At 50.0% G+C, this 57,671-nt stretch carries 53 protein-coding genes (2 of these 53 running past the window's edge); 24 read left to right on the top strand and 29 right to left on the bottom strand.

Features of this window, described 5'->3' with window-relative positions; genetic code table 11:
- The 3 genes from FT643_RS15740 to FT643_RS15730 all read right to left on the bottom strand — a co-directional run.
- Positions 1-1,936, bottom strand: the 5' portion of a protein-coding gene (locus FT643_RS15740) for a CocE/NonD family hydrolase (protein ID WP_156872370.1). Its footprint begins 113 nt before the window's first position; only the first 1,936 of its 2,049 coding nucleotides appear in the window; the start codon lies at positions 1,934-1,936; its stop codon lies off the left edge, out of view.
- 76 nt (positions 1,937-2,012) lie between these two features.
- Entirely contained in the window at positions 2,013-2,480 is a 468-nt protein-coding gene (locus FT643_RS15735; protein ID WP_156872369.1) for a nuclear transport factor 2 family protein, read from the bottom strand.
- A 95-nt stretch (positions 2,481-2,575) separates the two neighbouring features.
- Positions 2,576-4,012, bottom strand: coding sequence for an NAD(P)H-dependent amine dehydrogenase family protein (locus tag FT643_RS15730; protein ID WP_156872368.1), 1,437 nt, complete (start codon positions 4,010-4,012; stop codon positions 2,576-2,578).
- 158 nt (positions 4,013-4,170) lie between these two features.
- On the opposite strand from FT643_RS15730, the gene FT643_RS15725 reads away from it, so the two are divergent.
- Positions 4,171-4,833: a TetR/AcrR family transcriptional regulator gene (locus tag FT643_RS15725; RefSeq protein ID WP_156872367.1), complete on the top strand. Its 663-nt coding sequence runs from the start codon at positions 4,171-4,173 to the stop codon at positions 4,831-4,833.
- Between the two features lie 151 nt (positions 4,834-4,984).
- Entirely contained in the window at positions 4,985-6,634 is a 1,650-nt protein-coding gene (locus tag FT643_RS15720; RefSeq protein WP_156872366.1) for an outer membrane protein assembly factor BamB family protein, read from the top strand.
- A gap of 88 nt (positions 6,635-6,722) precedes the next feature.
- On the opposite strand, the gene FT643_RS15715 is transcribed toward FT643_RS15720, so the two are convergent.
- The 6 genes from FT643_RS15715 to FT643_RS15690 form a co-directional block, all read right to left on the bottom strand.
- Positions 6,723-9,017, bottom strand: coding sequence for a TonB-dependent receptor (locus FT643_RS15715; protein ID WP_198043603.1), 2,295 nt, complete (start codon positions 9,015-9,017; stop codon positions 6,723-6,725).
- A gap of 200 nt (positions 9,018-9,217) precedes the next feature.
- Complete coding sequence (locus tag FT643_RS15710) at positions 9,218-10,537, bottom strand: hypothetical protein (protein WP_156872364.1); 1,320 nt, start codon at positions 10,535-10,537, stop codon at positions 9,218-9,220.
- A 160-nt stretch (positions 10,538-10,697) separates the two neighbouring features.
- On the bottom strand, positions 10,698-12,905 hold the full coding sequence (paoC, locus tag FT643_RS15705; protein ID WP_156872363.1) for an aldehyde oxidoreductase molybdenum-binding subunit PaoC: 2,208 nt from the start codon (positions 12,903-12,905) through the stop codon (positions 10,698-10,700).
- Between the two features lie 14 nt (positions 12,906-12,919).
- Positions 12,920-13,870: an FAD binding domain-containing protein gene (locus tag FT643_RS15700; RefSeq protein WP_156872362.1), complete on the bottom strand. Its 951-nt coding sequence runs from the start codon at positions 13,868-13,870 to the stop codon at positions 12,920-12,922.
- Positions 13,867-14,505, bottom strand: a complete 639-nt coding sequence (gene paoA / locus FT643_RS15695) for an aldehyde dehydrogenase iron-sulfur subunit PaoA (protein ID WP_156872361.1) — start codon at positions 14,503-14,505, stop codon at positions 13,867-13,869. The genes FT643_RS15700 and paoA overlap by 4 nt, the downstream gene beginning before the upstream one ends.
- Positions 14,506-14,539: 34 nt before the next feature.
- Positions 14,540-15,022 (bottom strand): YbhB/YbcL family Raf kinase inhibitor-like protein, encoded by a 483-nt coding sequence (locus tag FT643_RS15690; RefSeq protein WP_156872360.1) that lies wholly within the window; start codon positions 15,020-15,022, stop codon positions 14,540-14,542.
- Positions 15,023-15,596: 574 nt separating this feature from the next.
- Between FT643_RS15690 and FT643_RS15685 the strand changes: the two genes are divergently transcribed.
- Entirely contained in the window at positions 15,597-18,497 is a 2,901-nt protein-coding gene (locus FT643_RS15685) for an LVIVD repeat-containing protein (protein WP_156872359.1), read from the top strand.
- A 68-nt stretch (positions 18,498-18,565) separates the two neighbouring features.
- On the opposite strand, the gene FT643_RS15680 is transcribed toward FT643_RS15685, so the two are convergent.
- The gene (locus FT643_RS15680; RefSeq protein WP_156872358.1) at positions 18,566-18,853 is read right to left on the bottom strand and encodes a putative quinol monooxygenase; all 288 of its coding nucleotides are present in this window, start codon (positions 18,851-18,853) and stop codon (positions 18,566-18,568) included.
- 49 nt (positions 18,854-18,902) lie between these two features.
- On the bottom strand, positions 18,903-19,727 hold the full coding sequence (locus FT643_RS15675) for an SDR family oxidoreductase (protein WP_156872357.1): 825 nt from the start codon (positions 19,725-19,727) through the stop codon (positions 18,903-18,905).
- Between the two features lie 94 nt (positions 19,728-19,821).
- Here FT643_RS15675 and FT643_RS15670 point away from each other — a divergent pair, with 94 nt between their 5' ends.
- Complete coding sequence (locus FT643_RS15670) at positions 19,822-20,211, top strand: DUF4345 domain-containing protein (RefSeq protein ID WP_156872356.1); 390 nt, start codon at positions 19,822-19,824, stop codon at positions 20,209-20,211.
- A 2-nt stretch (positions 20,212-20,213) separates the two neighbouring features.
- Here the strand turns inward: FT643_RS15670 and FT643_RS15665 are convergent, their stop codons facing one another.
- The 10 genes from FT643_RS15665 to FT643_RS15620 form a co-directional block, all read right to left on the bottom strand.
- Complete coding sequence (locus FT643_RS15665; protein WP_198043602.1) at positions 20,214-21,017, bottom strand: SDR family NAD(P)-dependent oxidoreductase; 804 nt, start codon at positions 21,015-21,017, stop codon at positions 20,214-20,216.
- Positions 21,018-21,175: 158 nt separating this feature from the next.
- Positions 21,176-22,036, bottom strand: coding sequence for an SDR family NAD(P)-dependent oxidoreductase (locus FT643_RS15660; RefSeq protein ID WP_156872354.1), 861 nt, complete (start codon positions 22,034-22,036; stop codon positions 21,176-21,178).
- Positions 22,037-22,057: 21 nt separating this feature from the next.
- A complete protein-coding gene (locus FT643_RS15655) occupies positions 22,058-24,421 on the bottom strand; it encodes a membrane-bound PQQ-dependent dehydrogenase, glucose/quinate/shikimate family (RefSeq protein ID WP_156872353.1) in 2,364 nt (787 codons plus the stop codon).
- 25 nt (positions 24,422-24,446) lie between these two features.
- Positions 24,447-25,826, bottom strand: coding sequence for a cytochrome P450 (locus FT643_RS15650; protein ID WP_198043601.1), 1,380 nt, complete (start codon positions 25,824-25,826; stop codon positions 24,447-24,449).
- 65 nt (positions 25,827-25,891) lie between these two features.
- Positions 25,892-27,634, bottom strand: coding sequence for an OmpP1/FadL family transporter (locus tag FT643_RS15645; protein ID WP_198043600.1), 1,743 nt, complete (start codon positions 27,632-27,634; stop codon positions 25,892-25,894).
- 55 nt (positions 27,635-27,689) lie between these two features.
- A complete protein-coding gene (locus FT643_RS15640) occupies positions 27,690-28,472 on the bottom strand; it encodes a spirocyclase AveC family protein (protein ID WP_198043599.1) in 783 nt (260 codons plus the stop codon).
- 178 nt (positions 28,473-28,650) lie between these two features.
- Complete coding sequence (locus FT643_RS15635) at positions 28,651-29,457, bottom strand: CbbQ/NirQ/NorQ/GpvN family protein (RefSeq protein WP_156872349.1); 807 nt, start codon at positions 29,455-29,457, stop codon at positions 28,651-28,653.
- Positions 29,458-29,498: 41 nt separating this feature from the next.
- Complete coding sequence (locus FT643_RS15630) at positions 29,499-31,166, bottom strand: nitric oxide reductase activation protein NorD (protein ID WP_198043598.1); 1,668 nt, start codon at positions 31,164-31,166, stop codon at positions 29,499-29,501.
- Positions 31,166-32,257, bottom strand: a complete 1,092-nt coding sequence (locus FT643_RS15625; RefSeq protein WP_156872348.1) for a spirocyclase AveC family protein — start codon at positions 32,255-32,257, stop codon at positions 31,166-31,168. The genes FT643_RS15630 and FT643_RS15625 overlap by 1 nt, the downstream gene beginning before the upstream one ends.
- A gap of 38 nt (positions 32,258-32,295) precedes the next feature.
- On the bottom strand, positions 32,296-32,946 hold the full coding sequence (locus FT643_RS15620; protein ID WP_198043597.1) for a TetR/AcrR family transcriptional regulator: 651 nt from the start codon (positions 32,944-32,946) through the stop codon (positions 32,296-32,298).
- 309 nt (positions 32,947-33,255) lie between these two features.
- On the opposite strand from FT643_RS15620, the gene FT643_RS15615 reads away from it, so the two are divergent.
- The 13 genes from FT643_RS15615 (at position 33,256) to FT643_RS15565 (ending at position 43,402) form a co-directional block, all read left to right on the top strand.
- Entirely contained in the window at positions 33,256-34,788 is a 1,533-nt protein-coding gene (locus FT643_RS15615; protein WP_156872346.1) for a nitric oxide reductase activation protein NorD, read from the top strand.
- Positions 34,789-34,816: 28 nt separating this feature from the next.
- Complete coding sequence (locus tag FT643_RS15610) at positions 34,817-35,623, top strand: CbbQ/NirQ/NorQ/GpvN family protein (RefSeq protein WP_156872345.1); 807 nt, start codon at positions 34,817-34,819, stop codon at positions 35,621-35,623.
- A gap of 22 nt (positions 35,624-35,645) precedes the next feature.
- Positions 35,646-35,780: a hypothetical protein gene (locus FT643_RS23715; protein WP_255473943.1), complete on the top strand. Its 135-nt coding sequence runs from the start codon at positions 35,646-35,648 to the stop codon at positions 35,778-35,780.
- Positions 35,781-35,785: 5 nt separating this feature from the next.
- A complete protein-coding gene (locus FT643_RS15605) occupies positions 35,786-36,496 on the top strand; it encodes a hypothetical protein (protein ID WP_156872344.1) in 711 nt (236 codons plus the stop codon).
- 30 nt (positions 36,497-36,526) lie between these two features.
- Positions 36,527-36,937, top strand: coding sequence for a hypothetical protein (locus tag FT643_RS15600; RefSeq protein ID WP_156872343.1), 411 nt, complete (start codon positions 36,527-36,529; stop codon positions 36,935-36,937).
- Positions 36,938-36,958: 21 nt separating this feature from the next.
- Positions 36,959-38,209, top strand: a complete 1,251-nt coding sequence (locus FT643_RS15595) for a cytochrome P450 (protein ID WP_156872342.1) — start codon at positions 36,959-36,961, stop codon at positions 38,207-38,209.
- Positions 38,210-38,243: 34 nt separating this feature from the next.
- On the top strand, positions 38,244-38,576 hold the full coding sequence (locus FT643_RS15590) for a hypothetical protein (RefSeq protein WP_156872341.1): 333 nt from the start codon (positions 38,244-38,246) through the stop codon (positions 38,574-38,576).
- A gap of 58 nt (positions 38,577-38,634) precedes the next feature.
- Positions 38,635-39,525 (top strand): SDR family NAD(P)-dependent oxidoreductase, encoded by an 891-nt coding sequence (locus tag FT643_RS15585; RefSeq protein WP_156872340.1) that lies wholly within the window; start codon positions 38,635-38,637, stop codon positions 39,523-39,525.
- A 93-nt stretch (positions 39,526-39,618) separates the two neighbouring features.
- Entirely contained in the window at positions 39,619-40,185 is a 567-nt protein-coding gene (locus tag FT643_RS15580; RefSeq protein ID WP_156872339.1) for a TetR/AcrR family transcriptional regulator, read from the top strand.
- 356 nt (positions 40,186-40,541) lie between these two features.
- Positions 40,542-42,071, top strand: a complete 1,530-nt coding sequence (locus FT643_RS15575) for a nitric oxide reductase activation protein NorD (RefSeq protein WP_156872338.1) — start codon at positions 40,542-40,544, stop codon at positions 42,069-42,071.
- A 58-nt stretch (positions 42,072-42,129) separates the two neighbouring features.
- A complete protein-coding gene (locus FT643_RS23185) occupies positions 42,130-42,267 on the top strand; it encodes a hypothetical protein (protein ID WP_198043596.1) in 138 nt (45 codons plus the stop codon).
- Between the two features lie 10 nt (positions 42,268-42,277).
- Entirely contained in the window at positions 42,278-42,976 is a 699-nt protein-coding gene (locus tag FT643_RS15570) for a hypothetical protein (protein ID WP_156872337.1), read from the top strand.
- 39 nt (positions 42,977-43,015) lie between these two features.
- Entirely contained in the window at positions 43,016-43,402 is a 387-nt protein-coding gene (locus FT643_RS15565) for a hypothetical protein (protein ID WP_156872336.1), read from the top strand.
- A 55-nt stretch (positions 43,403-43,457) separates the two neighbouring features.
- On the opposite strand, the gene FT643_RS15560 is transcribed toward FT643_RS15565, so the two are convergent.
- Positions 43,458-45,839 carry an efflux RND transporter permease subunit gene (locus tag FT643_RS15560; protein WP_156872335.1) on the bottom strand — a complete coding sequence of 794 codons (2,382 nt, stop codon included), beginning with the start codon at positions 45,837-45,839 and terminating at the stop codon, positions 43,458-43,460.
- A gap of 293 nt (positions 45,840-46,132) precedes the next feature.
- Between FT643_RS15560 and FT643_RS15555 the strand changes: the two genes are divergently transcribed.
- On the top strand, positions 46,133-46,756 hold the full coding sequence (locus FT643_RS15555; RefSeq protein ID WP_156872334.1) for a carboxymuconolactone decarboxylase family protein: 624 nt from the start codon (positions 46,133-46,135) through the stop codon (positions 46,754-46,756).
- Positions 46,757-46,825: 69 nt separating this feature from the next.
- Entirely contained in the window at positions 46,826-47,662 is an 837-nt protein-coding gene (locus tag FT643_RS15550; RefSeq protein ID WP_156872333.1) for a TauD/TfdA dioxygenase family protein, read from the top strand.
- A gap of 72 nt (positions 47,663-47,734) precedes the next feature.
- Here FT643_RS15550 and FT643_RS15545 read toward each other — a convergent pair whose 3' ends face one another.
- The 7 genes from FT643_RS15545 to FT643_RS15515 all read right to left on the bottom strand — a co-directional run bounded on the left by FT643_RS15545 (position 47,735) and on the right by FT643_RS15515 (position 52,048).
- Positions 47,735-48,142, bottom strand: coding sequence for a nuclear transport factor 2 family protein (locus FT643_RS15545; protein WP_198043595.1), 408 nt, complete (start codon positions 48,140-48,142; stop codon positions 47,735-47,737).
- A gap of 105 nt (positions 48,143-48,247) precedes the next feature.
- The gene (locus FT643_RS15540) at positions 48,248-49,012 is read right to left on the bottom strand and encodes an SDR family NAD(P)-dependent oxidoreductase (protein ID WP_156872331.1); all 765 of its coding nucleotides are present in this window, start codon (positions 49,010-49,012) and stop codon (positions 48,248-48,250) included.
- 66 nt (positions 49,013-49,078) lie between these two features.
- Positions 49,079-49,645: a TetR/AcrR family transcriptional regulator gene (locus FT643_RS15535; protein ID WP_156872330.1), complete on the bottom strand. Its 567-nt coding sequence runs from the start codon at positions 49,643-49,645 to the stop codon at positions 49,079-49,081.
- Positions 49,646-49,661: 16 nt separating this feature from the next.
- Entirely contained in the window at positions 49,662-49,940 is a 279-nt protein-coding gene (locus tag FT643_RS24075; RefSeq protein WP_156872329.1) for a cytochrome C oxidase subunit IV family protein, read from the bottom strand.
- Between the two features lie 13 nt (positions 49,941-49,953).
- Positions 49,954-50,538, bottom strand: a complete 585-nt coding sequence (locus FT643_RS15525) for a cytochrome c oxidase subunit 3 (RefSeq protein ID WP_156872328.1) — start codon at positions 50,536-50,538, stop codon at positions 49,954-49,956.
- Positions 50,535-51,347, bottom strand: a complete 813-nt coding sequence (locus tag FT643_RS15520; RefSeq protein ID WP_198043594.1) for a hypothetical protein — start codon at positions 51,345-51,347, stop codon at positions 50,535-50,537. Before FT643_RS15520 ends, FT643_RS15525 begins: the two co-directional genes overlap by 4 nt.
- Positions 51,344-52,048 carry a hypothetical protein gene (locus FT643_RS15515; RefSeq protein ID WP_156872327.1) on the bottom strand — a complete coding sequence of 235 codons (705 nt, stop codon included), beginning with the start codon at positions 52,046-52,048 and terminating at the stop codon, positions 51,344-51,346. The genes FT643_RS15520 and FT643_RS15515 overlap by 4 nt, the downstream gene beginning before the upstream one ends.
- Before the next feature lie 449 nt (positions 52,049-52,497).
- Here FT643_RS15515 and FT643_RS15510 point away from each other — a divergent pair, with 449 nt between their 5' ends.
- From FT643_RS15510 to FT643_RS15490, 5 genes are all read left to right on the top strand, one after another.
- The gene (locus FT643_RS15510) at positions 52,498-54,258 is read left to right on the top strand and encodes an OmpP1/FadL family transporter (protein ID WP_156872326.1); all 1,761 of its coding nucleotides are present in this window, start codon (positions 52,498-52,500) and stop codon (positions 54,256-54,258) included.
- 66 nt (positions 54,259-54,324) lie between these two features.
- A complete protein-coding gene (locus FT643_RS15505) occupies positions 54,325-55,221 on the top strand; it encodes an alpha/beta fold hydrolase (protein ID WP_156872325.1) in 897 nt (298 codons plus the stop codon).
- A gap of 267 nt (positions 55,222-55,488) precedes the next feature.
- Positions 55,489-56,763: a cytochrome P450 gene (locus FT643_RS15500; RefSeq protein WP_156872324.1), complete on the top strand. Its 1,275-nt coding sequence runs from the start codon at positions 55,489-55,491 to the stop codon at positions 56,761-56,763.
- 12 nt (positions 56,764-56,775) lie between these two features.
- Positions 56,776-57,096 carry a 2Fe-2S iron-sulfur cluster-binding family protein gene (locus FT643_RS15495; protein WP_156872323.1) on the top strand — a complete coding sequence of 107 codons (321 nt, stop codon included), beginning with the start codon at positions 56,776-56,778 and terminating at the stop codon, positions 57,094-57,096.
- A 101-nt stretch (positions 57,097-57,197) separates the two neighbouring features.
- Positions 57,198-57,671: the 5' portion of a TetR/AcrR family transcriptional regulator gene (locus FT643_RS15490; protein WP_156872322.1), read on the top strand. 114 nt of this gene lie beyond the right edge of the window; 474 of the gene's 588 nt are visible here — the first part of the coding sequence; the start codon lies at positions 57,198-57,200; the stop codon falls past the right edge of the window.

Raw genomic sequence — 57,671 nt, 5'->3', positions numbered from 1 at the left:
GGATACCCTGAGCTTGGTTACTGGGACTTATCGAAACCCGTAATTTGTTTCCTTCCCGTATGAGCGCGCTGGTAGGAAAGATTTCCACTTGCAGTTTCACGACCTCTCCCGGCGTTAGCAGTTGCTCTTTGGTCTGGGTAAGGTAGTGGTAGGGTTGCACCATTTCGCCTGCAATAAAGCGGGATTTGCTCTCATCTACCGCCCGTGCGGAAGCCAGCAGCAGTCCATTGGTGATCGGATTAACCCGCCCCTTTGGTGTGACTTCGTCAATCCGAACAGAAATTACCGCATCTTGTGCGGTACTGGATACCCATAAATCAGCCTGCAAAGGGCCGTTAATATAGTAATCCTCCAACATGGGTTCTGTTTCAAAATTCAGTGCGTTTCGTTCCAGCCTGCGGTTGTCCCAATAACAGCGAGGCGCTGCGACGACACCGGCGATTCCTAATGTCCATTGCACATAACTGGGCGAACATCGGGTGCCGTCATTGATGTCGATTGAGGCCGTCAGTAAAGTACCGCCTTTGCTCTTACCGAAGCGGTAGCCCGCAAACTCAGGGGTGGCCATGCTACGAGCTTGCTCCGGTTCCGTTGGTGGTGATGTTGTCAGGTTGCCGTTACCATGCAAAAACCAGCGTTCAGGTAATGCCGATGGGTGGGGCCAGTCAGTGGCGTCGGAATACCCTTTCCACATCCCTTTTTTATAATTTTTAACGTATTGAGTCACTGGAGGGATATTATCTAAGCCAGTTTCCATGTCTTTCAGGTATCGATCAAACCATTGCAACATCAAGTTCAGTATCGGATCTGTTTTGTCTGTTCCTCGAATTGCTTGAACAAAATTACTGGCGTGGTCGCCATTGAAAATAACCAAGCGAGAATCAACTCTGTCTTTAAGACGTTCATACAACAGCGGTGCGTCGCGTTGAAAAATATCGTTCACTGCGCCAAGAATGAAGGTGGGAGCTTGTATTTTATCGATATGCGTGATGGGCGATCGTATACGCCAAAAATCATTGTCATAAGTGATTTCCGGGTCCCCCTCAAGAATTTTGTTCACCATGGGTAGATAATATTGATCAATTTGCTCCACGTGTCGCTGCGTAGCGCCATCTATTATCTCTTTGAGTTCCGGATACTGAAGTGCGGTGAGATCATTTAAAGTGGAGGTAAGGTGGGTTAGCGTGGCCCATGCGCTTAAGAACACGCCATTGAGCAGACCGCCGGTACCGACGGTTCCGCGCTGAGAATCCCCCATAGGCACACTGGCAAATATCGCTTTGATATCTTCAGGTCGTTGTTGTGCTGTGAATAAAGAAGTGATCGCCATATAGGACGCGCCGGCGACACCCAGATTGCCATCGTACCAAGGCTGTTGTTTGATCCAATCCACTACGTCACCGTATCCGGATTGTTCTTCAGCGCCGAGCAACTCCCAACCGCCTTCGGATACCCCGCTGCCGATAACATCCACTGATACCATTGCGTAACCATGCCGAACAATAAACGGATCGGGTCCGCCCAGCAACACAGCACCGGATACCGGTGTCGACGCCAGCATACCAACGTTGTAAGCACTTTGTGATAAAACCACCGGAAGTGGCCCTTCCACAGGCGTGCCTTTTTTATCTGCAGGTAAAGTCACGCGCAGGCCCACTCTGTGACCACTGGTGGTATCGATATACTGAAGTGGAAGTACTTTTATACGGGGGAAATCATAGGGGCGGTTATAAGCGCCTGTTTCATTGGAAGCTTTGGTTGAAGGCGCTGATCCGCTATCCGGTGGTGCGGGACTGACTTCGGCTAATGGTGTTTTTATTTCCGTTGGGTTGTCAGATTTTTGGTCAGGTAAGTTATTTGAACCACCACAACCGGATAAGACTATAAAATAAGTTAATAAAGTTATTTTCGTTATTATTGTTATTGTTTTTTTCATTATTTGATCTCCTGAAGCGAGATTTATATTACGTGTGCAAACGTAAAAAATCTACTCAGGAGTTAAAAGAGAATGCTCAACGAGCCTGCCAATAATGCAGTAGGAATTGCGGAAGCTTAATCCGAAAGCAAAGGAATCTAAAGTCCATTCGCAAGCGGGTCAGTTTTGAATAGTGTATGCACCATTGATTGTTTACTTTTTTGTATTCTTCCTGATAATGACCAAAGCCCTGTAGATCGATTAACCCTGGCATGCGGACAAGATCCTCCATTGCCCAGATGCCCGTTGCAGTGTTGAGCGATGTAATATTGATTTCCGGTGTTAAGCCATGATGAACGGTTGTGCAGTTCGCCAGTGTTGATTTTACGAATGAGACAAACTCGTCCGCGCCGTGAATCACTTTGCCACCCGATGGTTTCGTGTCACTGACAAAATCGTCGGTGAACAGACAACGAAACGAATCCCAGTCCTGGGTATCAAGAAATCGAAAGTAGCGCGACTTCAGTAATTTGATTGCTTCTATATCAATTGTGTCGTCGGCCATTTTATTTGCCTTCCATGGATCGGCTCTGTCAAGGCGGCCTTCAAAGGAAAAACGAAACGCTCCGTTAAACATTAGAGCGTTTCGCTGTCCCCTTTTCAGTCCATCTTTGTTGCAGTGAAGGGGTATTTACCCATAAAGCCGGCTTTGCATTTACCGGTCATGGTATTACCTTCGATGATTCCCTGAAATTGCACTTTGAGTTTCATCGGTTTTGTTACTTGATTGATCCAGCTCAGCGTGTTGCCTTCGTATTTGACATCCAAAATGGGCGAACTCATACCCTGCCCTGTTTGTACTCCGCTGTATTCCCCGTTTTTCTGCTCGATGACCAATTCTGTTTCCTGTGCGCCGGTGGGACCTTTTACCGTTACCGACCAGCGACCTTCCAAAGGCACCGCTGCTGCACCGGTCGATACCGGTTGAGGTGATTGCTCCGGTTCGGCCACCAGCAAGGGAATCGTGGTTTGAGTTTTTAACGGCTTCGCAGCAATGATCGAACTAACTGGTTTCAGATCCGCATAGGTAACGATCCCCGCACGGGCGTCGACCACGGATGGAATTGCGTTCACAACCGGGGTGGCCGGGAACATAAATCCAATGACCATCAACTCCTCCATCGGCAACGTAAGATCCGGCAACACTTCTACTCGCATATTGATTTTAGGCGTGCCGTTGATTTCAATCAGATAGGCCATTGCGATGTCCCACGCCGGTGTAATATCGTCACCTACCACCCATTGCACGGTTGCTTCTATCACCGGCAGGCCGTTCGATATGCCCAGCCACTTCGCCATGATTCCGGCTACAGTGCCTTGAGGGACTGTTCGGCCCGGCACGTCCAGCTCTTGGGTTGCATAGGCAAATTCAACATCACAGCGCACCTCATCCAGTGTGTAATCAAACAATATTGCGATTGCTTCCACGGCATCGGCGAATGGTCCTGTGGCTTCCTCGACGTCTTTGGCATGATTAGGATCACCTTTTGGGCGACCCCAGCCGAGAGCATCCTGGTTAGCATCGCCTGCCCATAATCCGATATTGAATGATTCTACAATACGCACCTGGTTAACTTCTTTGCATAGGCCCGAAGCGGCTACGGTCAGATTGTCCACCCAGCCCGGATTGATACCGCTGCCAAACAGACTGGCGTTACCCGCTTGCGCGGCCTGTTCTAGTCTGGAGCGGGCTTCTTCTCCGTAACTTCGTCCAGTCATAAAACTGGCGGTGGAGACGATATTGATTCCGGCGCGCAGTAGCTGCTCCAGGTGCTCCACATTCGGATGCAGAGGCATATAAACAACACAGTCGGGATTAAGTGCGATCAATTCACCGATATCGTGCGTCGCTTTTATTCCGAGCTTGCGCCCCAATTGGATTAGATCCCCGACATCCTGGCCTGATTTTTCCGGGCTGTAGGCATAGACGCCCACCAACTCCAGATTCGGGCGCTCCAGAATGGCTTTAATTGACTCTCCAGCTACTTTACCTGTGGTCCATTGAACGATGCGAAGTGGGCTCTTAGAGTTGTTCATTACCTGTATACTCCCTCATTGTTATAATTGGTTTTTTGACTGATCCGCGGGCTTAGCGTGCACCTGCACCAACAAAGCGATAAATCCATGAATAGATCGATGTTGAGTTTCGACATGTCATCACCGGTTAATCATCCGTACAAAAATAAGGTCGTGACATGAAGACACCACGGGGGCCGAAAGGCGGCGCAGAGATACGCGACACAGTATCGCATAGCGAATTGGGGGAGGCCAGTATTTCAGCGTCATCCATGAAAGACGCGCGCAAGGCTCGTACCGATGAGGCATTGCGGGCCGCCATGCTGACGTTACTGGAGCGTGAGCCCTTGGAGACGATTACGATACGTAAAATTTGCGCTCAGGCAGAGGTGCATTATGCGACTTTTTTCCGTCATCACAGCTCCAAGGAAGCGTTGTTGGATCATTTGGCAAAGGATCAGATTAATCGGCTTATCAAACTGGCTTTACCGGTAAACGATGCCGATGGCGACGGGCCTGCATTTCAAACTCTTTGTCATTACGTAGACCAGCACCACGCATTATGGAGTGCATTACTGACTGGCGGCGCTGCAGGCGCAATGCGAGAGGAACTACTGAATCACGCGCTTATGTTGGCTGCCGAACGCTCCCCGGAACACCCCTGGCTGCCGGTGGAGCTGGCCACAACCTGCAATGTGACGCTGATAGTGGAAACCCTGGCCTGGTGGTTAAAGCAGCCGCGGGAGGCTTATGCACCGGATACGATCGCCCGCATGTTGCATCGTTTACTGGATTCATCCGGGTTGTTGGAAGGATCGGATTACCCACGCCGAAAAAAGTGATCAGTAAAACCCGCGCTGACGTGACGCGGGCCTCGTTTTCAATTTGTTCTGAGTTTTAACGCCATTCCCCCAAATTGATTTAAGGTAAAATGAGTTTCGAATCATTAATTAAAAAAAACAAATAGATAAATAAATAAATAAAGGGGAACTCATGTTAACTCGGTCTGCGCGCGCTATTAGCGCCTGTGTATTCATGTTCGTCGTAGCGTACCTGACTGCCTGTGGTGCGGAACAGGCAACGGAATTGGTGATGTGCGACGATTCAGTCGATACCCAATCCCCTATCTTGAATAGTGGTTTTGGTTTTAACCTGGAGAATACCCGAAACCAACTGTCCCCGATCACGGCGCAGAACGTAGCTGATCTGGAATTGGATTTTGTGCTTAACGCTGAAGATACGAAGGAGCGGCGCGGAGCCCCGGCCGTTACCAGCCAAACCATCTATTATCACACCCCTGATTCCGTTAATGCAGTGAACCGTGAAACCGGTTGTGTGTATTGGACCTACGATGCCCCCGACACGGTTCGCAGTGCATCGGTAACGCTGTTGGATGAACCCTCACTGAATCAGCGCCTGGTGGTGGTTGGCACCTGGAACGGTTGGGTTATCGCTTTAGATGCGAAAGCCGGAGCTGAGGTTTGGCGGGTGGATGTCAGAGAGTTCGACTCCAACATGGTGACCGGCGGCTTGCAATATTATAACGGGCGCCTGTATGTACCTCTGGCCACAAAATCGGTGATCTATGCTTTATTGCAATTCTCTTGCTGTGAGTCTCATGGTTCCTTGGTTGCGTTGAACTCGGCAGATGGTAGTGAAATATGGCGCTTTCATGGCACCGAGGAAGCCGCTCGTGTCAACGGCAGTCGCATGAGCCCGAATGGGGTATCCATCTGGTCGACTCCCTTGTTGGATATCGCACGCAATCAGATTGTGGTTGGCACCTCACAGAACCTGACACAACCTTCCACCGCCATGGAGAACTCCGTAGTGGCGCTTGATATGAATAACGGCGATGTAAACTGGGTCTTTCAGGCAACACCGAATGACACCTATAACGCCACTTGCGATGTTAACAGAGCGCTGGTCGATCAATGTGATGGGCCGGACCTCGATTGGGACGTGGGCACGCCAATACTCACAACCACAACGAATGGGGATGATGTGATTATTGCCGGTGATAAAAAGGGATCCGTTTATCAATTGAATGCTCTGACCGGTGCAAAGAATTGGGAAACCCGCCTGGGAGCCGGAGGCAAGTTGGGTGGAATCCATTGGGGTATGGCAGTGGATGATACCCAGATTTATGCCGGCGTAGCGGATGTCACCGCTGCTAAATCCCCGTTAAGCAATATTGCACTGGGTAATGATTTAATGCGGCCAAGCTATAACGTACCGCTGATTCAGGTGCCTAACGCGATGTCCGGTTTGTACGCGCTGAATAAGGATAGCGGCGTGGTAAATTGGGAAATTCACGACACCCATTTTTATGGTAGTGCGAGGATAGACAGTATTTATTCGGCGGCAGTGAGTGTCACCAACGATGTCTTGTTCGCTGCTTCGCTAAATGGCATTGTAAAAGCGTTTAAGACTTCCAGCGGTGAATCGCTCTGGCATTTCGATACCGCGGTTGCCACACAGGATATTCACGGACGATCAGGTAACGGTGGCACCATCGAGGGGCCGGGACCGGTTATTGCCGGGAACAATCTGTTGTTGAATTCCGGTTATAACACCTTTGGCGGGAGCAATGAATTTCAGGCAGGGCCGGGTAATGCGCTGTTCATATTTAAATTGAAATAAGTGAACCGGTAATTGCCTGCTGACCTTTCCGGGGCAGAGCAGGCTAACGAGCCTGCCCTGCCCGGTTTCTGATTGATGATGAAAAGACTCAGAACTGGTAGTTCAGCTCGGCGCCATAAGTGCGAGGTTCACCTACTGCGGCCGCATTATGACCCAGTGCTGCAGCTAACGTCATACCTCCCACAAAGTACTCTTCGTTCGTTAGATTTTTGCCGTACAGCGCAACGGAAAACCGGCTATCCATAATGCCACTCCAGTTCAGGCGTGCATTAAGCAATTCATACCCCGGTAGCTTGGTGCCGGGGGCGATCGTTGCGGCTGCGTTGGAAAAGTATTGCGCGCTTTGCGCGTAGACTTCGGTGCGCAGAGTCAACAAACCCAAGGCAGGGTCCACCGGCAAATCAATGAGTGCATAGATCGAACCGGACGTTTCCGGCGTATCCCCTACTGGCCCGTAACTGTACGTGGTGCCAAACAGGTTTACCTCGCCATCCGTAAACTCCGCGTCGGTATAGGCGGCTGCCAGACCGAGTTCGAGCCAGTCATTCAGGCGCGTGGTGGCTTCCAGTTCGATCCCCTGAACCGTAGTTTCAGGAACATTGGCGGTGACGGCGATGGACGCCAAACCGCCCGGTCCGTCCGGATCAGGAAACTCGACACGTTGAACATCTTCGATCCAGGATTTATAGATGGCCAGGTTGAAGATGGTGGGTCGCCCCATCACATCGCCGTTGAATTTCAATCCGGTTTCAACGTCTTGCACATGTTCCGATTCGAATTTGTTGCCGCCGCCGGTAGCAAAGGCATCTACCGGGGGAGCGGCGCCGTTAAAACCGCCGCTACGAAAACTGCCGCGGGTTTTTACGTACGTCATCAGCTCTTCAGTGGCTTGATATTCTAGTCCCACATCCCAGCTCGGATCACTGAAAGTTTCTTCCTGGTCAGGTGCACCGAACGTGTAAGTCGCTTCAGGAAGCTGTTTTATCTGAACTTTTTCCTGTGTGTAGCGCGCGCCAGTGGTTACCCTAAGCCCGTTGATGCCGGTCCACTCGGTCAGATCGTAGGTGCTTTGGCCGTAGATTGCTCGGCTTTGAGTACGAATACGGAACGAATTGGTGAGCGCGGATGCCGGACTTTCAAAGTAGGTTTGGGGCCATAAGGTATCGACCTGATCATTTTGAATGTAAGCGCCGATTATCCAATTTAGAGCGCCATCAAAACTGAGGCCCTGCAATTGTATTTCATTGGAAATTGAGTCTGTATCCGTTTCGTTTCCAGATTCTCCGGACACAATGTTTGCGGTGATGATGGTGGCAAATGGAACCCCAAGCTGCGGTTGCTCGGAATCCGTATCCGAATGGGATACACCCAGAATGTTTTTGAGTGTTAACGTGTCAGTCAAATCGTAGGTGGTGGTGTTGGAAATGATCCAATCGGTCCCCTCGTGATTTGCTGTCCAGGGGTGCTGGGTTTTATACGGTCCCAATACTTTTTGCTCATCGACGTAGTTGCTGAGAAAGGACGAGCTGCAATTTAATACGGCGCAATTGCTGTCATAGATACTGTATGGATAGGAAGCGCCGGTATTGGTCCCTTCGATAGTGGAATATTGCGCCACTAACAAATTATCCAGGCGTTCGTTGGGCATCCAAGCCAGCGAAACACGGCCGCTGGTGCGATCAATATCGCCAAGATCATCGTTGTTGAATAGGTTTTTGATATAGCCCTGTTTATGGGTGCTGTTAACGGCGGCGCGCAGCAACAGTGTATCGTCGATGAGCGGTACATTGATCATGCCGTCCAGTTCCCGTGAGTCGAAATTGCCAACGCGGGCAGTCAACGATCCTTCGGTTGAATCAGTGGGCTTAGCGGAATTAAACAGCACCGCTCCACCGGTAGCATTGCGTCCGAACAGGGTTCCCTGAGGCCCTTTCAAAACCTGCACCGATGCAAGGTCGAATAACGAAGAGGAACTGCCGATGGTTAACGGAACATCATTAAAATAGGTCACAACCGCCGAGCGCGAGCCACTGAACGTATCGGCAGTCTGGCCGCGGATCGAATAGGTAAGTGAGTTGTTGCCCTGGGTTTGACGAACGGTGAGTCCGGGAACGGCGATTTGTAAATCCGCATCGGTCTTGACTTGCCGATCATCGAGCTGATCGCCACTCATAGCGGAAATTGATATGGGTACTTCTTCCAGGCTTTCATCTTTGCGGCGGGCCGTCACCACAACTTCCTCAATCGGCTTATAAGCAGGGGTTTGTTCATCGGGTGCTGCATTAACGGCCACCGGCGTTATTAATGTTGCGAGGGTAACTGCGTAATTCAGCGTGGCAGGTTTGGAGCGTATCGAGCGACGGGTGTCTTTATTCTTTTTCATTCTCATCCCATTTTGTTCAACGTGTTTTTTTCGTATAGTCCAATATCGAAAATTGGTCACATTTAAGACTATAGGTAGGGACTGAGGTTAGAAGCAATCACGTCGCCGACACCAATGGGTTTATGGATGTCACAGACTAGTTTTATTTCCTCTCTGGTAAAGACGAAAGTGCGGATTAAAATGAAGCCGGGTGTTTAATTCTAGTACCGCACCACTTTCACCGTGTTGGGCGAGTTCGCACCGTTTGCGTTTTTAGCACCACAGACTTGGGAAACGCTGACCAGTGAAGACGAGTTGATGTTGAAAATATCCAGATTATCACAGTGTCCTTCTGCGTCATCGACCAGACTGACACACAGCGTACCGCACTGTGAATAGGTTTCGATTCGTTTTGGCTCCCGCATCCAGCGGGTTTTGCTGCCTTTCAGTGTGACAAAATCATGAAACACCTGACGGGTCACTGTGAAAGGGGTCGATAGATTACTACCGATGACAAAGCCGGCCAATTGCCCGGTCCAGCCCTGGAAGCTAACCTGAATCAACCCGTTTTCAAATTGATGGGTATTACGGTACAGGATATTAGCCATCTCACCACCGGATAGATAGTGATACAGCAGCGAGCCTGTGGTATCGATCAACAGAAAATGGGCTTGATCGAACCTCACTCCCGATAGCGGATTCAGACTGGCGTTGTCTCCCCAAAGCAGGACCCGGCCATCTTTGCCAACAGACTGGCCTTTGATGTATTCAAATTCATCGTTCACAAATTCCCATTGCGTTAAACCCGCCACATCGGTAGCGCGCACATTGTGATTGGAACTGTGGAACAGCACCGGGCGTCCCAGTGATTCTCCGATCAGGTTTTCACTGGCGACAGGTATTGGGAAACGTGACAATTCATTCAAAGCTGCATCGAAGGAGACGACCGTACGGCCGGATTCCGTCTGCACTGCGATTACCAGCATACTGTGGCCGAATACCCGACTTACCGCTGTGGCTGACGTGATTTCCAGCAACTCACTGGAGCCGGCGCTGAAATCCATTAACAGTACCCAGCCCTGATTTGCGGTAGAACCGAATGCGGCTACTTTTCCGTCCAGCACCAGACTGGTTCCGCTCAATGTACGGGCACCGAGTTCTGAGGAGACGACAGCGCCGTCGAGTGGGGAAACGGTCCCCTGCGCAGTGTCAATCAACAACGAATCGGCCAGTGTGCTTTTCACTAACAGCAGGCGGTTGTCCGCCAGATTAAGGGTATTGGAATAGGCGCCGTGGGCGATACCGGTGGCAATGTCCTCGGAAACCGATCCGGTTTCGTCGTAATAGGTGATGTGAATGCCGTCACTCTGTCCCGATACGTGCACTACGTTATTGTCGGGGCTTATCAGCACCTCGTTTAAGCTATCCGGATTAACCTGAACGTAGCTCATCCATTTGGCCGAGGTCGCAACACAGGCCACGACTCCCGCTGTCAGCAGGAGGGTTAAACAGAGTCGGAACAAGGACTTATAGGAATTCATAGGCTATCTCTGAGCGCGCTCAAAATTGAGCAATATTATTTTTATTGTTTTCCAGCCTGTCACGTTCGGGCTATTCAGGTAGCCCTGTTATTGTTTACAGGCTGATCAATTTATAATCACATTGTTCCGGGGTAAAAGCAATAGTTCGTTATCGATGAAATTAGCCTGCATCCGGAATTGCCGTAAGCAACTTATCCAGGGTAATTGGATAGTCACGAACACGAACGCCAGTTGCGTTGTAAATCGCATTGGCTATGGCAGCCCCTACCCCGCAGATTCCAAGCTCCCCTACCCCTTTGGCCTTCATCGGTGATGACATCGGGTCCGTTTCCTCCAGGAATAGCACTTCCTGGTGCGGAATATCTGCATGCACCGGAACCTGGTATTCCGCTAGATCGTGGTTAACGAAATAGCCCCGACCGGTATCAACCGACAACTCTTCCATCAGGGCGGCGCCAGCCGACATGGTCATGCCGCCGATTACCTGACTGCGCGCGGATTTTGGATTCAGTATGCGGCCGGCGGCGCAAACAGCCAACATACGACGAATGCGAATCTCGGCGGTATAGGTATCGACCCCGACTTCGACAAAATGCGCTCCGAAAGTCTGGATAGCGTATTGTTTATCGAGGTCGCCGAACTCGATGGTGTCTTCTGCTTCGATCGGCTGGTGTATTGCAGCCGCTTGTAATGGCAGCGAGCGGCCTTCTGCTGTTACCAAAGAGGTCGAGAATACAACTTCATCTGGATTGAAACCCAGCTTGACGGCGATTTTTTCACGCAATTTAACGCAGGCTGCGTACACGCCTGCGGTGGAGCTGTTTGCGCCCCATTGTCCCCCGGAGCCGCAAGAAACCGGTAAGGCTGAAGCGCCGAGTTTTACCGTGACCTTGTCCAGGGAAACCCCCATCATTTCCGCTGCGGTCTGGGCCAGGATCGTGTAAGTACCCGTTCCGATGTCGGTCATGTCTGTTTCCACGGTGATGGTAGCGTCGGTTTCAAGTCGCACACGGGCGCCTGAATTCTCGACCGGAGCGCCACGGATAGCCGCTGCCATACCCATTCCTAACCGCCATCGCCCGTCACGTATTTGGGCGGGTTTGGGGTTTCGCTTATGCCAGTTAAAGCGCTTGGCCCCCGTTTGCATGCACTGGACCAGCTGTCGCTGTGAAAAGGGGCGCTCCGGCTTTTCCGGATCAACCTGCGTGTCGTTCAAGATCCGAAAATCAATCGGATCCATATCGAGTTTTTCTGCAAGTTCGTCGATTGCGATTTCCAGCGCCATCAGGCCGACCGCTTCTCCCGGTGCCCGCATCGCGTTCCCTTCCGGCAAGTTCAGTTCGGTTAAACGCATTTGTGTCATACGGTGCTCACCGCGGTACAGCAACCGCGTTTGTGACACTGCCGTTTCGGGGCTGCCATCCTTCAGGTTGCCAGACCAGCTTTCGTGTCCGATCGCCAAAATATTTCCGCTCCGGTCTGCGCCCATGCGAAGCCTCTGAATGGTGGCCGGTCGATGAGTTGTGTTGTTAAAAATTAGCGGTCTTTGAAGAAACACTTTAACCGGCACGCCAGCCGCTTTGGCGCCAAGTGCAGCCATAATGGCGTCGGCACGGACAAAAAGTTTTCCACCGAACCCGCCCCCCACATAGGGAGAGTTGATTGTTACATTGGCGGTGGGAACGCGCAGTGTTTTGGCGACGTCCTTTTGCGCCCAGTCGACCATTTGGGTGGATGTCCATAACGTTAGCTTTTCGTCCTGCCATGCTGCGATAGACGCATGGGGTTCCATCATCGCGTGGGACTGATCCGGTGTAGTATAGGTTTGATCCAGCTTAACGGGCGCACTGCTAAAGGCATTGTCGAAATCGCCGATTCGGGTGTCGGATTCCCCCCAAAAACCATCTCCGACATTGGCCCCGCTGTCTTTTATTTCAGCCAAATCGTAAGCGCCCTTTTCCGTTTTATACGTAACGTCAATCAATTCTGCCGCAGATCGGGCCTGCTCGAATGTGTCTGCGACAACAAGAGCGATCGCTTGATGATAGTGCTCTATCTCCGGCCCGCCGAGTAAGGTAGCGGTATTCTTATCGCCTTGTCCCAACTGCCCGCAATTTTGATAATGCACGACAGCGCGCACGCCGGAGGCTGATTTGGCGTCCGATAGGTTAATCGATTCAATCCGGCCTTTGGCAATGGCTGCACCGAGTATGTAGCCATAGGCTGGCTTGCCCGGTAAGTCCTTATGTTCATAGGCGTATGTTGCAGTGCCGGTTGTTTTCATTGGTCCGTCAATGCGATCCGTGGATTTTCCCACGACGCTAAGCTGATCTATCGGGTTAGTTGTCGCGGGTTTATCAAATTTCATGGCTTCGCTCTCTGCTACGCTCGTGCGGCGTCGATAACACCGGCTAGCGTACGCTCGGCAAGATTGACTTTGAAACGGTTATGCTCGGTGGTACTGGCACCTAGTAACATCCGGTTTGTTACCGCCTTGGCACCTTGTGGAAGCAGCGCCTCGGCCTGCTCAACCCGCCAGGGCTGTGACCCTATTCCTCCCATAGCCACCCTGCCGGTGCCATCGGGAAACAGGACTGCGCCTACTGATACCAGGGCAAAGGCATAAGATGAACGGTCTCTGACTTTGTGGTAAATGTGCTTTCCACCGATGGGTTTGGGGAGTACCACGGCTGTAATCAGTTCATTGAACCGCAACACGGTTTCTTTATCCGGCGTCGTGCCGGGTAAAGTATAAAAATGCTTAATTGGTACTGTGCGTGTAGTTCCTTCGGAATCGGCTATTTCAATGGAGGCATCCAGGGCTCGCATCGCGACCGCCATGTCGCTAGGGTGCGTTGCAATACAGGATGAACTGACTCCGACAATACCTAAAGAACGGCTAAAGCCATCCAGTGCGGAGCAGCCGCTGCCCGGTGTGCGCTTGTTACAAGGTTGATTGGTGTCATAGAAATACGGGCACCGGGTGCGTTGCAGCAAATTGCCTCCGGTGGTTGCTTTATTACGCAGCTGCCCGGATGCGCCTGCCAGTAACGCGCGCGATAATAGCCCATAGTCCTGTCGGACGCGTTGATCAGCGGACAAATCGGTATTACTTACCAGGGCTCCGATTCGCAAGCCTCCATCCGCTGTTTTTTCAATGGTATCCAAAGGAAGATGACTGATATCGACCAAGTGATCCGGGCGCTCAATTTGCAACTTCATCAAGTCCAGCAGATTAGTCGAGCCGGCAATGAATTTGGTATGAGGCGTTTTCGTAATAGCCCGCAGCGCCTCTTGGGTTGAATTGGCACGCTCAAAAGTAAACGGTCTCATGGGTTTTCCTCCGCAACTTCTGTTATGGCGTCAGCGATATTCGAGTAGGCGCCGCAGCGGCAAATGTTGCCACTCATACGCTCACGGAGCTCTGTATTGGAAAATTCCGGCGTACGGTTAAGGTCATCCGTAACGTGGCTGGGCAAGCCCGCTTTGAGTTCATCCAAAACCGCCACCGCAGAACAGATTTGGCCAGGGGTGCAGTAACCGCATTGATAGCCATCATGCTTGATAAACGCCGCCTGCATGGGGTGCAAACTATCCGGAGTTCCCAGGCCCTCGATGGTGGTAATGTGGTCCCCGTCGTGCTGCAGCGCCAGCGATAAGCAGGAATTGATTCGTTTACCATTGCTGATAACCGTGCAGGCACCACATTGACCATGGTCGCAGCCTTTTTTCGTGCCTGTTAAGTGCAAATGCTCGCGCAAGGTATCCAGTAACGTTGTGCGCGTGTCCAGCGACAGCTTATGCTGTTTACCATTGACCTTGAGGGTCAAACTTTGGGTATTCATTTTTGATGTTTCCGTGTCAGCCAAAACATAGGCGTATTTGGGAAGGGAGAGGAACGCAGAAGTCGTCGCGGCGGCCTGAAATAACCGCCTTCGGGAAAGTTTTAAATGCTGACTTATTTTCATATGCCACCCATCCCTGAATTCTGTGACCGGAAAATTAACTTTTTGTGTGTTGAAATAGTCCTGTGAGGCGATTCATTCCCACCACATTCGGTTCAATCACCTTAAAAAGATTTTCAAATTCCATTATGGGTGGAAGCTCCGGCGGTAGATCCAGCGCGACAAGCCAGAAGTAGTAGCGATGAATGCCATGATTTTCAGGTGGCTTCGGACCTCCGTATCCAATTGCACCAAAATCGTTGGCTGCTTGAGTGTATAAACTACACCCCTCTTCCATGCCGTTAACGTCCGCCGGGATGTTGTAAACCAGCCAATGCAGAAATCCGTAGTATCCCGGAACAATCTTGGGGGCATCCGGGTCGTGGCAGAATAGAACCAATGAGCGTGCTTCCTTGGGTAATGAGTGCCACTCCAACTGTGGCGAAATGTCGTCACCGAAATGGGTGTATCGAACGGGTATGTTGTCGCCATCGTTAAACGCATTGCTTTGAATTTGTAGCGAGCTTAGTGCCAATCCCATTGCAGGCCTCCCGGTTGTGTTGAATCGCTTATGAGTTGTGTTAAGAGATTGCGTAATGACTATGCACGGTTTATTCCAGTACTGAATGCATACGCTGAGGCCAATTGCTGTATTGATGGTTGCGATGCGAGAAGTCCGTGGGATACGGCTCAGGCACCATTTCCAACGAACACGGTTTGCAACAGATGGGTGGCAACGGATGTAATTAGGAAAACCGAATTGTAAGTTCTACAGTGTCTGCCTCCGGGTAAAATCAAACGACTATCAACTTCCGTTGATCGGCTTTCATTTCCATTGATTCACCTCCTGTAAACGCTACCGGTATGACGATGCGTGAATCGTGCCAGGCGAATCTGCCTCAACGAATGGGTTGCTTTATATTTGTTCAGTGGTCTGTCGACAAATTTAACATTCATCCCCCGCTCCGGTTTTTAACCTGCTGTTATTTAACAATATATTGACGTGGCATAAATTCTGCTCAGTACCAGCGCCACTTCCATAATGGCGTTTTGACTTAACAAGGAGATTTATCTGAGCAGTTTTATCTTCACGGCAATGTAGATCGGAGAAGATCATGAACATAAAGTATGGACTCACTGCACTTTTGCTGTTGACGATTACAGCCTGCGGCGCAGGTAAAGAAGGCAAAGTCGAAATTCACTCCACGGTTGCAGGACTGAATCCGCAACTGAGCGTCGATGTGCGTTTCATAAATACTCAATCCGGAAATTCAGTCTACAGTAAATCCCTTTCTGTAGCGGATGAGGGTGACAACAGCGTCACTCTGCCCCTCGGCCAGTATCGTTTCACCGTAGACCGGATTCCGGATGGGTATCAATGTACGAGTGAACTCAATGAAGGACCGGGAGAAAACGAACAGCATTTTGAAGTGATATGCAGCGATGGCGCTATAGTCAGTTTGTCCAGCGGCGTCACGCTGGCCGGAGTGGATCTTTCTGGCCTGCATGCCACCGTAGTGAGCCCGTTTTCTGCCAGTATCCAGCAACTACGCCCCGAGATGATCGTGAGTGTCCTGGAGGACAGCGTAACGGGTGTAGACGACAGTAGTACATATAACATCGATTACCACCGTTTGGATGTGCAATTGCTGGACGAGTCAGGTGAAGCCAGTGAATTGCAGAGCGATGCGTTGGGAAACCTGACGGTTCGCTATGACAGCCGTTTATTGAATAGCGCTCCCGATACGCTGATAACGGTCGAGTTTGCTTGCGCGGATGGCCAGTCAAGTAGTTGCAACCTGAATCACCCTATGCGGGTTTCATTATCTGCTGAGCGGTTTGCAGCAGGCGCGTGGCGCAGCAATGTACTGACCGAAATACTGTATCGCAAACTCGAATACCCCCTCTCCGCCGGATATTCTGCTGCAGCAATTAATGTGGAATTAGAGAAAATGGCGCAACGGGTAGTGAGTTCAGGGTCGGGTCCGGTAAATCTCGATCATGTTCTCGCCTGGTCAGGTGAAATGAGTAACGTGAGTCATCCCCAGGCGGTGAATGAGTTCGCAGCGCTGTTATCACAGCCAAGCCAACAATCGGAATTGCATCAGGCCTTGTCGCGTGCAGCCAGTCCTGCCATGGCGTCGGCCAGCATCGGCGGTGCGGATTTTTCCCTGATGGGGTTATCCGGCGACTACGTGATCGTGGCTGGGACCACGGCAGTTCAGCTTTTTGATATCAGCGACATACAAAACCCGGCTTTGCTTTTTTCACATTTACTTCCCGACGCCGCTGCGGATTTGGTGGTGCAGGATAACATCGCTTACATTGCGCATCAGGGCGTAACGGTTATCGACTTTAATAATCCGGTATCACCGCTAGTCCACAACTACAGTGAACCCCGTGGTGCGCGATACAGCAGTATCGATGTCCGCAATCATTATATTTACGCTTTAATGCCGGACCACACGGTGATTCTTGATGCCGTCCAAAGCGATGCAATAACGGAAGTCAATGATCTCGGGAGAAGCGATGCAATCCATGTCGCAGGTGACAGATTGGTGATGCATAAGTTTTTTAATTTGGGTTACGGTTTTGCAGTGTACGATCTTGCGGTACCGGGTAATCCTGCGCAGTTATCGGAATATATAACGCACGAGCGCATGTGGTCGTTGGATCATGTCGGAAATATTCTTTACACGGTTCAATTAAACGGACCGGTTCTTTACGATTTAAGTGATGCAAGCGGTCCAGTTAAGCTGCCGTTTAGCAGCTATGACCCTACCCTGCTTTCAGCCGACACCAACGATCGCTACGCTATTTTCAGATCTAACCACAGTACTGAGTACTTTGATCCGACCAGTTGGGAGCGTTTGTTGTTGTATTCGACAGCGTCCCCGGACGCGCCGGTATACCTGGGCAATGTGGTGCTGGAAGACACTGAAATAAGGGATCTTGCCGTGCAAGGTGATCGCGCCTATGTGCTTACTGCCAGCGGCCTTGATCTGGTTGATCTAAACGCCACCGAGCCGCAATTTCAGACCACACTGGGTCTGGCTGGCTCGGTGGACAGCATTCATGCCCGTAACCACCACCTGTACACCGCCCGATTCTATGTGGTTCCAGATAACGGGGTTTTCGAGTCCACCGATTTCACCTATTTAGACGTTTATTCGCTGGCTGATTCTGATCACCCGGCGCTTGTGTCTGATCCAGAGGCCCATTATTACGTGAGTATGGAGCCCGCCGGGTTTGTTGAGGCTGGTAGCACGTTGTATTTTGCCGGAACCTTCTTGGATTTCTTCAGCCCCGCTAGAGGGGGCATATTTGCTTATAACCTATCCAGTCCGGGAATGCTGGTGGCAGAAGGCGCGGCCTTTACTGATTACGAAAAAAGAATTAACCGGCCTCAAATTTTCCCCGGGTATCTTTTCATTCCTGAATACGGGATTACCGGTAGCAACGACGATCTGGGCTTTAGTATTGTCGACATACAGAATCCAGTTCTGCCCGCTTCCATTGGCAGTTTTGCTTTGTCAGGATATACCGCCGCTCTGGCAGTACAGGATCAATACTTGTTTGCGGCAAGCGGAGGCATACAGGTAGTGGATCTCAGCACCCCGGCAGCACCGGTCTTGATGTCGAACTTCGAGACCTCAGGTATTACTCAAAATGTATTAATCGCCGAGAACCTGAATAAGCGCTATGCGTACGTACTGGAGAGTGGGCCAAACTTCAGTGTGCTGGACGCATCAGACCCGCTGAATTTAACAGAATTGGCCCGCATTACATTTCCGGGGAGCGCCGATATGCAATGGATTCGAGATGGACACTATATTTATGCCGCCACCAAGGATCTTCATTTGCAGATTATCGATATACAAGATCCGCAGCTTCCTAAAGTCATGGTTGGTCCCTCTCTAAGAGGAGCGGCCCGTAGTCTATCTGTTCAGGGGGGTAAACTGTACGTGGGCACTGATTATGGTGTCGAAGTCGCGAATCTATTAGCCGCAGAGTAGGACATGGGAGTAGCTGATGGAGCTACCGTTGAAGAGCCGGCCTCCATCAGCTGCTTTAATCAATAACCTTACTTTATTTCAAATATTTCCGATTCAGGCATGCCGTCCAAAAATGTCGCCATCTGATCCATGGAGCCGGATTCCCGCATTTTCGCGGCGTATTGATCATGCAGCTCCGTAGTTTCCCAGACTTCGGAAAGCACCACTTTGTTCGGATTGTCGGCGCTTAGTAGTACTTCAACGCCTTGGCAGCCGGGCGCTTCGGCTATACGGGACTTGGCATTCTGCATAATTTCGACGAATTGATCTGCTTTGCCGTCTTTTACCTTAAATTGAACTATTAGTTGATAACTCATTTCTTTTCCTTCTGTATTGATCGTTTGAAAGGGTTAAAACAAAATGGTTTTATGCTTTTGAGCCAATAACCCCACCGTCACACAGTACGTCGGTACCGGTCAGGTATCCGGCTTTTTCGCTTGCGCAAAAAGCCAGTAATTCGGCGATTTCTTCCGATCGCCCAAAGCGTTTTAGTGCCGCCATTTTTAACATTTCGGCGGATCCGCTTTTCTCTTCCAGTCGACCCATCTCGGTATCGAACGAACCGGGCGAGACGGATACAATGCGGGCGCCCTTCTCACCGAATTTGCCTGCATTTTTCTTACTGTACCAGATCACAAAATTTTTACTGATGCCGTAAGCCATACCATTTCGGTATAGCTTGGAGGGCATGAAACGGCTGGGAAAGACCGTTTTTTTCAAGAACGAATCCACATCAGAGAACGATAAAGCATAAGCCCGTTTGGGAATCAGCAGCGCCGGCATCATATGGGCCGCCATCGAGGCGACATTGACCAGTGCAAACCCCTCGGTTGCGTGCCGTAAGGCGGTTTCGGTTATATGGATTGTCCCCAAAGCATTAACACGCATAATGACCTCCGGATTGGCCATTTGCGGACTCACCCCGGCGGTGTGAATGACCGAGGCTAAGCTGCCCCGGCTCAGGGCGGTATCAAACAGCGTTTCCACCGAGTCGCGGTTGGTTATGTCGCACAGTACCGATTCACAACTGATGTGTTTTTGCGTCAGATCGGCGACCGCTGCGTCCAGCTTTTGTTGGTTAATATCGCAGATAACGATATGGTGATGATGTTGCGCGCCGATCACCTGTGCCGTCGCCAGCCCCATGCCGCCCGCACCACCCGTGATGATTGATACCTTTTTCGAAGCCATTCCCGGTCACCTGGTTCCATTCGCTTTTCTGGTTAAGTTTATTATGATACTTTACGGTACTAATACTAATCCAGCGAATCCCAATAGATAACCTATGAAGTTGACAAAAGCCTTCCTGATTCTGAATGTGATTATGTGGTTGCCCTATGGTATTGCCTGTATAGTCAATCCGGGATTGCCTACTGGGTTCAGTGGCCTTGAGATGACGTCTGCAACTGCAATGACAGAAATTCGTTCCATGTACGGCGGCGTTCAATCCGCTATGGGCGTGATGTGTTTAATGGCTGTCTTTGCCAGCAGCTTAGTCCGCCCGGCCCTTGGCGCTGTGGCCTTTGTTTTTAGTGGGCTGGCCATTGCGCGAGTGGTGGGTTTTTTATTGGATTCCAGTGGCTCTGAGTACACCTATGGTGCCATGGGATTCGAAGCAGTGGGTGCTGCTGTGTCAATGTACCTGTTCGTAAAGCAGCCGCTGCACACGCCTTAAGTTTATTTCATCGCCATTTGAATGAGTTTGTTGAGCAGTAATACCGTTGATTGTGGAAAGCAACGATACAAAAAGCTCAGCATTTTGGAATCGATTCCAATGTGAACCCGGAACTTATTCTTTTCAATGGCTCTGACAATGCCTTTCGCAGCCGTTTTTGCAGAGGTTCCCTTCTGATGAATGTTCTTAAATTTATCCAGTTTGGCGGTGTGGGCGCCACTATTAAGGGTGATGTTGGTGGAAATGGCGCCTGGAAAAATCACCGAAACCCCGACATTGGTACCCCTTAATTCCGCGTACAAGCCTTCACTCAGTAATTTGATTGCCGCCTTGCTGGCGCCGTAAATGGTTTGAGTGGGAAAAGCAAAAAGGCCACCCATGCTCGATACATTCACCACGTGTGCAACCGGCCGTTCGAGCAAAAGCGGCAGAAATTCTTTGGTCATATTGATTACGCCATAGAAGTTAATGTTCATAACCCGCTCTATCGTTGCGTAATCTAATGTATTCACAGTTTCGAAGGAATGTACTATTCCTGCATTGTTGATGACGATATCGACTGCGCCATGCTCTCGAATAACTTCAGCGGTCAGCTGCGAAACCGCGGTCCTGTCCGAAATATCCGTTTGATGCAATGACAGTTTACCGACAGTTGTACCCGCTTGCTTTTCTGTTTCACCTAGTGCTTCTGTATTGATGTCCACAGCGGCTACCGAAGCGCCCTTGCTCAGCAGCGTCAGAGCAATTTGCTGTCCAATACCATTGCCTGCACCGGTGACAACCGCTACTTTTCCTGGTAACTCCATTCGGGCTCCTGTCATTAACTGGTGTTGTATTAATTTCCGTATAAGGAGCTAGATACTACGATAATTTGACAGGAAAGGAGACGAAAAAATGGGTTGTTATTTATTGTTTGCGTATTGCTGCCTGTGACGGCTGTGTAAAATTCAATATACAGAATTATTTATTTCGCGCGGAACACTTTTCCCCAAATGTTTTCCACTTGTTGAAGGGGCAGTAGCCGATGCATCCAGGGCATGGCGGCGACCCCCGGGCCCAGTACGTAAACGGGTTTGAATCGTTTGCTGCAGATTATTTTGCAATAAACATCATCGGCAAAGCGATCCGGAGTATAAAGGGCGAAGCTGTTCTGCATCATTGTTTCAGTATCAATAAACAGCTTTTTGTATTGAGCCCGCAGCGTTTCTGGTATCGCGCTCCATTGCATGGCTGAATTTTTTTCATGATCGCTCGACATTGGCGTATCGACGGCACCTGGGTCGAGCGTGGTGACCTCGACCCCAAACGCTTTCATTTCCAGCCGCAGGTGCATTGTCGCCGTTTTTAGCGCTTGCTTGGAAACGGTATAGGCGGACGCCATAGGATAGATCATATAGGTGGAAGATGAAGCGACATTGATGACTCGACCTTTCCCGCTCCCGGGCCCCTGCCCGTTTCGGATCAGCGGCATAAAGGCGCGCAATACGTTAAGCACGCCGAAAAAATTAATCTCAAATACTTTTCGGTATTCCTCCATATCCGGACACTCAACGACGCCTCCGCTTCCAAAAAAGCCCGCATTGTTGATCAGTAAATCCAGTTTGTTGCCAGTGATAGCTGCGACCTGCTCTGCTGCCGATTTTACCGCAGCGGGGTCGGTGATGTCGCACTGAATGGGCGTCACTGCGGGATGATTAAACCAGGATGCCCGTTCCGGTGGAGAGCGGCGATATCCGGCAAAAACCCGCCATCCTTCTTGTGAAAGTTTGCTGACAAGCCCGTCTCCGATACCGGTTGCTGCACCGCTGATAAAGACACTTTTCATTGTCGAAGTGTTCCTTTTTAACTATTGTTTTTGCGGCAGTGCGAACGCCATGATGGCATCACTGCGTCCTGATAGCATCGCCCCATGGCCACCAGCGGAAATAACAACAAATTGCCGGTTTGATTGTTCTGACCAATAGGTAGTGGGTGTGGCGTGGCCGCCAGCAGGTAGTCGAGCTTTCCACAGTTCTTGCCCGGTCATGCTGTCAATCGCGCGAAACATCCGCTCCTGTGTGGCACCAATAAACGTTAAACCCGTGGCGGTAGTGATGGAGCCCCCCAGATTCGGAACGCCCATCGGAATAGGCAGTTGAGAGCGCAACAACACCGGGCCGCTATCGCGGGCCGTGCCGAATGGCTTTTGCCACAACAATGTTTGCGTGTTTAGGTCCACTGCACTGATAAGGCCGTAGGGTGGCTGTTGGCATGGCGCTGCCAGAAACGATAGAAAAGGCTGCGACTCGGCAGCGTAAGGGGTGCCGGCTTGGGCAGCATAAATGCCCACACTCTTACCCCCTTCTGCGGTTACCGGATGAATACCGTCAGCATCCGCTTGCTGGCGCGGAATGAGTTGGTTGTACATGAGTACGTGATTGGTATTCACCATCATCAGTAGCCGCTCAGGGTCGATAGACACGCTGCCCCAATTGACCCCACCGATATAGCCGGGCCAGGTTAACGTTGGGCGGTCTGTACCCACCGGAGTGAGGGTTCCTTCGAAACGGGCTTTAAGAAATTTCACACGACAATAAGCTTGATCGAGCGGGGTTAAGCCCCACATCGTTTTTTCAGTTGGTCGCGGGCCTTTAAACGAAGGCATGCCCGTTGAAAATGGTTGCGTAGGGGAAACCCAATCCCCTTCTACCGCACCCTGTGGTACGGGCAGCTCCTCAACTTTGGTAATGGGTTCTCCCGTGGTGCGGTCTAGAAAAAAGATTTCACCTCGTTTGGTCGGTTGCAATAAACCTTTTTTACCATCAGGCAAATCGATCAATACCGGTTGTGAAGCGACGTCGTAATCCCACAGGTCGTGGTGGGTGGTTTGAAAAGTCCACACGTCTTCACCGGTTTCGGCATTCAAGGCAATGACGGCGCTGGAATATTTCTCATCGTTTGCAGTTCGATGGCCACCAAAATAATCCGGTGTCGCATTTCCAGTGGGGGCATAAATTAATCCCAATTCTTCATCTGCACTCATGACGCCCCAACTATTCGGTGTGCCGCGGGTAAAAGATTCACCCGCCTCCGGCAACCCGTGAAAATCAGGTCGACCAATATCAAACGCCCAGACGAATTGGCCACTTATAGCATCGAAAGCACGGATCACGCCGGAAGGTTCACCGGTATGCTGTCCATCCATTACCCAGCCACCCAAAACAAGCTTGCCCCTGATTACAGCCGGTGGTGAGGTGACGTAGTAATAGCCCTTAACCACATCTCCCATTCCCTCTAGCAAATTCACTTGTCCATCTGCACCAAAATCAGGGCATGGCTTGCCGGTGTCGGCATCCAACGCCAGCAACCGTGCATCCAGAGTCGCAGTGTAGATCCGTTGCGAACAGAGGCCCGTCGCATCCGGTACGCGATAATGTGCGACGCCGCGACAGGTCTTAGTGGTAACGTTGTGATCGTCGATCTTGGGACGGTGACGCCAGACTTCCTGCCCCGTTTCTGCATTCAAGGCAATGACATCGTTGTAGCCCGTACACAGATATAAGCGTTCGCCTATCTTCAGTGGGGTGGCTTCGATTGTGAGAATGCCTTTGAACATGCTTTCTGGTTCATAACCGGAAGTGCCTGCGTGATAGGTCCAGACCGGTTCAAGTAGACCCACATTGGCGGGGGTGATCTGGGTCAAGGGTGAATGTCGTGTACCTCCCTGACTATTACCATAGAAAGGCCATTCCCCCTGAGCAGTGTTAATCGGGGGCGTATAGACAATATCGCCGTTTGGCGGATGAGGAATTCGGTCGTTGTAAAATAATATGAGTACCGAAACGATTATTAAAGTCGGTACTGCAGACCAAACCACTTTGCTGCCGTGAAATCCGGGTGACAACCCCATATTGTTTCGATAGCCGGGTGACAGCAGCCATAGACCGATGACTGAAAACATGGCTAAACGCGGCGCCAACGCCCAACCATTGAATCCTGATTCCCAGAAAGCCCATATCAGAGTAATCAAATAAAATGCGGCAAATAGGGGATAAACGGTCTTTGATTTTTTTGTACTTAAGTAAGCAACTGCGGCCGTGACCAGTCCGGCAAAAAAATAGTAGACTGAACCTCCGAGGACAATAAGTTCAACGCCAAACCAAACCAGAACGACGCTGATAAAAAACAGGAATCCGATAAAGGTTCGGTGTAGCTTTCTGGAAAAATTCATTCAATATCGTTTCTTCGTGAAGGGTTTAGGTGCGTGCGCTCAGGGACATTGGCAGACCATTGGACATCATCAGTGTGCCTTGCATGTCGATCTTCGGAACGTGACCGGGTTTCATGCGCGCACTGAATTTACGGGCAAGCAATGCGGTCAATATACTCATTTCCTGCATAGCGAAGTTATTTCCGATACACACACGGTTACCGCCGCCAAAGGGGTAATAAGCAAACGGGTGAATCTGAGTTTCCCGTTCGGGAAGAAATCGATCCGGATCAAAACTTTCAGGGTCTTCCCAAAAGTCCGGATGCCGGTGGGTGGCATAGGGAAAGACCAATAAATAAGTGCCTGGCGAGAGGAGCGCTCCATCCATATTTTGAGGTGTAATGGCGTCGCGCGGGAACGCCGGTGCGGGTGGATATAAGCGCAGCACCTCTTTGATGACCTGAATCAAATACGGAAGTCGCCTCAAATCCTCCAATGCGGGAACCTGGTCACGTGAAAATACCCCGTCCAGCTCGGACTGCAGCCGCTCGGCAACCTGGGGGTTCTGATCCAGCATATACCATAGAAAAGCCAATGTTCTTGCGGTTGTTTCGTGGCCGGCAACAAAAATTCCGAGACACTCATCACGAACCAGGATATCCGCCATGGAATCACCCGTCTCTTCATCCCGCGCGGACATGAGCTTACTCAATAGATCTTCAGGCCAGCTTGATTCCGGCTCGTTGCGGCGTCGGGAAATAACTTCCCTAATAAACGAATGGACACGAGTTGTCGCTTTCCGGTGTTGAACATGACTGGGCAAAGGTGCCCATAAAGGGGCTTTCACAGGCAGCATTTCACGACGATTGCCGAATTTAATCAGGGTTTCAACATCGCCTGCCAAGTCATGCAGTCGCTGTTCATCGATTTCCGTGCCGAACATGGATCGTAAAATAATCCAGGCTGTGATTTGCGTCATTTCAGCGAGCACATCCACCATCTCGCCACTGCGTGCTACCGCCTCCCAGCGTTTGGAGACAGCTTCCGCAGCATCGACCATGAGCGGGTAAAAATGCTCGATGCTTTTGGCAGTGAAAAAGCCGGACATCAAACGTCGTTGTCGTTTCCATTGAGCCCCGTTAGCCGCTATCAGGCCATCGCCTAATAGCAGCTGACGCGTAGTTTCCCATGTATCCAGCTTGTCGTAATGCTGTCGTTCGGTAAGCAACACTCTCCGGGCGTGTTCGGGGTGCACGATCAACGATAATTCCTGTCGACCCATGCGCAATTGTGCAATATCCCCCTGTTCGCGCCATTGATGCATAAAAAACTGCAGCAACCCCATTTTGTTGATTTGCATTGCCATTTTCAGCAGGCTGGGTCTTTGCGAGTCTGTTATAGCTGGTGCAAGGTTCTTTTCACTCATTTTCATTCGACCCCGATTCAGTTATTTTTTCTTATCTTTCCATGATTCGGTGATGTTGGTTTGAATTAAAATTCCCATTGATAGCCAAGTTCAACGACCAGAACTTCAACGGTTGTTCTAATATCCTGGCCAGCATAGGATGGGTAAACCACGTTGTTTGGATTACACCCGTTACCCAATTGCGCTGAGCAGGCAGGAAAATCGGTTTCTGATTTCATATGTCCCACTGCAAAATCGATATGGCTACCACTTTTCAGATCCATTCCAAATCCAACAGATAGCAAGGTCGCGTCGTTCAAAGGAATCAGTGCGCTTGGCGCATCTTCTGATACCGCCGAGGGGCGATCTTCATAGCCTGCCCGTAAAACCAGCGTATCACTGAGCTTGTATTCGAATCCCGTGCCCCAATAAGCCACATCGCGTAAGCTAATCTGATAATCGACCGAGTCAGGGGAAATGCCGTTGCTGCTTCCGGTTCCAACCAAATCGGCAATGGAGCCCCATTTTAGCAAAGCAACATCGACTCCAAATTTAAGGTTAAGCTTGCTGAAGGCGGACCACTCCGTCCATCTGACATCAAAATTCCATTTCCATCTGGGCGTTACCTGAAGGCTGAGCCCAGCATTCCAGCGCTGGGGAATTTCATATTGAACGTTAAGGGAACCTTGAGAGGCGTTCGCAATCTCTTCAGGGGTGGGTAATGGAAGATCTAAAGTGCCGAGTGCTCCACCCGCTAACGCCAGAACATCGCTACTGTGGAAGTTGTAAAGAAAGGTTTTAAATGGATCGTAAATCGGGAATTCAAAACTACCATCCATATCGACATTAATTTTGGAGTTATAGGATAGCCCCAGAGTCAACCAGGGTGTGGGTTCCCATAGCATGCCCATGTTGTAACCCATAACAATATTTTGATCTACCTCGAACGAGAGCTTGCCAAAGGTCGTGAATGGCGGCACTTCAGTACCGCACACGTCGACTGTCAGGCCCAGGTCATTGTCGGGTTGATCTGGCGCTTTCGGGGTGCCATCGGGGTTACAGAACGTGCCTTGAATAAAAGGAGACCCTAGAAAGAAGATCGCCTCATGGGGTTCGCGGATGGGTAATTCCAACCCCATGCCGGAATAACTGAAATTAACAGAAAGCCCGACAGAAAAGGTGTCTGACACTTCGTAGGCGATAGTAGGAGAAAAATAGGTTATTAATGTGAAAGTCGCTCGTTCCTGAGCAAAGCGGGCGGGAGAATCCGAGGCAACGTGCATACCGTTCATCAGTGGAGCATAGACATTGGTACCGAATGTGAACTTGCTGCCGGGGGGATTATAGGATGCACCTCCGGCAGCTCCAGCCCCGATTGGGAGATCCACCATACCGCCGGGCAACATGACGGTAGGTCCTCCCTCTGATTTACCCTTGGTGTTAATGAGGTCGTTTCTGGAATACTCTTCCCATGGACTATGTCCATAGGTTAGGGTGCCATCTGGATTTTCAAACTCCCTATATTGTTCGCGATAACGCTCCAGAACCCCATTCATATACTCGCCATGCTCGCCCAATTCCATTTCGGTAGAGAACAGGCCGACGATGCCTTTGATATACCCCCTTCTTCCCTTAATTCTCGCCAGACCGGCCGGGTTGAAATGCACAGAATCGATGTCCGGCGGATCGGCTGTAACCGCGTGCCCCAGAGCTAACGCTTTAGGGCTGCCTATGGTGATACTGTCGGTAAAGGAAGCCTGTGCCGGCATCGAAAAGGCAGTCAATAAAAGCGGAAAAGTAAAATAGATTCCTCTGGTCGAAATTGGCAATCTTATGCCTGGTTCGCGGACACTAATCATATTAAGTCTCTTTATTGTTGTTTTTTTACAGTGGTTGGTTCGGTATCCCTTCGAACAGCTGCTCGGTTGGTCCCACCGTTTGCAGATGCATAACTTTGGTAACCAGATGCGGAGCAAACACTGATAGGTACACCACATGACCGATAACGATAAATGCGCCAACCGACAGGAGCGACGAACGTACGCGGCTGTCAGATTTTGCATCGGCCCAGACATCAATAAGGGTGCGACCGACGGCGTCGGTGCGGCCCAAAAGATAAGTGAATACCATCATTTGTACACCCATGGCGACTGCGTCATAGATCGGGTATTGGTTCTTGGTTCCTTCCCACAGCGCAAGCCCTTCGATAACCCGGCCGTAATAAAAGACACCGAGCTGCGCGCCGAGCAATGCATTGAACATAAACGCCCAGGTAAAGCCCACGAAAAAACCGACAACCAGTAATGTAATAGGAGCACGCCATTGGTATTTCGCGTTGACCCAGCGGCCGAGTGTTGCGCCGATGATGGCGGGCAACACGAAATAAGCGATGTAGCCGGGGGGCACCGCTGCCGGCAATCCGCCCCACGTCATATTCAGCGGCCACCATTCAGGCATGCGCGGGATTGCTGGTGGAAATTGTGCATACACGGCCCAGTCGTAAGGCGCTTCAATCCAGGAAAACGAGATCGCTGAAATACAGACTAATAACAGCGGATGCAGGCGACCGCGGCGTATGCTTAGAAATATGCCGATAGCGACAAACAATGCGCCACCGATATACGCGAAATTAATGGCGGCTTTCAGAACCGGCGTCAATTCAGTCATGATCATTCCCCTGTCTCTTTACGGGTTTATAGCTCTCGCCCGTTTGACCGCGGGCTTCCGGATCGAACCGCAGCACTATTGCAAAAATAAGAATGATTAAGCCGGATAGAGTTCCTATCATGATAACTGCACCCAATGTTGTGTCCTCTTTTTTTATGATTGGTTTTAATGGTCTCTACTAATCGTTCAGATAAACTTCGATCATTTTGATTAAGCCCTTCGTTACTTGTGCGTCATCGGACAAAGGCCCGGCGATGGCGGTTTTAGCCGCTACTGCCGCGCTCAGTCCTTCCCGCATCAAGAGTCCGGCTGCAATCAGCACCCGGGTCGAAGCCACTTCACGTAAACCTGCGTTTTCAAGGCGCCGAATTGCTTGTGCGAAGCGCACCAGTTTGGCTGCATCCGCTGCACTAATACCAGCCTCCACGGCTAGAATACGTTCTTCAACCTCGGGTGCCGGAAAATCAAATTCAATCGCAACCATGCGTTGGCGGGTGGAGTCTTTTAAATCTTTAAGTACACTTTGATAGCCCGGGTTATAGGACACAACAAGGCAAAATCCGGGAGCGGCATCCAGGGTTATGCCGAGCCGCTCCAAAGGCAGCTGGCGTCGGTAATCAGCCAGCGGATGGAGTACAACCGTGGTGTCTTTTCTGGCTTCCACCACTTCGTCCAGATAACATATTGCCCCTTCTCGCACCGCTTTGGTTAGCGGCCCGTCTACCCATTCGGTTTTGCCACCGTTCAAAAGAAAGCGCCCCACCAAATCAGCGGTTGTCAGATCATCATGACAGGAAACCGTGACGAGAGGCCTGCGAAGTTTATGCGCCATGGCTTCTACAAATCGCGTTTTACCACATCCGGTTGGACCCTTTAGTAGTATTGAAAGGCCTTGGTTAAACGCCGCTGTAAAAATTTTTTCCTCATCGTTGACGGCGACATAATAAGGTTGTGAATCGTGTTTTTGATTAGTAGCGGTATCCATAAGTAAATACTCTTATTATCTGAATTGTTCTAAGAATTTGATTAAGCCACCCGACGTTGAACTTCAGCGGCTTTTAATGCCGAGCGGAATAGAGGGCCTATCATGCGTCCGAGCTGTTCAGTTTTCGGAATAGTGGCAAAAGCGGCACTGCCGAACACTCGGCGTAACGCTTCTGCGTCCGTATTGGCTCCCAGACTCAGACAAAGGCAGCCGATACCATCACGTCTTGCATCACTCAACGCACGACGCGCATCAGCGGCGCCATATGCGGGTTCATAGCCATGGTCGTAAGCCAGTCCATCGGACAACACAACAAGCAGTCTTCTCGATGTGCCACCCTGCTCCGTTATGACTTTGGTGCCGTGACGAATGGCGGCGCCGAGTCTGGAATACGCACCGGGAATCAGGCTGTTGAGCCGCGTCATAAACAGGCTATCCAGGTTATCGTCGAAGCGTTTAACCGGAACCATGTTGACAGCGGTGCGGCCCTGGGAGTGGAAGGCATAAAGTGCAACTCGGTCGCCGATTTCGTACAACACGGTTGCCAGCTCGGCAGCAACGCCACGCTGCTGTTCGTGGACGGACATACCGGATTGCGATACTTGTGAGACAGAACCCGATATGTCGAGCAGTATCATCACGGACAAATCGCGGCGCAGGCGTTGGCTTTCTATATAAATGAATTCATCCGGGACGGTACCGGCGATCAGTTCAATTTGGGATTCTATTGCTGCGTCCACATCAATATCATCACCTTGGGCACGGCGCCGGAACCGATCCGGCTCCATGCCTAGCTGGGACAGTGGTCGACGTAGACTAACGCCTTTTAACCATTCAACTGAAGCTTGGTTTTTCGTTGGAGCGTCCACTTCCAATACTGTGCACCAATCGTCACGATAGGCCTGAGAGTGAACATTCCACTCCGGATACAGAAACCCTTTGCCTTTACCGAATGCATCTTCAACCGTGCCCGCCTCGGCATCCGAGCTTAACGCGCGGACTCCGGCGCGGGAACCGGAGCGGGACCAATGTGTGGCAGCGTCGGCACCAGGCGTGCCGCCGCCCTTTACTTGTCGAACCATCTGAAACATCTTTTGCAGCATCTTGCCGAGGCCACCGCCACCACCGACCGGGCTAGAGGCAAAGTCCTCGGTGTCTTCTTCGTCCTCATTGGCATCGTCCGGCAGTTCGGTTAACGCTTTTTCCTCCTGCTTGCGGGGAATATGGCGGCCTTCCCCAGCGGCGCCGCCGGCGTGTTTTTCTGCTGCAATTAACTTATTGGCGCGGATCACCCCGAACGCCAGAGGGGGGTCGGCTATGTCTGCTTTACTTAAAGCAAGTTCAAGTGATGCCGCCGACGAGGTCGAACGGGGGGAGCTGGACTCGTTAATAAGTAGCTTTATTGATGATGGTAGAATATCGGACAGCGTGCTCATCGCCCGTGCGCCTTCGATTGCCAGGTAACGATTTGCTACCTTGGGCCGCCGTGCCAGACGGCGAATAAACTCCCGGTCCAGGCTGCCCGCTGCAAGCAAACTGCTTTGTACACAGAGCTGCTGGAGCTGGCTACGAATATCGGCATCGGCGTCCACGTAAATGACGTTGCCGTCGGTCCAGGCTGGACTGCCAGGGTCGGTGTTCGCTATTTTGATATCCCGGCCGGACAATGCTGAAGCCAACATCGCCATATGGTCTAGCGAAGCAGCCATCATTCGCCTCCGGGCAGGCAACTGGGGTTTTCGACCAATGGATTAACCTTCGGGCGCCCCTCCGGTTGAGCGGTCATCCATGTATTCCAGTAACCCCCGTAAAAGGGTCCAGCCTGCCCTTCGCGCTCAAAGTATCCCTGTGGATCATAGGTTTTCATTTCTGGATAAGGGTATGGGCAAGCCACTGAGGTTGCGATTCCCGTTGCCCGAATGATGCCGAAGGCAGTGCCATACATAAAATAAGAAATATTGAGAATACCGAACATCAACAGAAACGTAGCAAGGGACGGTTTTGATTGAAGGAAACGAAGTCGTTGCGTTAATTTCTCTGCAACTGTTCTCCCTGTGTCATCGCGGTAACACAGCACGCCCGCCGGAATCATGACAAAGGTGACAAAAGTGGATTCCCAGATCAACGGAAACTGGAATGTCGTACCGGGGAACAGAGACCCCCATGGAATGACTTGCGAGTAAATGTATAAGCCGGTGCGAACCAGTGTGACTTCCAGAATTGCGTCGCATATAAAACCGATTACTAGAATCAATAAGGCCAGACTCACTAACGGCCTACGCCACACAAAAGCGTCCATCGGACGTTTCGCTTGCATGCGTTTTAATAGCCATATCGCAGGAAAATAGGGGCCGAAATAAAACATCGCGTAGCCGATGACGATAAAGGGTTCCACCGAGGGTGAGAGGCTGACATAAAACCAGTCCTCCGGAAAATGCCACAACTGCGGGTTATACACCGCATAGGGTGACCAGTTCATAATCGGGTCTTGCCAGACGATAGCGGTTGATGCCATGGCCATTAATACCAGCGGACTGCCGGGATTGCGACGCCAGGCAACCACGCACATCAATACCACGATAACCATCGCAAACAGAGTGCCGTAGTTGGCGACCGTTACCCAATCCCCCCCCAGGAATTCGACTGGTCTTGGTACACCGGTTACGTCCGGGTTGGCGATGCGTGGTGAATTGGCACCGGTCTGGAATAGAAAAGGCGCTAACCCCAGAACCGCAAGACAAACTCCGCCCCAAATTATCGGCGCGGACGAGCCCTTTGGGTTGTTTAATCGAGTCGACATAAATAAGTACTCCTATTGCCAGATTGTTGTTTTTGTTTTTATGTCTTCGGGGGTTTGATGCCCAGCAAGCGTCGTGTGGTATCGATCGCTTCCCGCTTATGGGCTTCGGTTTGTTTCGGATCCAAGGGTTCGAACTGCCCTTTTGGCATCAGCGAAGCGAGGGCCGCGACGTAAAACACAGTGGTTCCGATGATGGCACTTGCAGCGTGGAACGGATCATCGTGCAACGGCTCAAGTTCTCCGCTTTTGCGCCCCTGTTCCACTAAATCCCAGAATTTCAGCGGGATTTGATCGTTATCAAAAAAGATACGTTGTATTGGTTGATCTACTCCGTCGGCCACGATTCGCAGGATGAGGCGTGCGCGCGCCGGGCGAGAAACGATTTCGTCTACCCAGGCCGTAGTAGCAGCCTCTATGCGTTCTGATACTGGCCCGTCATCCGCCAGCAAATCCTCCAGCTGCCTGGCGAGAGGTCCGAACGTGTGTGCAATCATCGCGTCATAAAGTGTTTGCTTATCGCGAAAGTAATAAAACAACGCCGCCCTTGTTAGGCCAAGCTCGTCTGCCACGTCTTCCAGACGGGTGGAGGCGAAGCCGTGAGTGGAAAATAAATTTTCGGCAGCTGCCAGGATGGATGCCCGCGTACGTCCTGCTTTTTTACTAATGGGTCCGTCTTTGCTGTCGTTCATGATCAGTGATAAAGCCCTTATAGAAAGCCAACATTGGCATTGATACTTAGTATTGAAATCCATCGTCGCATGCAATTTACTTTCGCGCAAGTAGAAAATTAACTTGCGGGAAAGTAGAAAAATGATTAGTGTGAGATCGACAGCAATGTTGTCTTTTATTTTCTCGTAAGTTCTAAGTCATTAAGGAGGTTTGAAAATGTGGGAATTAATCTGGACTGAATGTGTTCGTCTGGGCGGTGCATTCGGCCTTATCGGAATGGTGATCTGGTTTTGGTATTGGCTAATGAGCTCTCTGGGAACCTTTTGATTATGTCCACCGGTGCTGCACAAGCTACTCACATTGAACGAAGTTGTACCATTGTCGCCTCTGCCTTATCCGACGGGCGCTGTGGTCGTGTTCAGCTGATGTCCGGTGAGCGTCGGGGGTTTGGCATGAATTCCCGTCGCACCACCGTCAATATCCCCTACCCTGCGATGAGTCCGGGCTGGTCGTTGCGTACCTGGACCAGCGGCATCGCTCTGCAATTAGCTCCGTCGAAGGAAAGTATCGCCGGCTTCACGCTGGGAGCGTTATCTGCGCGGCAGTCCGTTGCATTATCTATTGTGGAGGGCGGTGTCGCCTTAGGTTGGATAGACTCACGGTGGCCGGGACTGGTCCCGGAAATTCGTCGTTTTTTGCCAGCATTGGAAATGCTGGATGAAGAGCTGGACGGCGAATCCATCATGGATCAAGCGATGTCCCTGGCGGCGTCCGGGGAAGATCTGGAGTTTCATCCGATTCTGGGTCAACCACCGATCGGGCTGACGCCTGAGAAAGGCATTATGGCTGCCTTGCGGCGAGCTCAGGCTCGCGCACCTTGGTCGACGCGCAAACGTTATATTTCTCCAGGTTATGAATCCATACCTGCTGGTGGAGAAAGCAATATCAAAACTTCCCGCTTGCCTTCCGCAAGTCGGCCAGAGGAAGACGATATTGAAATCAGCCCGGAACAGCGAGCCGGTATCCCCTACCCGGAATGGAATATGTGGACCCAGCGCTTTCTACCCAATCACGTGGCCGTACTTGAGCGTAAGGTGCCGAATAGTAAGCGCAGTGCGCGCCCGGTGTCAGGTGATCTGAAGCGTTGGTTCGAACAACGTACTCACCGGGTTATGAGAAATCGTCTGGAAGACGGCTCGGATCTCGATATTGATCAGTATATCGAGCATCACGTAAACGGCCTGACAGGGATATCGTCGGAAGCCAGGGTATTTCGAGATTTACAACCGACTTTCAGAGACGTTACCACGGCCGTTTTACTGGATGGCAGTGCATCCATGGGTGCCGGACTGGGTGACATATTCAAACTTGAACTGGCCTGTGCCGACGCGCTTTGCCAGGCTATGGCGCTGGCCAAAGAGCGACATGGACTCTTTATTTTCGGCGGTAAAACCCGTCACAGGGTAGACGTTACCTGTCTGAAAGATTTTATCGATCCCCACTCTGTTGCCCCGAGCGAATTGAAATTGGCACCTGGCGGCTATACCCGATTAGGCGCTCCGCTGCGCCATCTGACTAGCCGACTACTGGCGCAACCGACTGAGCGCCGTCTGTTAATTATCATCGGCGATGGCTTGATTTCGGATGAAGGCTACGAGGGTCGCTATGCCTGGGCAGATTCCGCTCACGCAGTAGAGGAAGCTGAAAATGCCGGAGTTTGTCTTTTTTATATCGGGGTGGGTCAAACCGATGTGGACCCACTACCGGATGTATTCGGCCCACGTCGCTCCACCCGTATAACACAAGTAGAAGAATTGCCCCGGGTTTTGAGTCGGGTGCATCGCGAATTAGTCGCAGCTTAAAACCAAGCGATAAGGAATCCAAATAAAAATGAAGAATAATTATTATCACGAGAATAAAAACGAAATCACGTTATTCAAAATGGCTGCAGAACAACGGGTGCCTTTAATGCTGACCGGCCCCACCGGTTGCGGAAAGACCCGTCTTGTGGAACACATGGGCGATGTGCTCGGTCGTGAGGTGATTACGATTAGTTGCCATGACGATTTGACCAGCTCGGATTTGGTTGGGCGCTTTATGGTAACCGGAGGAGATGTGATCTGGTCAGACGGCCCCCTCACCAAGGCGGTAAAAGAAGGCGCAATTTGCTATATGGATGAAGTGGTTGAAGCGCGACATGATTCGTTGGCAGTACTGCATTCATTAACAGATCACCGACGTACCTTATATCTGGATCGCGCGGGCGAGACCATACCCGCACCGGATACGTTTATGTTGGTCTGCTCCTATAATCCGGCTTACCGCAGCTCCTTAAAAGAATTGAAACCGTCATTCAGACAGCGTTTTGTCACTGTCGCCATCGACTATCTGCCGGCAGACCGCGAAGCAGAGGTCTTGGTGAATGAAGCCGATATCAGTTTGCCCGTGGCGGAGCGACTTGTGAAGTGTGCCAACAGTATTCGCAATGCCGACGATGTCTTTCATTTTGAGCCCCCTTCAACCCGGGTGCTGGTCACTGCAGCCAAAATGATTGCGTCCGGCGCGTCCGAGCTGGAAGCAACGGAGGTTTGCGTTCTGGCCCCGTTAAGTAGTGATGGTGCGATTGCCAGTGGGCTAGCGGAACTGGCTGCTGCCCATCTATTGGACCCAGAAACAAACAATTCGAATAACAACTAGGTAAAAAGAAAGGAGTTAGAGCATGAGTAAAAAAGTGGTTTCTGAACAAGATCGCCGACGAAAAAAAGCGATGATTGTATTTCAAGCCTTATTGTATAGCTATCTGATTGGCTTGTTTCTGTTTCAACTGCATCTGTACTCACTTAGCGACTGGTAGACATTATGACAACAACACAAAATGCCGGCACATTCGGTGGCTACGATGTGCATGAGGCAGATAGTAAACAAGCACAACGACGAGCCGACAAATGGATGATCATCGGAACCCTGTTTATGGGAACCGGTGTTCTTGGGATTATAGGTTTACCGCTTTTCTTTCGCGGCTTGTTGTTGCAGATGCAAGCTGCGAAAGCGGGTCTATCGGTGCGACCGCTGATCATTACTTTAATCGGTTACCTCGTCATAATTGACTCATCCCTGAACAGCCTGGGGTGGGCGATGGATTTATTTGCTAACCATTCCGTTATTAACCGGGTGTTGACCGCAGGTTGGGGAGCGGTTTTTGATGGTGGCTATTTTTGGCACTACAACGAACTTATGTTAGGCCCCTACGCCATTGGCGGTTCGGGTGCGCCGGGTGAAAAAGGCTGGGAAATTTCGTTGATTCTTGCTTGTTTTTGTCCTCGTTTGGCGGCTGCCATCGGCTTGTTACAGATGAAGCGCTGGGGCCAACAGTGGTTGATTGTTACCTGCTGGATGGGTTTGATTGTGTGGATTGGATATAACCTGAATATGACATTCTACGCCGATGTCCGTTACGCCAACATCACGTTCCCGGTATGGGGTTGGTGGATTTACGACATTTTTTATATTACGCCGTTTCTTGCCCTGCCGTATTTGCACACGGTAAACCGTGAAATCTTTACGGACTGATTGCCCGGCTAACGATAGAAGGAAAAAACAATGTCTAATGAAAATGAAGAAAAGCTCCCACTGGGCACTACATCGCATTTCGCCAATATGCACAGATGGCTTCAACGGGGATTATTTGTTTGTCTTGTGGTACTGGTGTTTGAAGCATCCATGAGTCTTCCCGGCCTGTTGATCTGGTTTGGTTGGCCTACGTTATCGATGACGGAAGTTTGTGACGAGCTGATGAAAGTGCGCTGGTCCGACGATGATGCTGTGTGTTTGGTACCGCATCCGCTCTATGGTGCAAACGAAGGCGAAGGCCGCAGTGAAAAATCAGCAGATAAATGGGGGATCCAACCACGACCCGAGTACAAGCGGATAAATTTCCGCGACCTGGTCAAATTCCGCGATGAACGGTTGGCCCGAGAGGCTGCAGCTACCAAGTTAAATCAGCAGCAATAAAAATCAGTGAAGGAAAGATGTATGACTAATATCGCCACAGCCAATAAAATAAAGAAACCCGCGCATGTTCCGGATAGTTTGGTGTATGACTTTGACTACAACACCGATACCGAGTATTGCAAAGATCCCCATGTTCGTGCTGCTGATCTGGCAAAAAACGCGCCGCCGATCTTTTGGACGCCTTACAACGGTGGGCACTGGATGTTTCTGACTCACGAGGCAATATCAGATGCCTTTAATGACTACAAGACATTCTCGAGTGAGCACTTTGCACCGGAGGCGTTTGAAGAAATGATGGCGGATTTGCCGGAAGAAGAACGCATCCCGGCACCGGTACCTATCTGTATAGACCCGCCGAAGCACGGCAAGATCCGTAAGCCTTTATTCACCACTTTTTCGCCCAAATCCGCTGCGGGAATGGAAAAGGCAATCAGGGAACTTGCCGAACGCCTGATCGATGCCGTCGCGGCACAGGGGCACTGTGAATTTCAACATGACGTCTCTGACGTTTATCCGGTTGAGATCTTCCTGGGCATGTTTGGTCTGCCTATTGAAAAAGAGCGTGAATATCGCGAGCTGGCGAAAAAGCATTTGACCACCATTACTCCGGATCTGGCAGAGAACTTTCTAATGATGAAAGGCATCGCAGACGTATTGAGAGAAACCATTATAGAGCGTCGTGATAATCCTAAGGACGATATTATTAGTCTGTTGTGGTCTCTGGAAATTGAAGGTGAACCGATGCGCCTGGATTTGATGCTGAGTTACTGCGTTATCTTATTTATTGCTGGTTTGGATACCGTGGTAAACGGACTAGGTTTCGGAGTGCGTCATCTTGCCATGGACACAGAGCTGCAAAAAGAATTACGTGAGCATCCAGAGCGTATTCCTGATGCCACAGAAGAATTGCTTCGTCGATATGCCTTTGTGGCACCTATTCGTATTCTGAAAAAAGACAGTGTCTTCCGAGATATAGAAATGAAGGAAGGTGAGCGCGCCATGATGTTTATTCCTGCCGCGAGTGTTGACGAAGACATTTATGAGGATCCCACAGCATTTAAGCTCGGGCGTGAGAAAAATAATCATCTGGCATTTGGAAAAGGCCCTCACCATTGCCTTGGCTCTAACCTGGCCCGCCTGGAATTGAAAGTCATGTACGAAACAATGCTTACAAAATTGCCCGAATTTCGAATCGATCCGAAAAACCCACCTACGTTTAAGGGCGGTATTATTTCTGGCCCATCCACTATCAATCTGGTTTGGGATGTTTAACCTAATCATTTTATTTTGAGAAGAGAGACTTATTATGGAAAACAATTCAGATATCAACATCCCCGATTCGGTTATTGGCGTTTGGTCTGTCACTATTCATGGCCCCACCGGGCCGCAGGAAACCACGTTAGAGTTGAAAGACAACAACGGTGAACTAATTGGAACCCAGTCCGCAATGGGTCAGGTCGAAGATTTGTTGGATCTCAGTTACGACAGTGGTAATGGTGAAATCGCCTGGATTAACAAAATCAAAAAGCCACTTCCGTTATCACTGAAATTCCGTGGCGTTGTAGAAGGCGACTCGATCAGTGGGCATGTCAACGCAGCCATTATGGGTAAATTTCCATTTACCGGCGTAAAAAAATAGATAGCGATAACAAGTTCGCTCCGGATTAGCGGATTCGGGGATCGCAGGGGGAAACATTTTGACTTATAAGAAAACCATTCTGATAACCGGCAGTAATGCCGGCATCGGATTTATCACCGCTAAGCACGCTGCTCTGGCAAAGCAGCGTGTTATTCTCGCGTGCCGCAGCATGCCAAAGGCAGAGAAAGCAAAACAGGAAATTTTACAGTTGGATCCGAATGCGGATGTCTGGATTCGTCCGCTTGACCTGGGTTCATTCGATAGCATTCGCAAATTTGCGGAAACCATCGAACGGGATTTTCCTGTTGTGGATGCCTTGGTCAACAATGCCGGTATCTACCCGATGAGTGAGGAATACACGGCGGAAGGCTTCGAAATGCAGTTCGGTGTGAACTACCTGGGGCATTTTTTATTATCGCACTTGCTGCTCCCTGTTTTAAGCAAGGCGCCTGCTGCGCGCATCGTTCATGTGTCTTCCGTGGGGCATATGATGGGCAATATAAAACCCAATACATTCCGGGGCCGTAAATTATATCTATGGGGAATGCCTGCTTACGGGCAGTCGAAATTGGCGAATGTCATGCTTAGTAATGAGCTTTCTCGTCGGCTGCCCGTTAACATGACCAGTAACGCAGTGCACCCGGGCTACGTGGATTCAGATTTTTTCCGGAACATACCGGGGTTTATCTACAAGGCGTTGCGTAAATTTTTAGTCTCTGCGGAGTTTTCCGGAAAGCACATTCAGGAAATGGCGGTGGCTGATGGGTGGAACAACCGAACCGGTGAGTTTATTTCATCGCAGGGTCCCTTACCTAAATCCCGGAAATTGAATGATCTTAAGTTAAGCAACTGGTTATATGAAGAAAGTTGCAGGCTGACCGGTGTTGAGCCTGTCGATGCCGAAAAACTGACACGCTCTGCCAACCTAGAGGCAAGCACGCTTTCGTAGGTCAATGTCTTGTATTCGTAGGTGTCAGGTTGGCTAGCCTGACACCACGATGATAGGATATACCCTCTTCCATTCGGAAAATCTAAGCTTCTAATGTCGAAAAATACAGATCCTCGTGCGCTTCGGTCGCGGGACGCCTTGCATAGTGCATTGCTGGAATTACTCGAAGTCAGATCATTTGAACAGATTACTATTCGTGAAATCACAACTTACGCGGGGATCGGTTATACAACGTACTTCCGTCATTATCCCACCAAGGAAGCGCTGCTTGAAGCCGTTATGTCCGAGCAGGTAACAAGCCTGATCAACCTGACTGTACCGATTATGTATGCCCAGAATCTGCGTGCTGCCAGCGAGGCGTTGTTCAGCTATGTGAAAGCGCACCGGGCGATATGGGTTACCTTGTTGACTGGTGGTGCCGCCAGTGCCTGCCGGGCGGAATTTCTCCGGCTTGCCCGTGAAGCCGTGATTGAAAAAGCTCCAGCTCAGGGCCGATTATCCAATGAGCTGGGCATCGTATTGATCGTGAGCGGTACTATTGAACTGCTTACATGGTGGCTACGTGAACCGAACCCGGAGCCGGTTAGAAAAATCGCAGAGATACTCGACACCGTCGTCGTGACGCCGGTTATAGAAGCAAACTACGGCAAGCCTCTTTAACCAAGCGGCCTTGCCTCAATCTATGATATAGACTGATTCATACAGGTTGCTAATGCCTTTTTTCATCCATCTTCTCTATCCCCAGTTATATCCCGTTGCGCACGAACCCGAATAAAACCTCAGAATAGGAGATGCTGCCAGGTAATTTCCAGGTTGTTTTCCTATAAAAATATTGTCCGGTGTATTTTTGACTATTGAAATCTATGGAACACTATATATCATAGATTGAAATTCAATATGCACTGAGGAGAACACACCGTGTTGCTAGACGCTTTACGCTTGTTTGCCGCCTTTGGCGGATCCATCCTATTGGTTTATTTCTGGTATTGGGTTATGGATTCAATAGGCACTTTTTAATGCCAGCTCCAGGGAGTAACGCGCTAATTGTTGAGCAATCCTGTTCGTTTCTTGCCGTTGCGTTATCCCAAGGCCGCAGGCATGGCGCAGTGCTGAATACCGGAGAGCGCCGCTGTTTCGGTTTAAACGCCTCCCGAACCCAGATTAAAGTGCCCTTCCCGGCTCTGTCCGAGCAATGGAATCCCAGATCAATTACCTGCGGGGTAGCGTTGCAATGCTCGCCCACCAAAGACCTTATCGCCCATTTCCCCTTACAGGGCCTATCAACCAGAGAGCGTGCTGCACTCTTGTTGGTTGAAGGTGGCGCAGCGATTGGTTGGCTGAAAAAACAATGCCCGGGGCTATTACCGGAATTCAGGCGTTTGCTTCCGGGTGTTGATGTCATCGAAGACGATATCAACGTCGATGAACTGATTACGCGGGTGGAGCTGCTGGCCAATTCGGCGCGCCCATTGAATGAGTACCCGTTGCTGGGACAGTTACCGAAGGCCGTTTCCATGGAAAGCGGCTTAAGGGCAGCGTTGCAGCGCATGCGGGGCCGTATGCCATGGACTTCCAAGAGCAAGTTGTCCCGTGGTCGTCATACGATACCTGTAGGCGGTGATGGTGGTATCCAAAATCCGAATTTGCCACCACCCAGTCGTCCAGAGAACGACGACATTGAAATTCGCTCCGACCAAAGAGCCGGTATCCCCTACCCGGAGTGGAACGCCTGGAAACAACGTTTTTTGCCGGACCATGTTGCCGTGCTGGAGCGCAAGTTGGAAAAATCGCCACAACAGCTGCAACCGGTAGCTGCGAACTTGCGGCGTTGGTTTGAAGCAAATACTCATCGAGCCATGAGGAACCGTTTAGAAGATGGTTCTGATCTTGATGTCGACCAATACATAAATCATTACGTGACCGTGCGCGCAGGCAGATATTCAGAGGCGCGGGTGTTCCGTGAACTATTGCCGGCGAATCGGGATGTTTCCACTGCATTGTTGTTGGATGGCAGTTCCTCACTCGGGGTTCGCCAGGGGCATATTTTCAAGCTGGAATTAGCCTGCGCAGACGCATTATCTCAAGCCATGACATTAGCACGTGAACGGCATGGGCTTTTTGTTTTCAGCGGCAATACCCGTCATCGTGTTGATGTCACCTGTCTCAAGGACTTCAGCGACCCGAGACTAATTATTCCCGGAAATTTGGGTTTGTTGGCCGGTGGATACACGCGGCTCGGTGCCCCTATTCGCCATTTAACGCGGCGCCTGCTGGACCAGCCCTCCGAACGTCGTCTGCTGATTATTATGGGGGATGGCTTAATGTCAGATGAAGGATACGAGGGGCGCTATGCCTGGGCCGACGTTGCTCACGCAATTGAAGAATCTGAGGAAGCCGGCATCACCATTTATTACATCGGTGTCGGGCCCGCACGAGTGGATCCCTTGCCGGATGTGTTCGGTCAGCGTCGGTCTACCCGAATCGGCTGTCTTGACGACCTACCCCGTGTTTTAGCCCACGTTCACAGGGAACTGGTGGCTGCTTAACGTATTCGCTGCCGGTTTTTCTCATAACAAAAAACAAAAAACAAAAAGGAGCTTTATCATGAACCAACATCCACCCATCAGCGACCACGATCGTCGCCGGAAAAAAGCACTTATTGCCGTTCAAATCGTCTGTTACGGCTACCTGCTGACCATGTTCCTCATCCAGATGTACATGTATTCACAACGCGATTGGTAAGGAGCATTTTATGTCAGCAACTTCTATGAACATGGGGAGCACCCATAGTTTGGATGAACATGAAAGGTTGAGCCGTGAAGCCCAGTGGCGAGCAGATAAATGGCTTATGAGCGGCACCTTGATTATGGGAACCGCCGTGCTGGGTATATTCGGGTTTCCGCTCTTTCTTCGTGGTTTGTATCTTCAGATACAGGCACAGAAACAGGGTTTTTCGGTGCGGCCGGTTATGGTGACATTAATCGGTTACCTGGTGGCGCTGGACGCCGCCCTCAATACCTTAGGTTGGGCTCTTGATCTGGTCGCTAACCATACCTTATTGGCGCGGGTATTCCTGCAAGCCTGGGGCAATATGTTCGACGCGGGTTATTTTTGGCATTACAACGAACTTTGGATCGGTGGCGCAAGTGCGCCCGGTGAAAAAGCCTGGGTGGTAGCCTTGTTACCTTTGATGTTCGCTATGCGGATTGCTGCTGCTATCGGTTTTTTGCAAATGAAGCGTTGGGGTCAGCAATGGCTGATTATCACCTGCTGGTTCGGCATTATTGCCTGGGCCGGTTATATCGCCAATATGACCATATTTGCGGATATTCGATATTCAGGGGTGGTGTTTCCGGTAATTGGTTGGTGGCTTTATGACATTTTCTATATCACACCGTTTCTGGCAATTCCCTATCTGCACACAGTTAATCGTGAAATATTCTCAGACTGAGCGATCAGGAACAGTGGAAGTGAATTAAGGAGATAGACTATGAACAGTGGTCCACATGACGAACTGCCGCTCGGCACTACTGCGGCCTTTTTTAATATGCACAAGTGGCTGCAGCGAGGGTTAATTGTTTGTTTGTCCGCCTTGGTATTGGAGGGTGCATTTACCTTTCCTCTACTTGCCATCTGGTATGGCTGGCCGCAACTGAGTTTGCAGGAAATATGCACTGAATTTGAACGGGTTCGGTTTTCTGATGAAAGTCGAGAGTGTATCTATCCCTACCCCCTGTTCGGCCCGTCCGAAGGTGCCGGCCAAAAAACGGCACAGGACGATTGGGGTATTCAGCCCCGGCCAAAGTATAAGGCAATCGAGTTTCGTGAGTTCGTAACACGTAAAGAGGAACGGCTGGCTCGCCAGGCATCAGAATGACAGCGTCCGGTAAGCCCCCGCCAATAGGGGCTTACCGTTTAAGCGTGAGATGCCTTCAGACTGTCACCCCGTCGTTGTCGCGGCTCAATTCCGGTTGCCGTTGATCATCTTCATAGTCCGGATTGATTGCTTGTTTTTGCTGATACTCCGCTTTGCGATTTCTATCGATAATCAATAAAAGAGTCGGTAAAAGCAGAATATCCAGGATGTAAGCCGCCAATAGAATAACCGTGGTCACCTGACCCAGTGCGCTATTAATTACGATCTTTGATAATGCTAAAACAAAGAACCCGCTCGATAACACGGCTGTCGTCATAAACAGCGCCGATCCCACCTGCTTCAGTGTGGTACGAACGGCTTTTTCAGCATCGCCTTTGTGTTCCTTCAATGCTTTTTGATACTTCACCAAAAAGTGGACGGTGTCGTCTACCACGATTCCGATGGTAATGATGACAACACAGGTCAGGCCTAACCCGATTTCACCGGAAAACAGGAACCAGATGCCGAAGCCGAATGCCGCGGGAAGAATATTGGGAATCAAACTTATTAAACCATACCGAACGGAACGCAACATAAACAGCATAACCACCGAAATTAACAGTAACGCGATTGCAGAGCCCTCCAAGGAGTTGCTCAGGCTGTGAATAGTGAGGTAAGACCAGATCGTAGAGAGTGCCCGATTACGATCCTGCATTTCAGGCGGGAGGTTTTCTTGCTGCCATGCCCAGATCCGCTGATCAACATCGATATCAGTGGCAGTATCAAGCGAAGGCATATTAGCTGTTACCAAAGACCGGCGTCGATCCGGCGTGAGTTGCTCGCCCAGATCCAGGCCAAAAGGCAGTGACATTTCATACATTAAAAGGTACTGCGCAATCAGCTCACGGTCATCCGGAATCCGGTAAAAAGCAGGATCATCATTGTGCATGCTTTGGTTAAGGCGTTTGATTACATCTGAAAAAGCCCTTACGCTGCTGATTTCTGGTTGTTGCCGTAAAAAAGTAGCGAAACGGTCCACGTTTTTCAGGTATTCCGGATCGACGATATTGTATTCGCTTCCGGAATCCAGATTAAAACTGTCGATATAAATGGCTCCGAAGTGCTGATCGATTCTATCGGTGTCATCCCGAAACAGATGGGGTTTGTGTAAGGTTTCAGTCAGGCGGTCGTTGAAGTCATTACGGAAGCTCAGATCGATCATCAGAGCCGACATCGCAATCATCACCAGTAGCACCAGATAACGTCTGGCAATCAAAAGGTCTGCCAGCTTATCCATCACCCTATCAATCAGTAACTCGCTGGTTTTGTGAGGTTTGAAGGGTAAGAGTAGAACCAATGCGGGCAATAAAGTGAGTGAAAAAAGCCACGCTAAAGCCGTACCGATCGCTGCGGTATTACCCAGCGCTACGGCTGGGGGCAGATCGTTTGTGTTCAAACTCAAGAATCCAATCACCGTGGTCAAACTGGTGACGCTGACGGCAAAAAAGTTAACCCGCAAGCTTGCTGCCAGTGCCTCTGCTTTACTTTTCGTCTGAAGCTCCTTGAAAAGCTGGGTAAAGATATGAATGCAGTGAGCCATGGTGACTATGATGCTGATCATGACGGCATTGACAGACAATATGGAGAACGTAATACCAAACCAGGAAGCCAATCCCATGGCGCCCATTGCGGTGAATACGGCCAATATGAAAGACACGAAAACCGTTGATAAGCTACGCAATAACAGACCGAGGATAAGGAACATCAACCCGAACATGACCGGGATCATCAACCCCATGTCCGCCTCTGCTACTTGCATGTTGTGATAGGTGCTGAGCAGGCTGCCGGTAGCTGAGGTCTCCAGATCCGGGTTCCCGGCTTTTATATCATCAGCCAGTGCATAAGCCTTTTCCACCAGGTCCCCGGCTTCGGGCGTCATGGTCTGGTCATAGGATAAACTTAATGAAAGGACGATGGCTGCGTGCTTGCCATCGGCGGTGACCAGCCGTTTTACAATGTCTATGTCCTTCAGTGCTATCGCTTGACGGGCGGCCAGTTTGTCGGGGTCATTTAGGACCTCCTCACTGAAAAAGTCATCCACATACAATTCATCGTGCTCGCTGTGGGTGTACTGGAAGTTGCTCAATGAATCCACCCGGCGTACATAAGGCAGGGTCCAGGCGCGTTCAGTCATCTCTTTTAATGAAGCCAGATGGCGAGGTTCCAATATACTGCCGTCGCGAGCAGAAAGCATAAAAAACACCTTGAAATCATTTCCATAGGTGTCTTCCAGAGCTTGAAAGCGTTCATAGGATGGATCGTTCCCAGAGAAGAAGACCCGGGGTGAACCATCAAATGCGAAATGGCGTAGCCCTGCTACAGAGAAAACCAGTACTGCGATCGAAGCCAGAAAATAGTACCAGCGAAAACGAACCAAGGTAGAGATAAATGATGACATCGGAAACTGCCCGCCCCTCTTATTTAAACATTATAATTAGCCGCACGTTGCGCCAGGTATCAACCTAAACTAAGCCGCTTTTTATGGTTTTTGCGCCTCGTCTCGGGCGCTGCAATCCGGAACTGTAACCCACTTTATTCGAAACTCTTGCCCGGCTCCCCAGAGCCAGACAGCGGGCTGAATCAATTATGATTTAATGCGGTTGAAATGTAACACAGTCAACGGTATTCTTATAGTACCGAACAGTACTAATAGTTGATTTAAGCATCAACCTAAAAACAAAGAAGAGCTGAATGTCTAACGAGTCAACCCCGCGTATCGAACCCTTACTGCCGTCTGATTGGGACGCAACAGTTCATGACGCCGTGAGCGCCTTTCCTGCCAGCCGGGATTTCGTATTGAATAACTGGCAAAGTGGAGATGCCCGTGGCATGAACGGTTTGGGAGCGATTCTGAATCACCCTGCTCTGGCAAAAGCCTTTCTGACATTCAATAACCATGTGGCCATGACCAATACCCTGTCGAAACGAATCTGTGAATTACTGATTCTGCGGGTGAGTTGGTTGCGTCGTTCTGAATATGAATTTCAGCAGCACGTCATATTGGGGCTACGGGCCGGTCTGACTACGGACGAAATTGACCGCCTTCAGGAAGGCCCCCAAGCTGAAGGTTGGGATGCAACGGATGCGGATCTACTGCGTGCCGCAGACGACCTGGTTTCGGATGCCCATGTTAATCAACACACCTGGGCCCGCCTCAGCCAACAGTTTTCCACTGAGCAAATGATGGATATTGTGTTTACGGTGGGTTGTTATGAGGTGCTGGGCATGGCATTTAAATCCTTCGGTGTACCTTTCGAGGACAGTCTGGAACCGATGTCTGAGGAAGTCAGGGCCAGGATGCACAATTTATCCTGAGCCGAACAAGTAATTTAACGTTTGATCTGTGTATCGACTATTAATAATAAAATTTGAGGGTTAATCATTATGTCAGCCGCACTCCAGGAAAAATTGAAATCCACAGAAGTCAGTCCTTTCATAGGCAGTCGTGTTCATCTGAGCAAAGATGATCTTTTAAGTGGTGAATTTGCCAATGACCTGCGTGAGCTGCTTGAGCAACGTGGCGTACTGATCTTCCCGGAAATAAACTTTAATGACGACGAGCAGGTGCGTTTTACCAAGACATTAGGTGAGCTGGCACCGGAGCGGGCAGGCGAATTAATATATAAGGTGACATTGGACACGAAAGTGAATTCGCAAGCCGATTACCTGAAGGGATCTTTGTACTGGCACCTGGATGGCACCATGAATGAAGTGCCTATCCTGGCGTCCATTCTTACTGCGAAGGCGTTGGCTCCAGTTGGTGGTGACACCGACTTTTGTAATACCTATGCTGCCTGGGAAAACTTGCCCGAAGAAGATAAACAGCTTCTTGAAGGTCTTCAGGCAGAACATTCAGCGTGGAATTCACTTTTCTATTATGATCCTGAGCCCAGCCTGGAGCATGCGAAACAGATGATGTCGATCGGCGAGCAGGTGTTACCAATGGTATGGAAGCACAGCTCTGGCAGGAAGTCTTTAGTGCTGGGGTGCACGGCACGACACGTATTGGGCATGGGGTCGCGAGAGAGCGCAGAATTATTGGTGCGTATGCGGGAATGGGCTACCCAGCCGAAATTTTCGTATCGTCACAAATGGACGTTGGGGGATTGTGTAATATGGGACAACACCGGCACCATGCATCGCGCGACACCTTATGATCCGAACTCCGGTCGCATGATGATCCGCACAAAATTACAGGGCGAAGAGCCATTCTCCAGTTAAGGCATCCCTTGCGCTGCCCATAAGGCCTTCTGCGATTACGGAAGGCCTTAAAGCGCCGCTAGCGTTAGGCCATTATTGGGCCGCTAAGTCCGCTATTTCCTTGGTATCAAAATAATACGCGGTAATCTTCACCACTTTCTCGTTCTTAATTTCCCAGACAGCAACATAAGGTTGTGAAACCGGTTTACCGTTGCTAGCAATTTTTGCTTCCAAATGCGAAAGGTAAATGACCTTGTCATCGGTAGGGACCATTTCACCGGGTTTAAAGCTTAGATCTTTCCAAAACCCGAGTGCGGCTAATCCTTCCCGATACCCATCCCAGCCGTGAAATGTTTTTCCGTAGGGTAAACCTTCTGGCATTACCATTTCCAGATTGTCGTCGACGTAAGGACGCACGACGTCCCAGTTGCCTTTAATTCCGTTCGCTGCCATCGTCGTTAAAATTTCGAGATTTCTTTGTTGTTTTTCTGAAAGGCTCATCGAGTTTCCCTCTTGATCATTGTTGTCTAGCGCACACGCTGTCCAGCTTAAAAACGCGAAACAGCATGTGGCAAGTATGTGTTTTATCGGCTGTTTTAACATGAGCTAGTCGCCCGCATTGATGGCATCAGGCGAAAGATATTTGGTACTAGACCAGCCGCCATCCACGACGATGGTCTGACCGTTAATAAAAGCGCCACCCGGCGAACAAAGAAATGCAATAGTACTGGCAACATCGCTGGTTTCCCCCAGCCGCGGGAACGGGGTCATGTCCACCTGCATGCGGCGGAAACCTTTGTCATTGAAGCGTTCACGTACCATGTCAGTCATGGTTACACCGGGTGCAACGCAGTTGGACCGGATACCTTGAGGACCGTATTCACAAGCCATATGTTGGGTCAATGCAGTCAAACCGCCTTTGGCAGCGGAATAGGCTCCGCCACGGCGTCCCCCCACTACCGCAAACGTTGAAGTGACATTGACGATGCCGGCCCCCTCCTTCATATGTCCGATGACATCACGAGCCAAACGAAACGGCGCCCGCAGCATAATGCCCAGAAAGTGATCCAGCGTTTCATCGTCGGTTTCATGCAACGGTTTTGGACTGCCGATACCGGCATTGTTGATCAAATAGTTAATTTGTCCGAAACGATCGAGCGTGGCTTTTACAATTTTTTGTGGCGCATCATCGTCGGTAAGATCAATCGATAATGTGATTACGCGTTCCGGATCGTTGATTTCTTTTTCAAGCTTGGCCAGCTTGTTTGCGTCACGTCCGACCCCGACAATGCACATGCCCATGTCATAGAGTTGTTGTGCAGTGGTAAAGCCTATACCACTTCCCGCTCCTGTTATGATTGCTGTTTCCATCTAAAAATCTCCGGATTTGAATTCAGTATAATGAACGCGGTACGCCGCTGACCTCTTAGCCCTATTCTACAACAATTTTATCAGCGCATTTGCAGCTTTTGTTAAATGGAGCCGGAGCGCGTGGTTGTCGAGGTCGTCGCAAATCGGGTGCATCACTGCGCCGGCAATTCCGGTGATGAGCATGGCAACCACCGCGCGGGAAGCCGGCTTTGGTGAGTTTCCTATAAAGGTGTTTTCCAACTTTGCCATAACGTCGACAAAGGGGGGCTCCTCTCGGAATAATTTAAGGAAATGGGGGTCTTGTTGCAGTCTGCCTGCTATTGTTCTGTTTTCAACAGCCAGATTGATTATCTGGTTTAAAAGTACTTCCCTGCGTTTCGCCAGGGTGGCTTCTTGCAAGGCGATAGACGTCATTATGGCTAACGCCATATTGATTTGTTCACCTACTGCATAAACAATATCTTCTTTCGCTTTATATTGGTGATAAATCGCCGCTTTGGAAACGCCTACTGCATCGGCAATCATTTGTAAGGACGTGCTCCCCACTCCATGTTCCGAAAACAAATTTCGTGCTGCATCAAGAATTCGCAGCTGTGAGGACGTGAGATCTTTTGATGGAAGCGATTGAGCCATAAACCCTTCAGATATACTAAGTACTTAGCCGATAAAACACTAATAATAAAAGCAAAAGTATCACAGACCAAGATATCATAGTTAGTTTTAACCAGCGAGGCGCAATTCGGACTTCCATAAAATAGCGAATCACCATTTGTGCTTTAATAATCGCTATCACCAATACACTTATGGTGATCCAGATGTTCATCTGAAACGCAACGTCGCTGCTCTGGCTAATGTACCAGGATAGAACGGTGGAAAGCGTTAATAGTGCCCAGACTAATGTTAAAGGATTTTTTATATACCGGATCATATAGTTCTATCCTTTATCTCATCAAATACAGTAATGCGTACAACACTAGCCACAGCAGATCCACCATATGCCAATAGGTGGATCCGGTTTCCACGAACGTGACATTCGCTTGATGTGATGGACGGAATTCCCGCATTACAAACATCAAAATGATTAATCCCAAAATCACATGGCACAGATGAAGCCCGGTCATAAGGTAATAAAACATGAAGAAAAGGTTTTCACCGGGCGTCATCCCTGAACTGATCTTGGGTATCCACTCAATAATCTTCAGGCAGGGAAAGATCAATCCAAACAACAACGCGATTCCCATCAATTTGAACGCTTCACTATTGTTGTTCTTGCGAGCAGCTTCGGTGCTCAGCGCCACGAACAAAGAACTGGTTAGAAGAATAACCGTATTTATAACGCCTATTTCCTGGCTTAAATATTGCTGATTCTGCAGGAAAAGAGCCGGTTCCTGGCCTCTGTAGTACATGTATACGACAAAATAGACACCGAAAATCAGAAGGTCGCCGACAATAAAAAACCACATGCTGGATTCACCCGGCAAATGGGGTTTGCTGTCGTTAAAGGTCAATACCGGAGCGTTGCTCATGCCGTTGCTCCAGTCGCCGGCCCGGAGGATGCAATATCTGCATTCCCAAGTTCGCTGTCCGGTTGATTCTTAATGGCCAGGAATATTTGATAGTAGATAATTATTTGCCACGGAACATACAGCACCATGTTAAACCAGAAAGCCATTACCCCATCCCACGCAAAAGGGCCGGTTTTGGCGATCCAAACGGTAGCGGCAAACAATTCAGTCATGTATTGCCATACCGTATAGTAACCAAGCCACTTGGGAAGAATTCGGTTTTTATCGAGTATGATGGCAAGACCCAGCATCGACCACATGATACAAAAGCAGCCCAACGAACCGATAAACGACAGATAGCCAAAGTCATATAGCATAGCCAGAATTTTGGGATCGTAATCCGGCCTGAATGCACCCAATCCAAAACAAAACATCGGGAACAAACACCCTACTATACAGCCAGCAACCGACCCCATAATAAAAGCGATCCGAAATGCCGGGCTGACTGACATACGTCGCATCTGAATGGCGTAACAGGCGTTGGCTACCGCGGCCAGCCCGATAGAAAGAATCAGCAGCGTCGTAGCGATCAGTAAATTCTGTGACTGCATGAATTCGACAATCTGAGCGAGCTCGTTGTTTGGCGAGCGCGGCGGCATCATCCAGCTTAAGGGCACAAATATGATGCCGAACAAGGTGTAAAAAAACGGTACCGTCCAGAAACAGATCCATTGGTCTAACTTCTTGTTGCGGTACCATTTTAGCTTGTTCGGTACCACGCTATTCAATTGCTCGGTCGTTGGGACGTCGGCTGTTATGGGGGCGCTCATGCAGCAACGCCCTCTTCCGCGACATCGCGATTGAAAATATTCAGAATCACAAAAAACATAACGGCTACGTAGATTGCAAATGTTACCAGGCGCAAGGTAAAGGAGAGACTGCCATCCCATGCGAAGGGGCCAACTTTACTGACTATGGCGAAGGCACCCGGAACCATTAGCAGGGCTGTAATGACATTGAAATGTGCAACCCAGCGTGGGAATACCGGCGTAGGGTTGGCGTCCAGGTAAATGCTTAAAGCCAAACACAGGTTTTGCACCACCAGAAGTCCCACCGGCGTGATAAAAAAGAACCAGGCCATGTCGTTCAACAAGCTGATTAACTGAGGGTCCCGATCAGGTCTGAATACCGCCATGGCCCAACAATAGTCTGCCAGAATAAATGCGGTAAGACCGACCGCGGCTGAAATGAGATAAGAGTAGGCGAAAATAGGGCTGGAATTGATAACCCGTAACATCTGCACAACGATGATGGCAAAAAAAGGCACTAACGTTGCGCAGATGATATTACAAAAAATAGCGACGCCACGTATGGACGCCACGTTACTTTTGAAAAACGCAGCGACCTCCTCTGGCGTCATGGTTGGGGACAATGGAGGGTTGAATCCGGGGAACATGAAAAATGCGGCAAGGAAAAATGCCCCAGCAAAAGGCGTGCTCCACAATAAAATTGCCTGACCCTGTCTACTCATATCACTCTGCCATTTTTGTTATTTTTTGATTGCGATTATTATTCAGGTATTCCATGCTAGCCGATCGGCTAGTACCATGCAATTAATTCAGGCGAAGTAATGTTATCGGCTGAGTGTTGTTAGCTTAATTTAGCTAATAATTTAGAAAATAAGTCGGTTGTTTCATATCTTTTCTAAGTTTATTTGGTGTCTTGCTTGTATATGAAATTCTGCATATTGAATATCGGAGCGCGGCGTTCATTATATAAAATAATTTCCGGTGCCTTTAGACAAAAAATTGCGGTTTCAGACAAATTGTAGCGGTAATAGACAAAAATACACCACTGCAGTATTGCGTGCGCGACCGAACAGGTTAGATTGAAATAGCCTTTTAAAATTAACATCTAAGCAGTAGGAATTCCGCTTGATAAGTTTAGGTGTTTCATAAAAAAATAATAAGTAGGTATAAAATGTCTTATGAAATCGCATCTTCTGTGGGCCAAGCTAAATCAACGTCGATTCTTCGCTGTTGTTTGCTGCTGGGACTGATTTTCATCGCCAGACCAACTTATGCATCCTTTACTGACAGCATCACGATTGGCAACCCGAAAGCCCTTTCACTCGGACATGCGGTAACGGCAGATCCACCGGATATCGATTCTATCCATTTTAACCCGGCTGGCTTAGCGCGCCTCAAAGGTCGGCAAATGTATGTAAAAGGCATTGTCGGCGTGTTTTCTACAGAGATGGAATTCGGCGAATACGGAGAATATACGCAGGGTGTGCATGACAACTACCGTGAGCAATATAAAGAATATGAAGATGGCAACGGCAACCTGACTCACAACAGAAGCCCTTGGGAAGTTTACGCGTATGATGAGGCTTTGAATTCGAAAAGTGAGTCCGAGGGTGGTCCCACCATTATGCTTCCGGGGGGAATGGTAGATTTACCTATTGGTGCCGGCGGCTCAGGCGGCGCCTCTTATAATCCTCCAGGCAGCCGGTTTACCTTCGGTACCAATGTGTATGCGCCGCTGATGAACGGTTTCAGCCGCTCGGAAACGGATACCGGGCGATTTGCACAGGAACGGGTGGCGTTTACTGTCATTACCTATTTCTCGCCTACGGTCGCCTTTGAAATTTCAGATACGCTCTCTGTGGGCGCCTCCGTAAATTTCAATTATGCGGGAATGGGTATGGAATTACCGATTAGAGAGCCTCATATTGCGATCTTTTTTCTAGGCTCCCCCTTTATTCAGAAAAATTTCTGCAATGAAGATGGCACAGTGAACGAAAGCAACTCCCTGACGGGAACAGCCATTGATCTTTGTACTGAAGTACCGCCCTATTCGCAATACGCAGACCTAAATTTTGAAGTGGATAACAATCTGGTTCTTGGTTACAACATGGGTATGTTATGGCAACCGGCTCCCTGGTTGACGTTAGGCTTGTCTTATAATTCCGCTATCGATGTGGAAATGGACGGTGAATTCAACTGGCCTGTAAACGACCCTTTCAAAACCTTTCTGGTGAATTTTCAAAGCAGCCCCGGTTGGAATGAAATCGTTAACGGGTTAGGTGCGCTGGGTATTCAGCTGCCAACAGCGCAGCAGATAGCTGATCAATCCACAGGGCCGCTCACCGTGTCCTATGAAGTGCCGCAGCGATGGAATGTGGGCTTAAGTCTTCAGATTACTCCCCGCTGGAAATACAATTTGGACTATCGTTGGACCGAATGGTCTGCTTTTAGTGATATTGATCTTGATTTTGGTGTGGATGTGCCCTTATTGATGTGGGGGGCTCTGGCTGACCAGGTTGGTACCGGTGGCCGAAACGGGATTAGCCCGAATAAGGTTGCCTATAAACTGGGTCTGCAGGATGTCGGTTACTGGGGCATGGGCACCGAGTACCAATACAGCGACCGCCTGGTGCTGCGCGCCGGTTTTGAAGATCGCCCGTCCGCTGTACCGGAAACCGCGCCCAATGCCTTTATACCGATGAACGATGCTAAATTGATTTCAGTTGGATTTGGATATGATCTAGAGGAGCAACGGCATATCGATTTTGCTTTTGGGTATTTATTGTCTGAAACGCATTTCCCGCCGTGTTCCGCGCCGCTTGGGAATGCCTGTAACCCAAACGATGTTGTGTACCCGGTTTACATGGGGCAGGATATTAAAACCAAAGTAGAGGCAATGCTATTTGAGCTGAGTTTCCAGCAGCACTTCTAAAAAACTAAGTCGGTTACCTTTTACAATCAAGGTAGGGAGTCCAGTAGTTTGAAAGAGGTTAGTTCAATGGGCGCGGAAACCTTTGAGCCCCGCGAAAGTTCGCCAAAATGGTTTCTGGATAATCTGAACCATCCGGGTCGATCGATCGTTACCCGAGTAGCCGGCAAGTCGATTCATATGCTTGCGTGGAATTGGGAACGTACAGAGTTACCTACGCTGATGTTGGTACACGGTTATGGTGCGCATGCCCATTGGTGGAGTTTCTTGGCGCCGTTTTTTGCTGATCATTATCGTGTTGTAGCGATTGATTTGCCTGGGATGGGTGATAGCGATCCTCCCCCTGAGTACAACCAGTCGTGTTTCTCCCGCGCCATTGTGGGGTGTATTGAGCGCAATCAATTGCAACCGGTCACTGTGGTCGGTCACAGCTATGGCGGTGCCCAGGCGATTCGGGCAATGGGTGAAGCACCGCATCTATTCCGTCACGGTATCGTGGTGGATTCCAATGTGCGATTGCCACCGGAACCCCTGATCCGGAAGTTGCAGCCCAAGAGTGCCCATAAACTCAGCCCCTCTCGTGCTGAATGCGCCGCCCGCTTCCGGCTTATGCCGCCACGGCCGGACTACATTGATGCCCTGGTCTACTATATTGGTTACCACTCCTGTACCGGAGACGACCGGGGATGGCATTGGAAAGCGGATGCTGCCTGCATCAACTCAGGCGAGATAGAATATCCGGAAATTCTGGAGGCTGTCAGCACTAAAGTGGATATGATCTATGGCGAGAATAGCTTCCTGAATGTTGAGAATAAACCAGTGAGGGTGCTCAGCCATTTTCCAAATGGCGGTAAACTGCTGATTGTTCCCGGGGCGGGACACCATATTATGGCGGAATACCCATTGGAGCTGGTTGCTGCGATCAAAGCGTTGTTGAACGATTCATCCCAACCCGACCCGCAATAGTCCCGACAACGTTTTCTGGGTTGCTATATCCGTGTCGTTCCGGGCACGGTTTACCTGCCTGCCTCACCTAATTCATTTTCTTTGCAAATTCTAAAATCAGGACTATTGACTTTGGCGACCATCCAATTAATATGAACCACACAGTTTCATATCTTTAGATTCAATGCCACGAATGGATATGACCAATAGCAGCAATTGCTGAGATTTGACTGCCCGATTCCCGGCAATGAGCCCTGAAAAGCCAATACAATAAAATGAGAGGGACACATGACCAATTTTGAAACCGTTGATTTCTATACCGACCCCGCACTGGTAGAGAACCCCTACCCCTATTTTGAATACCTGCGCAGCAAAGGCCCGATCGCTCAACTTCCCCGAGAGAACGTTCTCGCGGTCACCGGATATGCAGAGGCATTGGCAATTATCAATGATGCCAAGACGTTTTCTTCTGCCAATGCGGCGACGGGCCCCAACCCAGACCTGCCTTTTGAACCGGAAGGTGACGATATCACCGAGCAATTGGAGGCCCATCGCGATGAATTGATTGCCACCGGGCTGGTGGTTTGTAAAGACGGTAAGGAGCACGCTAATCACCGTTCCCTGATGATGGGGTTGTTTTCCCCCACCCGTTTGAAAGCCAATGAAGAGTATATGTGGGATCTTACGGATAAACTGATCAATGATTTTGCTGACAAAGGGCATTGCGATCTTATTGCTGAATACGCTACGCCTTTTGCTACCCTGGTTATTGCGGATTTGTTGGGTATACCGGAAAATGACCGCATTGCATTCTGTGAAAAGTTGGGACCACCGCCCGGAACCGTCGGCGAAGAAGTCAGCTACGAAGATTCCCAGGTGCTGGGCATGAGCTTCCTGTTTGAATATTTTGGTGAATATCTTGCGGAGCGGCGTGATTCACCAAAAGACGATATACTGAGCAAGTTCGCTCATGACAAGTTTCCGGACGGCAGCACGCCCGAGGTTTTCGATCTGGTGTGGATTTCGGCCTTTTTGTTTGGTGCCGGCCAGGATACCACCGCGCGCTTACTGGGAGCCTCGTTACGGGTTCTATGTGAAAACCCGGAACTACAGACCCAGATCAGGAATGACCGTTCTTTGATTCCGGCATTCATTGAAGAAGTGGTTCGTTACGAAGGGCCGGTCAAATGCGCCCACCGTCTAGCGGTCAAAACCACGACTGTAGCCGGTGTTGAAATCAAAGCCGGAACTCATGTTGCTTTGCTGTATGGTGCTTGTAATCGTGACCCTCGGGAATTTGAGGCACCCACTGAACTGCGCTTGGATCGCCCCAATGCGCGTAAGCATCTTGGCTTTGGGCGTGGTGTACACACCTGTGCCGGTATGCCTTTAGCGAAGGCCGAGGTCACCGCGAGTCTGAATCGTATTCTTGACCGTATGATGGATATAAAACTGTCTGAAGAACACCATGGCAAACCCGGTGAGCAACGTTTTACATACGAGGGGATATACACTCTTCGTGCATTGAAAAACCTTTATATTGAATTCACACCCGTTCGTTAAGAGACTATATTGATGCCCCAGATAAATGTAACCACCCGCAGCGGTGAAATAGAAGTAGTAGAAGCGGAAGTAAATCAAACCTTGATGGAAATTATCCGTGATAACGGAATTGAAGGCATGGATGCGATTTGCGGTGGTTGTTGTTCCTGTGCTACTTGTCATATTTATATTGATCCCAAGTTTAACGATCAGCTTCCGCCAGTCAGCGAAGACGAAGATATGTTGTTGGATGGGTCACTTCACCGTAAACCGGAAGTGTCGCGTCTTTCTTGTCAGATCAGAATGTCAGAGGCGTTAGACGGGCTGGCGTTGGAAATAGCACCGGAAGACTGAAGGGTACATAATCAATTTTCAGCGAACATGTAATACGGCGTACAGGGGTACCTGTACGCCGCTTTTGCAATACAGAAATTTGAAGCAGGTATTTGCTTTTCATGACGCAAAGTAAAATTTTTCGCGCCGACTATTCTACGGCCAAAGATGCCCGCATTCAGCAGACACGAGTTGCGTTGCGAAAAGCGTTGTTGCAACTGCTGGATGAAAAATCGCTGGAGCAAATCACCGTTCGGGAAATCGCGGCTGTCGCTTCGGTGGGGTACACCACTTTTTTTCGTCATTATCCCGGCAAAGAAGAATTGCTTAACGAAATTGCTGCGGCTGAAATAAAGCAGTTGATTGAGCTGGCCATACCCGTACTTGGCCCTATCGATTCGGGCAAAGCGGCATTGACCATGTGTAGTTATGTTGCTGAGCATAAAGCCTTGTGGTCCACCTTGTTGACCGGTGGCGCGGCTAATGTATTACGTGAAGAATTTATCAAGCTGTCTTTACAGGTTGCCGCTTCCTGGGAAGGTGCTGATGACGAGTTGCCAGCAGAAGTCGGCGTTATTCTGGTAACCAGCGGTACC

The sequence above is a fragment of the Ketobacter sp. MCCC 1A13808 genome, assembly GCF_009746715.1.
Lineage (GTDB): Bacteria > Pseudomonadota > Gammaproteobacteria > Pseudomonadales > Ketobacteraceae > Ketobacter.
The sequence above is the reverse complement of the archived record's forward strand: the minus strand, read 5'-3'. Positions and strand labels throughout refer to the sequence as shown.

What these genes read in the sequence shown, in the direction of transcription:
- FT643_RS15735 (WP_156872369.1), bottom strand. Translation starts at nt 2,480, where the DNA reads ATGGCCGACGACACAATTGATATAGAAGCAATCAAATTACTGAAGTCG.
- FT643_RS15730 (WP_156872368.1), bottom strand. Translation starts at nt 4,012, where the DNA reads ATGAACAACTCTAAGAGCCCACTTCGCATCGTTCAATGGACCACAGGT.
- FT643_RS15725 (WP_156872367.1), top strand. Translation starts at nt 4,171, where the DNA reads ATGAAGACACCACGGGGGCCGAAAGGCGGCGCAGAGATACGCGACACA.
- FT643_RS15720 (WP_156872366.1), top strand. Translation starts at nt 4,985, where the DNA reads ATGTTAACTCGGTCTGCGCGCGCTATTAGCGCCTGTGTATTCATGTTC.
- FT643_RS15715 (WP_198043603.1), bottom strand. Translation starts at nt 9,017, where the DNA reads ATGAAAAAGAATAAAGACACCCGTCGCTCGATACGCTCCAAACCTGCC.
- FT643_RS15710 (WP_156872364.1), bottom strand. Translation starts at nt 10,537, where the DNA reads ATGAATTCCTATAAGTCCTTGTTCCGACTCTGTTTAACCCTCCTGCTG.
- paoC (WP_156872363.1), bottom strand. Translation starts at nt 12,905, where the DNA reads ATGAAATTTGATAAACCCGCGACAACTAACCCGATAGATCAGCTTAGC.
- FT643_RS15700 (WP_156872362.1), bottom strand. Translation starts at nt 13,870, where the DNA reads ATGAGACCGTTTACTTTTGAGCGTGCCAATTCAACCCAAGAGGCGCTG.
- paoA (WP_156872361.1), bottom strand. Translation starts at nt 14,505, where the DNA reads ATGAAAATAAGTCAGCATTTAAAACTTTCCCGAAGGCGGTTATTTCAG.
- FT643_RS15690 (WP_156872360.1), bottom strand. Translation starts at nt 15,022, where the DNA reads ATGGGATTGGCACTAAGCTCGCTACAAATTCAAAGCAATGCGTTTAAC.
- FT643_RS15685 (WP_156872359.1), top strand. Translation starts at nt 15,597, where the DNA reads ATGAACATAAAGTATGGACTCACTGCACTTTTGCTGTTGACGATTACA.
- FT643_RS15680 (WP_156872358.1), bottom strand. Translation starts at nt 18,853, where the DNA reads ATGAGTTATCAACTAATAGTTCAATTTAAGGTAAAAGACGGCAAAGCA.
- FT643_RS15675 (WP_156872357.1), bottom strand. Translation starts at nt 19,727, where the DNA reads ATGGCTTCGAAAAAGGTATCAATCATCACGGGTGGTGCGGGCGGCATG.
- FT643_RS15670 (WP_156872356.1), top strand. Translation starts at nt 19,822, where the DNA reads ATGAAGTTGACAAAAGCCTTCCTGATTCTGAATGTGATTATGTGGTTG.
- FT643_RS15665 (WP_198043602.1), bottom strand. Translation starts at nt 21,017, where the DNA reads ATGGAGTTACCAGGAAAAGTAGCGGTTGTCACCGGTGCAGGCAATGGT.
- FT643_RS15660 (WP_156872354.1), bottom strand. Translation starts at nt 22,036, where the DNA reads ATGAAAAGTGTCTTTATCAGCGGTGCAGCAACCGGTATCGGAGACGGG.
- FT643_RS15655 (WP_156872353.1), bottom strand. Translation starts at nt 24,421, where the DNA reads ATGAATTTTTCCAGAAAGCTACACCGAACCTTTATCGGATTCCTGTTT.
- FT643_RS15650 (WP_198043601.1), bottom strand. Translation starts at nt 25,826, where the DNA reads ATGAGTGAAAAGAACCTTGCACCAGCTATAACAGACTCGCAAAGACCC.
- FT643_RS15640 (WP_198043599.1), bottom strand. Translation starts at nt 28,472, where the DNA reads ATGACTGAATTGACGCCGGTTCTGAAAGCCGCCATTAATTTCGCGTAT.
- FT643_RS15635 (WP_156872349.1), bottom strand. Translation starts at nt 29,457, where the DNA reads ATGGATACCGCTACTAATCAAAAACACGATTCACAACCTTATTATGTC.
- FT643_RS15630 (WP_198043598.1), bottom strand. Translation starts at nt 31,166, where the DNA reads ATGGCTGCTTCGCTAGACCATATGGCGATGTTGGCTTCAGCATTGTCC.
- FT643_RS15625 (WP_156872348.1), bottom strand. Translation starts at nt 32,257, where the DNA reads ATGTCGACTCGATTAAACAACCCAAAGGGCTCGTCCGCGCCGATAATT.
- FT643_RS15620 (WP_198043597.1), bottom strand. Translation starts at nt 32,946, where the DNA reads ATGAACGACAGCAAAGACGGACCCATTAGTAAAAAAGCAGGACGTACG.
- FT643_RS15615 (WP_156872346.1), top strand. Translation starts at nt 33,256, where the DNA reads ATGTCCACCGGTGCTGCACAAGCTACTCACATTGAACGAAGTTGTACC.
- FT643_RS15610 (WP_156872345.1), top strand. Translation starts at nt 34,817, where the DNA reads ATGAAGAATAATTATTATCACGAGAATAAAAACGAAATCACGTTATTC.
- FT643_RS23715 (WP_255473943.1), top strand. Translation starts at nt 35,646, where the DNA reads ATGAGTAAAAAAGTGGTTTCTGAACAAGATCGCCGACGAAAAAAAGCG.
- FT643_RS15605 (WP_156872344.1), top strand. Translation starts at nt 35,786, where the DNA reads ATGACAACAACACAAAATGCCGGCACATTCGGTGGCTACGATGTGCAT.
- FT643_RS15600 (WP_156872343.1), top strand. Translation starts at nt 36,527, where the DNA reads ATGTCTAATGAAAATGAAGAAAAGCTCCCACTGGGCACTACATCGCAT.
- FT643_RS15595 (WP_156872342.1), top strand. Translation starts at nt 36,959, where the DNA reads ATGACTAATATCGCCACAGCCAATAAAATAAAGAAACCCGCGCATGTT.
- FT643_RS15590 (WP_156872341.1), top strand. Translation starts at nt 38,244, where the DNA reads ATGGAAAACAATTCAGATATCAACATCCCCGATTCGGTTATTGGCGTT.
- FT643_RS15580 (WP_156872339.1), top strand. Translation starts at nt 39,619, where the DNA reads ATGTCGAAAAATACAGATCCTCGTGCGCTTCGGTCGCGGGACGCCTTG.
- FT643_RS15575 (WP_156872338.1), top strand. Translation starts at nt 40,542, where the DNA reads ATGCCAGCTCCAGGGAGTAACGCGCTAATTGTTGAGCAATCCTGTTCG.
- FT643_RS23185 (WP_198043596.1), top strand. Translation starts at nt 42,130, where the DNA reads ATGAACCAACATCCACCCATCAGCGACCACGATCGTCGCCGGAAAAAA.
- FT643_RS15570 (WP_156872337.1), top strand. Translation starts at nt 42,278, where the DNA reads ATGTCAGCAACTTCTATGAACATGGGGAGCACCCATAGTTTGGATGAA.
- FT643_RS15565 (WP_156872336.1), top strand. Translation starts at nt 43,016, where the DNA reads ATGAACAGTGGTCCACATGACGAACTGCCGCTCGGCACTACTGCGGCC.
- FT643_RS15560 (WP_156872335.1), bottom strand. Translation starts at nt 45,839, where the DNA reads ATGTCATCATTTATCTCTACCTTGGTTCGTTTTCGCTGGTACTATTTT.
- FT643_RS15555 (WP_156872334.1), top strand. Translation starts at nt 46,133, where the DNA reads ATGTCTAACGAGTCAACCCCGCGTATCGAACCCTTACTGCCGTCTGAT.
- FT643_RS15550 (WP_156872333.1), top strand. Translation starts at nt 46,826, where the DNA reads ATGTCAGCCGCACTCCAGGAAAAATTGAAATCCACAGAAGTCAGTCCT.
- FT643_RS15545 (WP_198043595.1), bottom strand. Translation starts at nt 48,142, where the DNA reads ATGAGCCTTTCAGAAAAACAACAAAGAAATCTCGAAATTTTAACGACG.
- FT643_RS15540 (WP_156872331.1), bottom strand. Translation starts at nt 49,012, where the DNA reads ATGGAAACAGCAATCATAACAGGAGCGGGAAGTGGTATAGGCTTTACC.
- FT643_RS15535 (WP_156872330.1), bottom strand. Translation starts at nt 49,645, where the DNA reads ATGGCTCAATCGCTTCCATCAAAAGATCTCACGTCCTCACAGCTGCGA.
- FT643_RS24075 (WP_156872329.1), bottom strand. Translation starts at nt 49,940, where the DNA reads ATGATCCGGTATATAAAAAATCCTTTAACATTAGTCTGGGCACTATTA.
- FT643_RS15525 (WP_156872328.1), bottom strand. Translation starts at nt 50,538, where the DNA reads ATGAGCAACGCTCCGGTATTGACCTTTAACGACAGCAAACCCCATTTG.
- FT643_RS15520 (WP_198043594.1), bottom strand. Translation starts at nt 51,347, where the DNA reads ATGAGCGCCCCCATAACAGCCGACGTCCCAACGACCGAGCAATTGAAT.
- FT643_RS15515 (WP_156872327.1), bottom strand. Translation starts at nt 52,048, where the DNA reads ATGAGTAGACAGGGTCAGGCAATTTTATTGTGGAGCACGCCTTTTGCT.
- FT643_RS15510 (WP_156872326.1), top strand. Translation starts at nt 52,498, where the DNA reads ATGTCTTATGAAATCGCATCTTCTGTGGGCCAAGCTAAATCAACGTCG.
- FT643_RS15505 (WP_156872325.1), top strand. Translation starts at nt 54,325, where the DNA reads ATGGGCGCGGAAACCTTTGAGCCCCGCGAAAGTTCGCCAAAATGGTTT.
- FT643_RS15500 (WP_156872324.1), top strand. Translation starts at nt 55,489, where the DNA reads ATGACCAATTTTGAAACCGTTGATTTCTATACCGACCCCGCACTGGTA.
- FT643_RS15495 (WP_156872323.1), top strand. Translation starts at nt 56,776, where the DNA reads ATGCCCCAGATAAATGTAACCACCCGCAGCGGTGAAATAGAAGTAGTA.